This is a genomic window from Paraglaciecola sp. 25GB23A (assembly GCF_040012495.1).
Lineage (GTDB): Bacteria > Pseudomonadota > Gammaproteobacteria > Enterobacterales > Alteromonadaceae > Paraglaciecola.
The window spans coordinates 57,672-115,342 of the sequence record NZ_JBDYKM010000011.1; the positions used below are offsets into that span (position 1 = coordinate 57,672).

Here is a 57,671-nt window from a genome sequence, read left to right on the forward strand (position 1 = left end):
ACAGAAATACAAAATGTCGTCGAAGATGTCCTTAAACTAGCCAAAAAAATGGGTGCTACTCAAGCCGAAGCGAGTATGTCTAAGGTGCAAGGCATCGCGGTATCTTCGCGTTTAAAGGAAGTTGAAACCGTTGAGTTTACCAATGACGGCGGTTTGGGGATCACGGTTTACCATGGCCAGAAAAAAGGCAGTGCTTCGACCGCAGACTTATCACCTCAAGCATTGAAGCTAACCGTCGAAAAAGCCATTGAAATCGCCAAACATACCAGTGAAGACCCTTTTTCTGGTTTGGCCGATAAAATGTTAATGGCCTTTGATTATCCTGACTTGAATCTGTTTCATCCTCAAGAGCTCGATACCGAACATGCTATTAAGCAAGTTATTGCGGCTGAAGAAGCGGCATTGAATGTTGATAAACGTATCACTAATTCTGATGGTGCATCTTACAATGCTAATTTAGGTACTAAAGTCTATGGCAATAGCCATGGTCTCAACGCCGGTTATAACAGCAGTCGTTACAGTTTAAGTTGTGTGGTTATTGGTGAGCAAGACGGTGATATGCAGCGCGATTATAGCTATACCGTTGACCGTGAAGCGTCTTTACTGCTATCACCACAGCAGGTTGGCCTTGAAGCCGCGCAGTTTACCCTTGATCGACTCGGTGCGCGAAAAATCAAAACCGGCAAAGTCCCTGTTTTGTTTCACCGAGAAATTGCCTCTGGTTTGTTTGGTCATTTCATTAGCGCGATCAGTGGGGGTAACTTATACCGTCAATCGTCATTTTTACTTGATAAATTGGGCCAACAAGTGCTGCCCAAGTGGTTAAACATTGTTGAGAAACCTCATGTAATGCGCGGATTGGCCAGTTCCCCCTTTGACCATGAAGGCGTGATGACTAAAGATCTTGATATCGTCACCAATGGTCAACTCAATACCTATCTGTTAACCAGTTATTCGGCGCGTAAATTAGGCATGCAAACTACCGGTCATGCCGGTGGCATTCACAATTGGTATATCAAAAATAGTGGTGAATCTGATCAAGAGATGCTGGCTAAAATGGGCACAGGTTTGTTAGTTACCGAATTGATGGGTCAAGGAGTGAATGTGGTAACAGGTGACTATTCTCGCGGTGCTGCAGGCTTTTGGGTTGAAAATGGCATTATTCAGTATCCCGTGCACGAAATCACTATCGCCGGTAACTTAGCCGATATGTTGATGAACATTGTTGCGATAGGCGCACAAACGGAAACGCGTGGTGCTATACAAACCGGTTCAATTCTGGTTGATAGTATGCAAGTTGCCGGCGAATAAAGTTACATAAATACCGCCTGTATAAACTGACTTCTCTGCAAAGATATATTCGCTGCGCGGCCTTAGCCGCGCAGTTTTCATCAAGTCCTAAGAAATTTTCATCGCCTTATAATCACTATAAATAAAACGCTCAACGCCTGTAAGTCGGACTAATGGTGAGCTTTGACTTTGGTTAAAGGGCAGCGAATACGGTCCTTTTTGCATGCTTATTCAGTACTTAAGTGTTGTTTTAAAAAAGCCGCCACTTGCTGATAAAAAGTAATTCTATTGGCCAACTTTGCAATACGATGACCTTCATCTGGAAAGCGTAAATAGGTGACTGCTATATTTTTATCACGCAGTGCCTTGACCATGGTATCTGACTCTGTAACCGGATCCCGCGGGTCGTTAACGCCATGCTCGTAAAACATAGGCGCTTTAATGTTATGCACGGTATTGATGGGCGAGTTCTGTGCGTAAAAATCGAGCCAACGTTGTTCGCGAATATCGCCATACTCAATGCGATCCGAGGCTTTAAGGCCCGGTGATGCGGTTTGCAAGGCTTTGACCCAATCAGCTACACCCACGTATGAAAGACCTGCTTTAAAGGCATCTGGATACGCTCCCATCACGGCATTGACCATATAACCGCCATAAGAGCCTCCCATGACAGCCGCTTGGCTAGCATTGACCCTGCCATCGGTCTTTAGCCAAGCCAGAGCATCGACTAAGTCACGTACACTGTCTAAACGCTTTTCTTGATTATCTAGGCGTGCATAGGTCTTGCCGAAACCGGTTGAACCTCTCACATTGATGTCGAGCACCGCGATACCTTGACCCAACAAGTATTGAATCAAAGGCCCCCACGTTGCGCGAGACTGGCCTGTCGGACCACCATGCACATCGATTACTATGGGCGGTAGACTTGCGCTTTGGCTTACGGGTAGGTACAACAAACCATTGAGTGTTAGACCGTCTCTGGCGGGAAATTCGATAATCTGAGGCTTTACCATCTGCTGAGGATCAATACCGGCCATGTCAGGGGCCATAAGTAAACGGGTTTGCTGATTAGTTAAATCGACTAAAAACAAACTGCCGGGTGTCGCAGGCCCACTGATACGGACCAATAAATCTTTACCGGCTACACTACATGAAAGTGAGTACACACCATCGGGTAGCTCTACTGTTTTACTGGTTTTTGCTTGTTGATTGTAAATATGTAACTTATCAAAACCGTATTCGTTGGTGGTCCAGGTTAGATATTTTTCTTGCATACAGCTTTGGATATTTTCGATGTCAAACTGATGACTAAATAATACCTTGCTAGTACCTGTGGCGACGTCATATTGGCGTAAGGATTTCATTTCGCCATCTTGGTCAGAGGTGAAATAGAATGCCTTACCCGACTTAGACCAGACAAACTGGCTATAGTCTGATGATATCTCTGGTTTAAATAAGTTAGTCATTTTACCTGTTTGGGTATTAAGCAGATAGACATTGGCGCCATCTTCACCTACTACTTCAGTGACTATTGATAGATCACCACTGGGCTGCCATTGACGCGGGTAAAAACCAAATTCGGATTGATAAATTAGGGTGGATTTTGCTTCTTTGTTGTCCAAGCTGAAGTCGAGCAGATAAATATCAAAATCTCGACCATTTCGCTCAGTCGAGGCATAAGTAAACTGTTGACCTTGAGAGTCAATATCACCAAACACCCGATAAGCCTTACTATGATCAAGTAGCAATTGCTCACTCAAACCATCAAGTGAAATAAGGTAATACGCTTCTCGCTCATTACCTTCATTATCTGCACCATAAATAATATGTTGACCATCCGGATGCCAACGATAAAAGGTTACGCCATTGCCATAGGTTAATTGAGTGGTTTGACCGCCTTCTAGGGACAATAACCAGACTTGTGGCACGCCAGTAATACTGCTGATATAAGCGACCACTGAGCCTTGTGAGTTCATGGTGGCGCTTGCTGGACCACGTGCCAATAAAAATCGCGAAATATCTATGGGTTGGTCACCGGCCATGCCAATACGGATGGGGTTTATTTGTGGTGTATCTTGTGGATAAGGCCAGTCTGCGCTGTGTGTTTGGTGGGTGAATAAAACAAAAAATACAGCGAGAAAAACAAATAAGCTTGAAAATTTCATGTAAATACTCTTATTGAACGCGCACGTTTTGCTCAGCTTAGTTGTTGTTGTTGGTTATTGTCACAACACTTATGCAATTAATGTTGGCTAAATCTACTGAGCAATTAAATCATGAATTTCATTCAGCGACGGCAGTATGTGTGACTCGTGATAAAACAAACGGTTGAGGCGACCTAATAAATTCACGGTTCGTGATGGATCGTGTGCTTTACGACGATGCAAGCTGGTGGTTTGCAAAAACTCCCAGGGCTTAAAATTCCATTCGAGAATTTCCTCTAGTGGTATATCTAACTGACTGACGGTACTCAAAATGCGTTCGGTTTTACTTTCGTTAATCGGTAAAAGTATATCCTGATAGAGACCTGTCAAAGGCTGACCTATGGCATCAATCGTATGGTTGATGGCTCGCCAAATGTCATCGTGTTGGTGATGCACTCCTTTAGGGGCATAATAGCCCATGACTTCCCACTCCAGCTCAGCATTTCCAACTGCGATTGAGCTACCTACGCGGGGCGAATAAGATAAATCAGGTCGCGCCCCAATATTGTATGCATCTACCGACAGACCCACATTAACGGCGATGTCGCCCATTTCAGCTTGGTTAATATAGATTGCTTCAAAGGCGCTACGTTTAACGCCCATCCAGCCATAAACCACGGGTTCGAGTGCAGCGAAGTCCCGCACCTCATCTGGCAGGTCTTCGCCGTATTTATCAATAAATAAGGGCGACGGATCTTGCTGTAAATTATCGTCGGGTACCCACACTTCGTATTCTTGACGGGTATCCCCCTTGCCGCGACTTTTGATGCCATAAGACAAGTTTATCGGTCGACAAATATTTCTGTTCTCTCCTTCTTTATGAAAAAACTCTGAGCGAAAACGTTTAATAAAGGGCGCTTCAAGACCGGCTATCGCGGCGGTAGGATAACGAAAGCCAATATCACTTTTAGCGACGATGTGAAAACCGGAAATATGCTGTTCAAGTAGGCGTTTTACGCCGCGGAGGTCTTTAAAATTAGGCACTACAATGCTGCGCTCTGGCTCAATAGTTAAACGTTGCCCCTCCGCGGTGACAAATTTAGGGGTTTTATGATAGCCGTGACAGTTAAGGCCAAGGGATTTAGCAAAGTCATTTCTGACAATAGCAAGTTCGCTAAATAGTGCATCGTGATCGCGAATATGTTTAAACAAAGGACGATGAATGGCCATGGATCTATTCCTAACGGTGATTGGTTTATCTGCGAACTAATTTGCTATTTGTCGTCCATTTTGTGGAATAAAGTAACTAAGCTTAGCGTTATTCGCAATGAGTATTTTTGCCGTAATTAAGTAACAATATATGAAAACTGGAAGTCCTGTATGTTCAAACCAACTTCGTTTCGCTCAATTTGTGTGTATTGTATTGCAACAGTTATCGTTGTGTTGTCGGGTTGCGAGAGCCAACTCGATTCAACTAGTCCTGAGCAGTTATTAGGAAAATTTAATCCACAACATGATTTATTGCTGGCACAATTTGATAGTAAAACCGATGTAGATGACATTCATAGTGTTGCAGCCGTTGCAACCATGTTACAGCATCCCAATCTCGCTAAGGTTAAATATCACGCAGTGGCCGGTGCTTATGGCATTCAAGAAGGAGAATATGTGCCTGCTCCTGAATTGTTTGAACTGGCTTTTGCTGACCATTGGTCTGATGCCCATGCTGACCGAAATAAGGCCCTTGCAGATGTACTTATTTTAGTCAGAGCAAGTCTAAAACAAGGAGGGGATATATGGATAGCCGAAGCCGGTCAATCGGACTTTACGGCCATGGTGATTAGGGCTTTAATAAGTGCTGAGCCAGACATACTTACTCAACAAAAAATACATATTGTGCAGCACAGTGACTGGAACCAAGACAATACGTCTGCCGACGCACTAGCTTATGTAAAAATCCACAGTGATTATCATAAAATTCCAGATGGCAACGCACTTAATAATGGGACTGCAGGGTATAAATCAGATAATTCACTTGATTGGACAAGAGCCCTAAACAACAAAAAAGTCGGGGTATTATGGCAATCAGCACAACAAATAGCTGACAAATATAATGGGCAATACGGACGTTACAACAATGAATCTATTGCGCAAGGCGGTTTTGATTTTTCAGATGCAGCGGAACTAACTTGGATTTTTGCACTTGAAGATGCGCAAGATGTCAGTGGTTTTTTTGATCAATTCCTACTTTGAATAATTATTGTCATTGTGTCAATTCACCATAACACCGCCAGTATAAGTAAGCCGGATTTACCGGCTTTCTCATGAGTCTCTGTTAAGTTAGTTAGACTAAGTTTTTGATTACGAATGTATTTTTAGCCTAGGTGGTGGCTCTAATATAAAACACACCAACATCTGCTTCAGTCACTTCAACCTTAGTGCCTATCGCTAAGGTTTCTGTGCTAATCAATTTCCAATCAATGCCTGAGTAACGATATTTAGGATTAATAACAGGAGACACTACTTCGGTTAATACAAAGCTATGGCCTACTAAATCTCCTTTGGCTTTAGTCTTATCTACTTTGTTTTGTAATTTTTTTAAGGGTTTCCATAACAAAATAGCAGCGAGTGTGCTGATGATGGAAATAGTCAATGCGGCACTTAACACTGAGTCAGGAATAAGGCCTAAAAATAACAAAACACCGGTCAATACTGCTGCTAGTCCTACAAAAAAGAGCACAAAGGTTGAAAAACCCAATACCACAATCTCGATGGCCAACATCGCAAACCCAAGTACTAATAAGGTTTGGGTTAGGTTATTAGTCGCCCATTCCATACCTTAGGCCTTTTTGTTCAAGGTGTTAATAATCGTCATAGCTTGGGCTACAACACTGGCTGCGTCTGTACCACTATCAGGTAACAACACCACAGAAGATTCTTTAGCAATCGCGTGTTTGGCTTCGATGGCTTTGGTGGCAAGGTCTAGTTGAATGGCTTTTTGCCCTTCTTCAGTCGCTGCTGCAGCACCGACTTGGCGTAAAGCTTCAGCTTGAGCACTCGCTACAGCAACAATGGCTTTGGCTTCACCTTCAGCACGCAATACGGCCTCAGCTTTATCGGCCTCAGCAGCAAGTACCACCGATGCTTTTTGACCTTCAGCACGGTTGATGGCAGCTTGTCTGTCACCTTCCGATTCGAGTATCTGCGCGCGTTTCACTCGCTCGGCTTTCATCTGTGCTTCCATCGCTTCCATAACAGATTGCGGTGGCACAATGTCTTTAATTTCGTAACGTAATACCTGAATACCCCAAGGGCCAGCTGCCTCATTGATAGCCGCTACAATATTAGTATTAAGTACATCACGTTCTTCAAAGGTTTTATCCAGTTCCATTTTACCCAGTTCTGAACGCATGGTGGTTTGCGCCAGCTGAGTTACTGCAAATACGTAGTCGTCTATGCCATACGTCGCTTTATAAGGGTCAAGTACCCGAAAATACAGTACGCCATCTACCGATAATGAAATATTATCTTTGGTAATCGCACTTTGCTCTGGTACATCCACGGCTTTTTCTTTCAAAGAACGGTCCGCAGAAATACGATCGATAAAGGGCACGATAAAATTCAATCCAGCTTCTTTGGTTGATTGATATTTACCGAAACGTTCAATCACATACGCGCGGTTTTGGGGTACAAATTTGATCGACGTTTTTAATAAAACCACGACAAATACTAAGATCAATGTTTGTGGGCTAAGAATATACTCGAGTAATATTTCCATAATGTTCTTCCTTACAACAAGTGGCTAAAGCTGCCACTGCTTTAATATCTGTGCAAAGGTGGATTAATTCAACTAAGTTCGACACATATTGTTATTAAATTAGCCGATTAAGTCATTGTCGACTTGGGAAATGGTTTTATCAAGTTGATGGTAAGCCATTGTAAGCAGACTTTAGTGAGTATAAACAACTTGAAAAGCATAGTATTCTAAGCCTTAAAATGTGCCATTTATCCATCCAGTTTACTGTTGCTGCTACTGCAAATGATTGAGTAAACGCAAAACTCAGAATAAAAATTTATTAGCGGCGAGCCACACTGAATTTTAATTTAACCATGCGTAGCTTAATTTCATAAATACCGACTGTTCAATGCTATTTAAACCGCTGACTACATCGTTTTGTGCTGCGGCATTAGCATAACCGATAAAAAACTTCGTGAGCGGATTGACTTTGTACGAATAAAGTAACTGTGCACCTAAATGTTTGCTGTTGCCCTCCACCTCAACATTATAAAGGCCAGGATTGCGCGAGATATTTGAATAAATAGCGATAAGTCGCAAAAATTGCCGTTGGTTAAATTGGTAGGTAATCCGTAAATCACTCAGGTTTGCTCTAAATAAGGTGTCGTTTTGTATCTCTAATTTTTTAAAAACGTGGGTTAAATTCACTTGTAAGTGTTGACCAAAACTCCAACCAACAGTGGGTGTTATTTCTGTTTGTTTACCAAGACGATTATTATCAAAATCGATTTCATCACCAAAGCGCATAAATAATTCTAAATATAATGGGCTAGTTGGGCGCATCTCTGCATACAGAGTGACAAAGCTCTCATTAAATAAGTCGGTATTACCCTTTATGAGCAGTAGACTCGGATCATGGCGCAAACCGACACGTTCGCGATCCAAGTAAGCTATTTGAAAATAAGACTGCCTTTGGCCATTCATAGAGACATGTATTTCGCTCTCTTTTTCTAACAACTCACCGTTATCATTATGCGAAATATCCCAATCTCCATTGACTCTAATTTTATTCCACCATGAATTTTCACTGTACCAATTGTAGCCGCCACCAATAACTTTTTGTTGCCTATCGGCTAGGGTGCCAAAGCCGAGATCGGTGCGAAAATCAGCATCTCGATTTTGCAACATACTCCAAACGTTCCAATCGCGTTGCACGTGCTCATAATTGATACGATAGGCGCTGCCAGTAAACGCCTGATCTTTGTTTAAACGCAAAGCCGCTTCAGTGTAGTCGCTGTTATTTGTGCAGTCGTTGTCGCAAAATTCTTTATATAAATCTTGCGGATATGCCGTATCAGACTTAAGCAATTGTATTCGCAAGGTGTCTTGTGGGCTGATTTGGTACTTAGTGTCAACGCTGTAAACGTAGTTGTGATAATCGCCTGCTTCGCGCAAGGTATTGGTCCAGCCAACCGATAGGTCATCTGAAACATCATAACGGTAACGCAAAGCCATATTAGTTGATTTGTCATCAAGCTGCGCGATACTTGAACCCAAGTTGCCGGGTACTAAAAAAGTGGTGTTTTCGTCATTCGCTACAAATAAGCCAAAGGTGTGCTCATCCACTCGTCCTGTTACTTTAGTGCCATAGTCAGGCGCATTAATATTGCGGGTATAAACCAAATCAACATTGGTTGAAAAATAATCGGCATTTTCTAAAAAAAATGGCCGTTTTTCATTAAAAAACAAAGCAAAGGTATTGTTAATACTGAGTTGAGCAGAATCAGCTTCAACCTGTGAAAAATCCGGGTTAAGGGTCGCTTGCAAAGAGATTTCCGGTGTAATACCCCACTTCAGGTCTAAACCTACCTCACTATTATTAGAGCCTTGCCATGGCTCTATATCGCCTAAAGCGCGATTACGCGCCTTGCCTAAAACTAATGAAGGCACAACCGCAATATTTTTGCCTTGTTTAGCTTTCGCAAAGCCGCTTACTTCTCCTATTTGGCATAAGTCACAGGCATTGTTCCGATCTCGGGGAGAGTTAGAAATACGCAGCCTGTCCTCTCGTGGGTAGTAGCGAATAAATTCTGCACCCCACGTTTTTTTACCATCAGACTCTACAAAGTTCATCACACGCAGTGGGATCGCTATTTCGACTTGGTAACCTTGGTCGATAATTTTGCCGGCAGATTGCCAAATAGCATCCCAACTATCGCTTTCATCACCGGTCATTTCGTTCATGATGGAGTCAGCCTGAATGCCGTGGGGATTGACAAAAAATTGGTAAGCAAGCCGCCGATCATTAAACGTGTCTAAGGTAAGACCGACAATATCATCGTTCCAAACGTTATCCCGATCACGAAAATAAGCGCGAATTTTTTCGGGCTCTGCATCGCCAGCTTTAAACGCTACAAACAAGGTTTCGCCATCTTCAAAAATAAGGACTTCAGTTGTCACCGGGGAAAGGGTATTTTCGAAGGGGTGAGTTACCACATTGAGTTCGATTTTTCTTGCTTGTTGCCATTGGCTTTCAGTGAGCTCGCCATCGATGTCGACTTTACCTAACAAGTTAGGGACATCATATTGATTAAGACGCAATTGTTGGCTTTGCGCAAAAAGTGCCGAGCAATATCCGAAAGGCAAAACAGTGAGTAACAGGAGTTTAATAATGGCAATGGGTAAAGAGTTAAACATTTAGCGTGGGTTCCGATCTTTTTAAATATTTGGTAGTGCCGTTTTGCGGACGCGCAAGCTTAAATAAATTGGCTACAAAAAACAGAGTTAAGCGTTTAATCACCTAAATAGTCGGATCAAGTGCGTACTAGATTGATAAGTCGCAATACAGAGGGAATAAGTTTACAAAAGAACCTATTAAATTAAGCGAGTGAGATTGAAATAAAGAGACTTAAGCGGCAACTACTTGATTGCGACCATTACCTTTGGCTTTGTAGAGAGCTTTGTCAGCTTCGGCAAAGGTTTGACTAGCTGAGGTGTTTTCGTGGAATTGGGCGACTCCAATACTAATGGTGACTTTACCTACTGTCGAAAAAGCATGGTTTTCTACTGCACTTCTTACACGTTCGGCCAAATTCAACGCCGTATCGAACTTTGCACCATTGGCGATAACCAAAAACTCTTCACCACCCCAGCGACCAATCGTATCTTGTGGGCGCAGATTATCACTCATACACTGGCTTATCTCACGCAGTATGTCGTCGCCTACTAAATGGCCATGTATGTCGTTTATCGCTTTGAAAAAATCGATATCAATGAGTAACAAAGAAAATGGCGTATTTTTAGCTACTCTGGTATTTAGCTCTGATTGCAGCAAACGTCTATTGCCGATGCCTAATAGTCCGTCATTGTTGGCCGCATGTTCCATTTGCAAGGCTTTTAATTGTGAATCTTTATGGGTTTGCTTAAGCCTCATTACGCCAATCATACAAAAAAGATAAACGGCATGGGTAAGGCTAATATTTAATGCCAAAGCCTCTAGCGAGGGAGACTTCGTTTCTATAAAACCTAAATAGGTAAGTAGCAGTAAAGTGACCAACAATACATAGATTGCAATAGAACTAAAAATGGCTTGTTTCACCGGCAAAAACAAAAATGCCACAAGATATAAAATAGGCACCCATTGTAGGGTCGATGCAAAAGAATAGATATCACCAGTTTGGGCCGATGAAATGTAACTAGCAATGGTTAGACTGATTAAATAAAGCGAGATATAGCCAAACAGAAGTACTTTAGCCAAATTAGTGCGGGCAAAAAAATGGCTTAGTACTAAACAAAACAAGGTCGCGATGATGCTAATGGCGTACCCATAACGATCGTATGGCAGAATAACATTATAATGCTCTTCTAGAGTCCAGATCATTACAACAACAGCAATACCAATCAATAGGAAATAAACAAACAAGTTGTTGTGCTCAGTCAAGCTATCTGTTTTTATGCGTTTGACCATGACATAGCCCTGTAAAAGTACCGTAACTATAAATCTGTAAAACGTTCCATGTTGGTTAACTAATTGACCTGTCGAAGGAAAATATTGCTTTGGTACTCATAATACCCTTTTTATACTAGCTTAATTCTGCACTATTTTGATGCTTTTTTAAACTGCATAGCTCGGCTGGAGTAGTAAAATATAGGGATATGAGCATCAGGGCGACACTTTATTTTTTCGCATGGCTTAAGCTCATGCTTTCTTTGATAGGCAGAGGACTTTGCACTAGCTGTGCTTAACACAAGCGACCAAAGCAGAGAGAAAAAACTCTCTGCTTTTGATATTGCTGAGGGCTTAGTTCAAGCCTAATTCACGAGTTAGGTTTTCGTTACGATCGCGATGTACCACGATATTATCTTCTATGCGGATGCCACCATAAGGCTTTAAGGTAGCTATCACATCCCAATTAATGAATTTAGAATTTTCAGTGGCTTTTAAATCCGCCAGTAAACTGTCAATAAAATATAAACCCGGCTCGATGGTAAATACCTGACGCGGCTCTACTAAACGCGTTGTGCGTAAAAAGGGATGTTCTTCAGGTGGTGGATTAGGTGTGCCCCAGTCATCGGCTGCATGACCTGCTACATCGTGCACTTGTAAGCCTAAAAAATGGCCAATACCATGTGGGAAAAAGGTATTAACTATACCCTGCGAAACAATATCGTCGGCGGCTAAATTAACGATACCAAAGTCAGCTAATAAGCCAGCAATTTGACGATACGCTTCAATATGAATTTGCGTATAAACAACCCCGGGTTTGAGTTGTTCCGCCAAGTGTAAGGTGAGTTTATGCATCGCCTTGATTAAATCAGCAAACATCCCCGAGTGCTGGGTATAGGTGCGAGTGATATCGGCGGCATAACCATGAAAGCTTGCCCCAGCGTCAATTAAAAAAGAGCGACTTTGTGCCGGAGCAATTTTATCTACTTGCATGTTATGCAAAATGGCACTGTTTTCGTTCAGGGCAATAATGCTGTTGTAGGGCACTTCATTTTCACCTTGGCCAACAGCGCGCAGATACGCTAGGTTTATCTCAAACTCACTTAAGCCCTGCACAAAGGCCTGATGTGCGGCACGATGGCCATTGACCGCCAAACGGTTGGCTTCGCGCATACAATGCAGTTCGTAGTCAGTTTTATAAGCACGTTGATAATGCAAATAATGCAATACACGGTCTGGGTTAACCAACTCAAAACCGAGCGCTTTGGCCACTTCAATGTATTCACCTACATAGGCATGACGACTTTTATCAAAGGGCAGATGTTTTTCAACCGCATTTGCTTGAGTAAGAAACACAATATCAAATTGCTCAGCCCAAAAATCAGTTGGTTCGGCTGGCACCTTGTGCCAAAAATCCTTGGGACGATAAAATATTAGCTTAGGTTTATCTACCCCATTCACTACCAACCAACAATTGGGGTTATCAACCACAGGCACCCAAGCTTTAAACTGCGGATTAACGTGAAAAGGATAGTTATTATCATCGAGGAATAGTCGTTTGCTCTGACCAGAGTGAATAATTAAGCCATCGATGCCCTCACGAGCGAGCGCATCACGGGTGCGATGTTGTAATTCTTGAATATGTTGAGGATAGGTTTGGGCAAACACAGACATGAACAATTCTCTTCTAAACCAAAATGGCGCTTAGCCTATCATAAGCAGCCACTGGCTTGCATCTGAGGAGTGAATAATAGGGCAGATCGTGTAGTCCTTTATTTACATCGCGGGTAGTTATTTTTCAAATAAGTATTGACATTTGTAAATTATTTTTGCATTTCTGTGTAATTTTACTACCCTTATTGGGCAAATTAAATTTACAAAAGGAACTTGTATGACTCTTCTATCGTTAGTTGCAGTAACTCCACTTGTTGCCTTAAGTGCTTTTTCACTATCGGCTCAAGCCATTAATTCCAATCCTGCCAATACAAATATTGCAGTAATAACCAACACGCTCGATGCTGCTTTAGTTAATGTCGCCAGTATTGATGATGCAAATATAATTATTCCAGACTATTTATCCCCCACCTCATTTTCTAGCAATGAAAGTTCGGAAAAGCCTTTTGGTGATATTGATGCGTGGGCAATGCCAGGTGGTGGTGGCGACCCCGGTGACGGTCTTGGTCCTGCCAGTGAAGATATTTTTGCCCGTCTTAATACCGATTTTACAGTCAGCCCGCATACTACTGATTTGTTGGGTGAAAGTGTTGATGTGAATAATGGAAATGTCTCGTTTCGTAATACAGACATTGTTATTCCGGGCAATGGCTTGGGTTTAGACATCGTTATCAGTCGAACCATAAAAGGGGCCGCAAATTCTTTTAGTAGACATAATATGTTGGCTGATTGGACATTGGATTTTCCGGCGATTCAAACCACTTTACTGCGCAGTCAAATACGCTACTCAGGCTCGTGGGGTATTGGCAAAGAATGTTCAGGCAGTTTGGATCCTGGCTCGATTGTAAACTGGGGAACGACATTTGGAAGTCAGGAATATTGGAATGGCGATAATTTACAATTACCCGGTGGTAATGGCGCAAAGTTACTGGAGAATAATGGTTACCTTGCACCAAGTAGCACATACAAACGAGTAACTCAGTCTAATTGGAAGTTTAGTTGTTTCAATCGGTCTGACGGGCAAGGTGAAGGCTTTATTGGTTACGCCCCCAATGGTCTGAAATATACTTTTGATAAGCTCAGGCTTATTAGTACTAAACCAATTATTAGAGATTATAAACCTACTGCACGATTCAATGCTTTTATGTTGGCAACCAAAGTAGAAGACCGTTTTGGTAACTTTATCCAATATAATTATACCGGTAATAATTTGACCTCGATTACGACCAATGACAGTCGAACCGTCATATTTAATTACAATCATCCCTCGCAATCCAGTTTGATAACATCAATTTCTTTCAATGGCAGAACCTGGCATTACGAGTATGCCAACATATCAACGAAGTACACGTTAACTAAAGCAACCAGACCTGATGGTAAATTTTGGAGTTATGATTTATCCAATCTTGCCTTCAGAGTACCGCCTGGTATGACGACGTCATCACCCGGCATTCCGGGAGATACTTGGGAATGTTCAATCGTAACTGGGAACTCAGGGCACACAGCCTCTATAACGCATCCAGATGGAATAACCGGCACATTCGTTTTTGAAGCACAAATACACGGGCGAAGTAATGTAATGCAGTTTGGCAATGGTATTGGAGGAGTTAATTTTAAGCCTATTCAATCTCGTTGCTATCCAAATCACGCCTTAGCCGAAAAAACGTTGTCAGGTCCCAGTGTTTCGCCACTGACGTGGAATTACACCTATTCCGGCAACTTAGGAACATGGACCACGACAGTTCCAGATGCACCCTACAAACTGCCAAGTAGCGCCCCAGTTGACGCTGTAAATCATAAATCGACTACAGTCGAAGCCCCTGATGGCAGCAAAACCGTCTATTATTACAACCGTGATTTCAGCAGCTTCAAAGAAGGCAGTTTGATTGTTGTTGATAAATACGATAAAAACGGAACAACGCTATTATCACGCACAGAGTCTAATTTTGTCGCAAGCCCTGCAATTGGTAGTGATGAAGTCTTATTTGAAAACAGCGCCCCGAACAAACAGCGGATTATGCAAAGTAGCAGTGTGTTGAGTAAGGTAGATGGCTCAACTAATACCTTCACGACCACCTATAATACCTTTGATATATTTGGTTATCCGCAGGTTACCAGTGAATCTAACAATTTTAACGGTAAAAAACGTTATACCAAAAATTACTATACTCACGATACCACCAATTGGCTAATTGGTCTCCCCAGCTACACTCAGGTATCCAGTAATGGTAGTAGCTACACCGAAACAAGTCGAACCACCTATCACAGTTCCACAGGTAGTTATAAATCATTGCCTTATGAGCAACGCGCATTTGGACGTTGGTATAAACGCAACACCAGTTACCACACATATGGAGTCAATGCAGGCTTGCCCAACAGAGTTGACTATAACGGCCCGAATCGCTGGGTATATTTTTCTAATTATAAACGCGGTATCGCCCAAACTATTCGCACACCACAAAGCCGAAGCACTGCCAGTCAATATGCTTACAAAGTCGTGGATAATAACGGCTGGGTAACCAAACAAACCGACTTTTTAGGTCAATGTATTAACTATGGTTACGATAGTTTAGGCCGCATGAACTTAGTTGACCCTTGTGATACTCGCTGGTTAAGCACGAGTGTTAGCTATTCTGCCACGGGCAGTAGTGAAGGCCTTAATTACGTTACTGATGGCATGTTTAGACAATTGATTAGCAGAGGTAATTATCAAAAAACGACCTACTTCGATAGTTTGTTACGCCCTGTGATGAGCAAAGAGTGGGATACTTCAAAATCATCAACTGCGCGTTACACTCGCAATGCGTTTGATGCTGCAAATCGCCCTACCTTTCAGAGTTTTGCCTATACAAATAGCACCACACCCTACGGAGTCTATACTACATACGATGGTTTAGGTCGCTCCGTCGAAGTTGACGATAACTCCACTTCAGGCAGTGTCAGCTATAATTATTTGTCTAATAACCGTGTCCAAGTGAACGACAATAAAGGCAATGTGACTACTACTACCTATCTTGCCTACGGCACACCAGAGCAAGGTATGGCTACCCTTATTGCCTCGCCTCACAGTGTTAATACAACCATGGTCTACGACATTTATGGCAACCTCACCACGGTCAACCAAGGTGGTCTAACAGAGTATCGAGTATATGATACCTATAAACAGTTGTGTAAAACGGTTCGCAACGACGTTGGTAATACCGCGTTTGCAAAAGATGCATTGGGTCAAGTGTCTTGGCAAGCACGAGGAAGTTCTGTTGATAGTTCAACAACTGCTTGTGATACCGCTGTCAGCGCTTCTGACAAAGCTACCTTTGCTTACGACAATCTAGGCAATGTAAAGTCAGTATTGTTTGGCGATTCAAGCCCTGATCAAAGCTACGTGTATGATGCCAATAGTCGCTTAGAAACTCTAACCGCCGGCAATGTAGTAACTGCTTATGAATACAACTCTGAAAACTTAATTGAAAAAGAAACCATGTCGGTTGACGGGCAAAATTTCAGTTTAGATTATATTTATAACAATGTTGGTAACCTGACTAATACTGTTTACCCCAGTGGCGCCAATATCAGCTATTCGCCCAATGCTTTGGGGCAAGCAACCCAAGCTGGTGGTTATGCGAATTATGCGAGTTATCACGCAAATGGCATGGTTAAATCGCATTTGTATGGTAATTACGCTACCCACACATCCACACAAAATACCTCCGGCTTACCCAGCACCTTTTATGATAAGAAAGGCAGCACATACATTATTAATCATAGCTTTACCTATGACGCTAATAACAACCTCACTAAACTGACTGACTACGTTGCCAGAGCCTACGACCTAAGTCTGAGCTATGACGGTTTAGACCGACTCGATGTGATAAGTGACAGTTATTTAGGCAGCGGTGATGTTAACTACGACACCATGGGTAATATCACCTATTACAAGCTGGGCAGTAAAACTATTAACTATTACTACAACAGCAGTAAGCGGCTTGATTACACCACAGGTAGTAAAAGTTACAACTTTAATTATGACGCTAAAGGCAATGTTACAGATAACGGTACTCGCGGGTTTACCTACAATGCGGCCAATCAAATGGTGCAAAGTGATGGTTATGTGTATACCTACGATGGCAACAATAAGCGGGTAAAAGAGCAGGGCTCAAATGGCATCAGTTACTCGTTTTATGCTAGCAATGGCAAGCTGATGTATCGTAAAGCCGATGGACTAGATATCGACTATTATTATTTGGGTGGAAAGTTAGTTGCGAATAAAAAGGGCAACACAGTGACTTATTTACACAGTGATTACCTTGGCAGTACCGCTGCCGAATCCACTATCAGCGGTAGTGTTTTTAATCGCATGCACTACCAACCCTTTGGTGAAAGTATAGAAACACCAAAAGATGACATTGGATATACAGGGCATAAATTTGATACCGACCTTGGTTTAAACTATATGCAGGCACGATACTATGATCCAGTTATTGGGCGGTTTTATTCGAATGATCCAGTGGATGCGGCGGCTTTTCTTATTCAAGGTAATATTCAAGGGTTTAGTCGCTATGTTTACGCAAACAATAACCCATTCAGATATACTGATCCAAATGGAATGGCCCCTGAATCTTTCGAGGATTGGAAAAACCTAGCGTCAGGGACAATTAGCTATGCAAAAGGTGCGGCTACAATGGTAGCGGGTGGTATAACAATGGGGTTTGGCGTTGTAGGTGTCGCTCTGCCAGAACCCGGAACTACTTTATTAGGGATAGGTTTGTTTGCAGTTGGAAGTGCCGCGCTACCAATTGGTAGCAACGAAATGCTTGATGGTCTAGATCAAATGTCAAAAGGTTGGAATAATGGCAAGGAATCAATAACTGGCCAAGATTTAAAAATGAGTACTGCAGGCAGTGTTTTGAATGAAGCACTGGGCATTGATGGTTCGTCTGTTGTAAATTTAGGCAAGGCTGTCGATGGTGCTATATCTCAAACTGCCAATGCGTATCTACCAGCTTCGTCTGTATTAACTACTATAAATAACGCTTCCACTATGAATGATATTAGCAAACTAACTATACCTGAAAAGAAGAACTAAATGGCCAGTAAACAAGTGAAAGATCTTTTCTACCCAATCCTTTATCCAAAATATTTGACTGGTAGAGCTAACGTTGAGTTTTGTTTGATAAAAAGCAAGTATTTAGGGCGCTATAGTATTGCCTATATTGAAGTAAGTGAAATTGATCAACTTAACAATTGTATGAATTTATTTAGACGCGAGATTGCTAAAATAACCGGCGCGATTTGGTTGCTTAGAGAGGTTGGAGTTTTTATAATTATAGAGGTAAAAAACGAAATACCTAAAGAATTATACTTGGAATCTTTAGTGGATAAAACAGGATTCCATTCGGTAATAATACAAGGTATTTGCTTGTTCAATGAAAAAGAACAACGTTTTGCCAAATCAAAATGGTTTAAACACTCTTTTGGTGATAGCGATCAAATCCTAAGCAAGCTAGTTAGTTAGTTTGTGATTTACCTTACTAGAACTTAGAAAGTACAATCATAAACATTACAAAGACCCATAGGACGCGGCCTCTAAAAGATAAATAAAGAGACATATATGGACGCTCCCGATATGTCAACGCGCAGTGAATCTTTTTCGTGCTGCGAATCAGTACGAAAGGTTCTTTTTCTGTTTTTACCGCTATTCTGTTGTGTTGAAGGCAGTCTAAAAGTGGCTTAGTTCAGGCATATATTCAGGCTCTTAATTTGTAGTAGCTCAGACTTGATCTGACAGTTACCCATTTTTCAAATGGTGCTGTCAGTTTAGATTTGAGCTAAATTCTTTTCTGCCCAAACCGATTTCCCATCCAGTAATGTTTCATACGGAGTTCGTCCGCAACACACTTTACCCTGATGAGTTCAATGATTGTTATAGGAATCCATCCAGTCGTCCAGATCTTTTTGTAATTCCTCCATCGTCGAATACAGTTTTTTCCTAAATGTGATTTGATAAAACTCGTTTAGGATCGTCTTATGGAACCGTTCACATATCCCATTTGTTTGTGGCGACATGGCCTTTGTTTTGGTGTGGTCAATATCATTGATAGCGAGATATAACTGATAATCATGGTGATCGACTCGACCACAATATTCTGTACCTCTATCGGTCAATATACGAAGCATAGGAAGGTCATGATGCTCGAAGTAAGGCAATACTTTGTCATTCAGTATGTCCGCCGCTGTAATCGGTGTTTTGGTCGTGTAGAGTTTGGCGAACGCGATTTTGCTATAGGTATCAACGAAGGTTTGCTGATAGATACGCCCCACACCTTTTAGATTACCCACGTAGAACGTGTCTTGAGAGCCGAGGTAGCCAGGATGATGCGTTTCTATCTCGCCACAAGCTTCGTCATCGTGTTGTTTCTTCTCCAGAGCCGCTACCTGTGCGTCGCTGAGGATAATACCATCATTAGTCACCTTCTCCTCTAGCGCTTTGAGCCTTTTCTTAAAGTTTTCCAAATTGTGACGCAGCCATACTGAGCGCACCCCACTGCCCGAAACAAAGACCCCTTTCTTGCGTAATTCATTACTTGTGCGATGTTGGCCGTAGGCTGGAAACTCAATAGCTGACTCAATAACAGATTGCTCTGTCACTTCATCAACTCGGTTTTTTAGATTAGGGGTTCGACGACTTTGATTGATTAATGCATCAATACCACCGTCTTCTACTAGCTCTTGATAACGATAAAATTTATCTCGCGATACGCCCATTACTTTAAAGGCTCTAGAGACGTTACCTAGCTCTTCAGCTAAATTTATTAAGCCTGCTTCGTGTTTAATGATTGGATTGTTAGTATGCAACATGAGAGTTACCTTAGTTTGTTTTGATTTAAAGATTCGACACCTTTATCAAAACGGGTAACTCTCTCTTTTTCAAGAAGAAATGTCAGATTAAGTCGAGACTAATACACTTAATTATACACTTAATTAGCGTTGGTTTAATCAACACTGGCCTCTGATGAACTCCGTACCGCGTACCTTATCGCCTTTAAAGCACCCATGCGGATTATTATCCGTGCCTAAGTCTGGCTTTGATGAGGTAGGATAGACCGTAAGCTTCATCATTGTATGACTAAGCGAGTTGGGTAAAAAGAGTGTTATCCCGAGTCTTGCCTTCTACAACACCCGCACAGGCTTGATGCCTTTGTCTCAGACGGAATTGAGCAAAACCAGGATCGCTTATATAGACAGCCATCTTAATTTCTCAAAGCCTCGTTTCGCCCCGCGTCATGGCTTTATCGGACTGTCGAATCAACAATACGCATTAGTTTTGCCACGTGTCCTTTAAATGCTTTTCTACCTGCCTCTGTTAAATACAGCCATGTTCGTTGTCTGCCGTTGGCATTCTCTTTACGTTGTTTTACGTATCCAGCGTCTTCTAGTTGCTTCACGTGTTTTGAAAGCACCGAATCACTTACGCCTAATTGGTCTCGGATAAACTGAAACTCTGCATCTTCAAGAGGTGACAACAATGCACAAATTTGTAGACGATTAGGGGCATGAATAATACTGTCAAACTGTGTGTCATTCATTTACGCTTATCCTGATCGATTTTATTTTGGTATTTGTTACGTTCAGACTCATTTATCCAATAAACGCTTAGCGTTGCTATTACACCGGTAATAATTGGCCCTAGAAAGGTCCCATAAGAGGCGCGCACATAGATGGCAATGAATATTAAGCCAAGCATAAAAGCGATTAAACTGACAAGTGCAATAATGGTCTTCTTCTGCATGGTAATGGTTCGGATGGATGCCTTAGTTTTACTACGTTGCACGGCAATGATGAGCGGTAAAGCAATAATTGGGAAAATATAATAATCACGAAGTCCTGCTCCAATTAAAAATACCAAAAGCCCCACAACTAACGCTATTGAAATCGCAAACCACCTTGGAGATATAGCGTGTTGTAATGCAATTCCTTCTAAATGTTTAATTGATTCAAGTGCAACTCGCGCTTCTTCCGACTCTACTTTTGTCGTTTCATTTGTCATAATTATTACTCTTTAGTTTCCAAGTTGGAAAGTAATATGCATCTAACTTTCCAACTTGGCAAGATATAACTTTCCAGCATGGAAAGTTAGTCTTGAAATAAATAAAAAGAACATCTATTTTTAGAAAAAACACCTGATTTTATAGAAAGCGTTTTGATGGGAAGTCTTGAAAAAAAAGCAGCCAATTCGATGATCGTTTTGAGCGAATTACTGCCGAGCTGCTCGATTAAGGTGGTGACTCTCATATTGGCTCAATGTTTAGCGCTATTCTGGGACTTCCCTTTTATGACTGGTCTTCGAATAAAGTCAAAGGCCACTATGTATTGGGTAAATCTGCTGAGCAAGCGGATAAAAATCATATATAACAAGAGACTTTGGGGGTAATAGTTATTTTAAAGCTTTGCTGTTTCCCATATTACCCGCTCGCTAAATATCTAACTTAAGATATCTACCATCACCTTGATGCAAGCGTAAATCTCTGCTGATGGCACATGGTTTTCTGTCAAATGTGCTTAAGCCGTATTACTAGTTGTTATCAGCTTAATTCATTTTCTTAAAGTCTAAGAGTTCCTTATCTATATATTGGATCACAACCTTACCATCGGGACCGGAACTAATAAGTTGTTTGCCATCGCTTGTTAGATTCACATTCGTTACATCATCTGTATGGTTGTTCAATCGTTTTATAGCCCGACCTTTTTTTACATCCCATATTCTAATAGTCACATCATTTTCATTACTCTTATATTGCCAATGATATTGAAGGAACTCTCCAAATAAGCCCTTATCTCTGCCGCCGCTTATCAGCATTGAATCATCTGGATTAAACGTTAAGGCATAGATGGAGTATGAATCATCTTCGAGTGTTTTTAAGACAGACCAGCTTGATGTATCCCAGATTTTAATAGTGTAATCATCGCCACCTGATGCCAATAACTTGCCGTCATGACTAAAGGCTAGTTCAAGGACTGCACCAGAGTGTTCAGTTAGTTTTTTTACTAGTGTAGATGAAGATACATCCCAAATATTTATCACATTGTCTTCACCACCCGTTAATAATTGCTTGCCATCTGGGCTAAATACTAGACCCCATACATCACCTTCATGTGCAGATAATACCCGTGATTCGCCGGTTGCAATATTCCATAAAATAGCATTGTCATCAGCACTGACACTGGCTAAAGTTTTACTATCAGGGCTAAACGCGACTTTAAAGATTATATTTTTATGACCGGACAACGTTTTTAATAATTGCCCATCTGAAACCTGCCATATCATAATCTCACTGTCATATCCGCCTGTAGCAATGAGCTTGCCATCAGGACTAAAGGAAACAGACGGTACACCGCCCAAGTGCGGTAATGAATGAATAAGGTCTCCATCTTCAATCTGCCAGATATCAACATTGTCATCTGATTTTGCACTGGCAATTAATGAATTATTAGGATGGATAGCTGTTATACAAATACTATTTTTAAATACAGGGCATTTTTGATATTCGGCTATAACGTCTTTAGCATGGGCCTTTGAAACTGTGCTGATGCTGCTACACCCTGTTATTATTAGAGCTAAAGCAGTTATAGCTAAACGACTCTTTCTTGTTTTACTTAGCATTGTAAAATCTCTTTGCTGTGGAAGTTAGGCAAGGTTAAGTAATAAATTGGTTTAGTCACAATGAAAGATGATTAAGTGCCGAATATTAGTGATTAATCGATGGGTTCTTACGTTTGTCATAGATAAGTCGCTTTTCGTCATATAAATATTATTTCTTGGGTACCTAAGAAAATTATCTTTCATTATCCAAAGTTAACATGGAATTTGAAGTTACTGGGTATACCTCAGGCACTGGCTCATGTTATTTCTGCCCCATTATTAAGCTACAGCTATCTGGTAACTCTGGCTTCATATAACTGCCGGATATTTTTATAAAGCTTAATGCGAATGCAAGTCAAGCGTTCACAATGTCCGCAAGTTGCTATTTTCAGGCAATTACTTAGTTAGACACTAGAAGCTAGTTAACTGCCAAAGTTCAGAGCCGTTTGGCTTTTAATGAAAATCTAGCCTCTAGAATCTAGAACCGAGTGTTTATTCACAAGCTTTGCTCTGGGCTCTGCGTTTAGTAGAAAAGAGTAAAGAGCTCACCGCGCAAATATATAAGAAGTGCGCGGCGGCATATTGCTGATGTTTGTCATTCCAAAACATTAAATGACTATCAAAACTAATCTGTAGTTATCTTCCAAGGGGATATTGGAATATGGATTTCGCTGTCATTAAACCAGGTAATGCTTAATGGCTCTGCGGCATCTCCGATAACTTCTGTATTGACATCTTTGCCTGAGCCTAAATTCACCTGGGTGTCAGCATTTTTATTAACGTTTAATACTAAGACTAAACGACTTCCTTTATTGAGCAGTTTAGCGCTCATGCGACTATTGGTAAGCGGAATTTTAGTTTTTTGACCTGGTGTCAATAGTTGACGCTGACTCATGTCTGCTGCGTAACTTGCCCGGCTCATATAATGGATCAAATGAAATACTTTGCCATCAGGCATCATTTCGTAAAGATTATAGCCGATATCAACATCGCGTTTATTGGTCGCGATTGAAAAATAGCCGGTTAAGGTCCCTGCAAATTGTTGTGGGCTGTCAAAGGCTTCGCTCACAAAAACTAAACCGTTGGGTTCGTTGAGTGTATCTTCAATGACTGACCAGTGATTATTATTACGCTCTTCCGTTCTATCTGTCATATCTACGGTTTGGGTCACTGAGCCTGATGTTGTCTCTGGTGACGTTGTGAGGGTGAACTGCCCATTATTATCGGCACGACTACCTAAGTAGAAATTCATGCCTTGTTGGTTGAGGTTTTGGTAAGTAGGGTGATGCTGCCAGGTGTTACTGCCCATCAATTGATAGTTGATCTTATCTTTGAGTAGTTTAGGTTTGGCCTTGTTAAAAAGCACATGATCAAACCAAGCAAAGGTAATTTCTTCGGTGTCTTTTTCTAAGGCAACCTCATCGAGTTTATAATTACCCTCATGAGAACGCGGAATGTTTTGCGCGGTAAAATGACTATAAGGACCGATGAGTAGGGTATGGTTGGCGTTTTTATTAAACTGGTAATGTTGTGTTAAAAAGTCTACAGCAGAAATTTGTCCGCCATCGAAGTAGCCAGTAATGCTTAATACTGGGATATTGATGTTAGCGTAGTCTTGTTGATAGGGCAGCATGTCTTGGTAGTATGCGTCGTAACTTGGATGTGAAAGCCATTTTTGAAACCAAGGGTTGGGTTTGCCGTCAATTTTATCGATATCGACGATAGGGCGACCACTTTCATACAGTGTTTGGCGACGCTGATTGGCTTTTTGCCAGTCGTTGTAAACACTCGGATCAAGGGTTTTGTTATTCGTCACATAGAATGCCCAATCGTAATTAGCCGTTAAAACAATATTATTTTCATAGGGTAAACCGGTTATTGGGCTTGCCGCCGCATAAGGCACGATAGTTTTAAGTGCAGGGTGCATGTATTTCGCCGCGGCCCATTGAGTAAAACCGTTGTAACTCCCTCCGTACATAACCACTTGCCCGTCACTCCATGTTTGTTTACTTATCCAGTCGATAACGGTTGTGGCATCTTTACCTTCGTGCTCCCAGGGCGTGATTTCATTGGTACTTGAACGTTTACCCCGAGAATTGGCAATAATGCCCACATAACCGTGCGCTGCCGCATGAGTGGCTGTCATGATATGCGCGTCGACATCGGCATAAATAGTAAATTGGAGTGCTGCAGGGCGTTTTTGCCTATCGTTGCGTTTTCTGACAATGGTGGCAGACAGTTCAATGCCCTCGGGACTGGTAATCATGACCTCAGGTTCAATCACGTAGCGTTTATTATTTTCAAGTGCAAATGAGGCTGTCGTTACGGGAATGACATCAGCCAATACTCGATAAAGCTGGGTGTTGACGATGATGTTGATGGCTTCATCTGTTTTTATGAATTCGCGGTCTTGATATGATTTATATACGTTAAGTAAATATTCTTCAGCATTGGGTACTGACCAACCTAGGGCTGATTTAAATAACTCTTCATCCGGCATCTTGGCCAATCGGCTAGTCAAAAGTGCTTTCAAACTTTGTTGAAATTCACTACGGCCAATTTTTTCATCAGCTTGGTGTTGAAGCAGTACCTCTGAGTGCAAGGTATAATGATAAAAACTTAATGGATGGCTATCGGCGGCAATGAGTTGTATTAAACCTTGGTAATTTCCCTGCATCGACAATATGGCGGTTTTGTTGAACATGTTTTGCTCGGCAATAATGACAGGATCAAGTTGTGCCGTCAGTGTTTTGATCTGAGATATGAAATCTGCAGATGACACTAAAGAACGCAAGTCATTAATATTCTCTACATGAGTTTTAGTGAATTGCGTCGGATTGCTAAAGGTTTTTTCATGATCATTTTGGGCAAAGGCGGAACTGCCGAAAATGAGCATGATGAAGATTAAATAAGTATAAATTTTCCGCCAGCAAAGGTGCCAGTTAAAGATGGCCTCAGGTTGTGTTAAATGTACAGTTCGCATTATGTTCTTATCCTTATTGGGTAATGACTTGATAAGGAGCAATGCTATAGCGCTCCACAGTTATTAAGGTGATAACGCCATGACTTCTTATGACTTTTGATGACCAAGCGAAAAGCCTATGGTATTTTGATGTTTTAAGTCTCAAACAGGTTTTTGCATGCGTTGGCAAATTGCCCAATTTGTTTTTTGTGACCAGCAACAAACACTTGTCTCAGACAATCACGTCCAACAATTAGAGCCCATGGCGGTAGAGCTATTACGCTATTTTTGCCAAAATCGTGATCAAATTATCAGTATTGATAGGCTAATTGAGCATGTTTGGTTAAACCGTATTGTTAGTGATAATGCGGTGAGTAAACTGATCACTAAACTGCGTAAAGCCTTTAACGATAATCCCAGAAAACCTATTTTTATTGCCACCTTTCCAAAGAAGGGATACAAATTCATCGCGCCTGTGATCCCGCTTTCTGCAGAGCAAACCAATGTCACGCTATATTCAAATGACGAAGTAAATGAAACGGCGTTAAAAAACAGCAACTTAGATTCAGGCAAATCCATACAAGCTTATTTAAGTTTGGGCCTTATCCTTGTCGTATTGGTCATTGGTGTTTTATTGTTTAATAGTAATAAACCAAAGCCTATGCCACTTGCCACTGGGGTAAAGGCTCTGACCCGTGATGGCGGCAGTGAAATGGCGCCCAGAGTATCACCGAATGGACAATATCTTAGCTATATGCGACGTGGTGAAAACCTCAGTTTGTGGATTAAATCTCTTGCAAGCCAAGAGGTCGTCGAAGTAACACATGCTGAACTTGCGTCGCCATGGCTTGGACCGTTGTCATGGAACGATGCAGGAAATTTAGTGGTGTATCTGGTTACCACCACTGATTCGTGTGCGTATTATGTGCGGGAGTTTGCTGGACTTCAGCTAAAACCCGCCAAGTTGCTACTTGAGTGTCCAGCGGGCAGTTATGGTAAAATTGCCTTTATTCATGATGATCACCGCTTTGTATATAGTGCTTCACCAGGCCCCAATTCTGCATTTTCACTGTATGAATTTAATCAACTGAGCGGCGAAACCCGGCTGTTACCGCAGCCTGAACTAGTATTAGGCGGAAACAGCCTGTTTGACGTTCATCCAACTGAAAACAAAATTTTAATTTCGTCTCCCGATAAACAGCAATGGGAAGGCTTTTATTCCCTTAATCTGGATACCGATGCACTGAGCTTGTTGTTTAAGCAAGACGCTTATATTTGTTGTGGCATATGGGATCACAGTGGTACTAAAGTGGTATTGATGGGCGAGCATCCTGCTTATCAATTAATCAGTTATGCGCTTAACGGCAAAAATCCGCAAATTGTTTATTCTGGCAGTCAACAATTACGCAGTCCTGAACGGCATAGCAATGGTAAAGACTATTTGTTTGTCGCAGGAGATAAAAACTACAATGTATATCGATATGATTTGCTTGAAGCTACCTCCAAACCCATTGTTAGCTCATCGGTGGATGATCGTTTAGCCGTTTATTCAGCAGCAAAAAATAGAGTCGCTTATGTGAGTGTGACCAGTGGTAACGAAGAAATATGGCTGGTTAATGGCGACGGTAGCAATGCTAAAAAGCTCACTAATTTCAATGATCACCGCCATTATCTCGAACTTATTTGGTCAGCAGATGGGCGTTTTTTGTTTGCAACGACGCTCAACGAAATTCATCAAGTTGATACTATAACTGGGCAAGATACCAAGCTCTCCCTCGCACAAATTGAACTGCGTGGCGTATCAGTTAAGGACGAGAATACCATCGCATTTAGTCAATTTATCAATAGTAGGTGGCAACTCACGTTCTATAATCTTGCTACTGACCAAACAACGCTGGCTGAGATTAAATGGAAGTATGTGCAATTTGCGCCAAATCCAGAGGACACAATTTGGCAAGACCAGAACGAATCAATGTACGTGGGTTCAAGCCCAAGACTGATAAGCGACCCTGATATTAGTCCACAATTCATGTTGTTCGGCCGTGTGTTCAACATCAAAAAACGCGGTAATAATTGGATATGGCAAGTCATGGAAAACGGTCAGTATCAGATTATGTTAAAGGGGCAAGATAATAAAGTCAGACCTTTATTGGCTAGCGATAGTTACCATGTTGATTTATCAGAATTGGGTATTTTATATCATCAAATTAACGGTGACGAAGCCGATATTTATACCACAATCAGTCACTGATACACATTGAATCAGAAGGCTAAAATAGACCTATAAATTAGGATTTGCCGACCCACGTTTGCATGTTGTTAGCAAACTTAGACCACACATTAGAGTTGATAATGCCCAATTTTTTGCTGTACGTTTTCCACCGCAATACATCCCGACTCTGAATTCAGCCTTTGCATACGTAATGTGTACTGAAACTGGAGGACAAATGTTGTTTTAGGTTAGACCTTAATAACCCGGCCATTGGCTGCAAATATGGCAAAAATACAAAATTAGGTATAAACAGGATTTGAATAAAAAAATGAATAGTGACTATAAGGTTGGCAACTTAATTTATGACGCAAATATTTACGATGGATTAAATACATTTTTAGATGATTTGCAATTTTATAATAAGTGGCTACCAAGAATTAAAGACGCAAAAGTACTTGAGCTTGGTTGTGGCACTGGCAGACTTACAATTCCTCTTGCAAAGAATGGATATAATATTACTGGCGTAGATTTCACTTCTTCTATGCTCCAAAAAGCAAAGGCAAAGACTACCAGAGCAGGTTTAAATATTGAGTTTATTGAAGCAGATATGAGAACCCTTAGTTTGTCTGAAAAATTTGACCTAATTTTTATACCCTTTAATTCGATACATCATTTATACAAAAATGAAGATTTATTTAATACTTTTAAAGTCGTAAAACACCATCTCAAAGACGGAGGTTTATTTCTATTAGATTGTTTTAACCCAAATATTCAATATATTGTTGAAGGGGAAAAAGAAACAATAAACACCGCTGAATATACAACTGACGATGGCAGAGAAATATTGATAAAGCAGAAAATGCGATATGAAAATAGGACGCAGATTAACCGCATAGAATGGCATTACTTTATAAACGGTAAGTTTGACTCAATACAAAATATAGATATGAGAATGTTTTTTCCTCAAGAATTGAATTCATACTTAGAATGGAATGGTTTCAACATTCTTCATAAGTTTGGGAGTTTTGAAGAAGAAGCATTTAGTGACAATTCAGAAAAACAGATATTTGTTTGTCAATAAGCGTACGTCTTGCCATACCTGCAGCGAGGCTCCATCCCTTTACTAGCAAAACATTACAAAGACACCTAATTTACCAAATCTGTGAATAACTTTTGCCGACTATTAACAGGACAGGCATGATAACAAGCGAGATAACTAAGGTTTTTTGTGGCTTCGTACTATGGGTGTCCAGATAAAAAGTAGAGGTATAAAGCGTATTATATAAGCATGGGCTATAGCCAAAGTGGCGGTCATTAGTTTGCCTGATGAAAGATGACTATTAACAGGACAGGCATGATAACAAACGAGATAACCAAGATTTTTTGTGGCTTTGTACTATGGGTGTCCATGTAAAAAGTAGAGGTAGAAAGCGGATTGTATAAGCATGGGCTATAGACGAAGTGGCGTTCATTGGTTTGCCTGATGAAAAATGGGGGGATTACCTAATCACCGCGGTGGTCGCCTTAGTGAAAGCTAAGGAACAGGACTTAGCAGAATTACGCACTTTTGCAGAGCCTCATTTGACAAAATTTAAATTGCCATGCAAGTGATACATTGTGCCGGCGCTGGCACGTAATCCTGCGAGTAAGGTCTTGAAGTTTGTCCTTAAACAATAATTATCAGAGAAATTATAAGCACTGTAGAAATTTCGGCAGGGTTTAATTAAATGCGTGAGACTCCCTCAGGTTCAAAGTTATTGATTTTTTCCGCACACGCCTTAAACACTGTTATGCTGGTGGCCGTCCAAGCCAAGAAAGTTGAGCCTGTGTCAGACCCTAATCAAGATAAAAATAACCCTGAACCACCTAAGTCTATGCTAAAGAGCACCAGTCGTTTAGTGATTGATGCGCTCATCAGTATGACTGACGTGGTTGAATCGATGCATCAACGTATAAGCCCTTTGTCGAAGTCGGCGACGCCGGTTGGAAACGAACGAGGCCGAGGTATCAGTGGCCTTGTTTATAATAGCATCCGCAGTATAACTGCACTGGTGGGCAAGAGCCTGGATAAACCCCTTGCATTGATAGAGCAGCAAATGGAGCAAAGCCCTCCATCACAAAGTGGACAAGCCTTAATCTCAGCGTTAAATGGTATTTTAGGTGACCACTTAGTCAAGCGTGAAAGTCACTTAGCCTTGCCGATGACGCTCAGACTCGATGAGCAGCAACTTGACTATGAAACCTTAGCAAAATCGATCCAGCAATCTCAGGGTAAGTTACTGATTATGGTCCATGGATTGTGCATGAATGATGTGCAATGGACTCATGGGGGTCACAATCACGGCAAAAACCTAGCTGAGGAGTTTGATTATGCCCGAGCTTACTTACGTTATAACAGTGGACAGCATATTTCAGATAATGGCAAAGCCTTTAGTCAAGTGCTTGAAAATGCAGTTACACACGCGCTAGCCCTCGATAATTCGCTGCAACTCGAAATTTCGATAATCGCACATAGTATGGGAGGCTTGGTATCACGCAGCGCTTATCATGAAGCACAAACAGTGGGGCATAGTTGGCCAAACTACTGTAAGAATTTATTCTTTTTGGGTAGCCCTCATCATGGTGCTCCTTTGGAAAAGGCAGGGAACTGGCTTGATATGTTATTGGGCATTCATCAGTACACCGCCCCACTAAAACGCTTAACCCAAATTCGTAGCGCGGGGATCACTGATCTTCGACATGGCAACCTATTAGAATCTGACTGGCAAACGCGCAATAGATTTGATTTTTCTAGAGACAAACGCACCCCTTTACCCTTGCCGGTAGAAGTAAAATGTTTTGCACTGGCCAGCACCATTGCAGTCCAAGCTAATAAAATAGCGGATCAAATTATTGGTGATGGTTTAGTGCCATTAGACAGTGCCTTAGGTAGGCATCAAAACAAAGCCTTTAACCTACAATTTCCTGCTGAGCATCAATGGATAGGGCGAGATATTAATCATATGCAGCTCTTGAGTCATCCCGAGGTTTATAAAACGCTCAGAAATTGGTTGGCCTAAAAAAAGAACAGAATTAATTAGAACTGTTGTTAATGAGCCTATATTGGCTTTAGACTTGACAAAGAAAATCGAGATCCTAACGAGATGACCTAAATGCGCCAGTAAATATTTCTCTCCTCTATGCCTTTGTGTACTTTAGATAAGCAAATTCAACCTCTACATCCGACTATTTATAACACCTAGAGCAGCACAACTTCCGTAAAGTCATTTTTCAAATATATACTCACGCCACTTTAAAATCCGCCGGGACGGAACGTGTTGGGCACTGCACTTCTGCATAGCCACCTCTCGAAAGGATGACAACATTCCTTCAACGTGACGCCTTGAATTAAAGCGCCCCAGCCATTCTGAAGTGTGTGTTTTGAAGTAACTTGAGTATAAAATGGTAAACATATCGTTAGCCCCGCCTCTCAAGTAGTAATATGGCCAAAAAAATTAGCATATATTTTATCGAACAACCCGATTGGGAAAAATGGATCCGCATGGTCGCAGTAGATTTTGAGTTATTTTTTGGACCGTGTGAAAATTGTTATCCGCCTGACTATGACTTAGTCATCCCTCTTACCATCAATGCCACACATTATTTGAATCGTTATTATCCAGATTACAACGGGTTTAAATTCTTGGTCAGTGACTCAGATGTGTTAGCAAACAGTGATCATAAAGGGCGTTTTGCTGAAAAGTTAGGCAGGCTAGGATTGGCACACCATAGCCCTAATTTGCCTGTTGGGTTTCCATCCGTCTATCCCTACGTATTTAAAAAAGCCGTTTCTGTATTCGGCGTTGATGCTTATGTGATTGAAAATGAAATTCAAGAGCGCGCGTTAATGGCTAAGGTGAATGAGACCGATTATGTTAGACAACGTTGGATCAGTGGCGATGTAGAGTTTGCAAGCCATGTGCTATTTGACGGTAAAAAAGCACTGTTCCTGCATACCATTGAATATCAAATGCCGCAGGGGTTTTATATCAAAGGTAGACCGACTAAATGTCAAAGTATGAAACCGATTGAGCATGGTCATTTTCTGAGTTTGTTTGAATTGATTTTGACCGGCCTTAATTTTAGAGGACTATGTTGTTTTGATTAAAAGTTAGAAAATGGTGAACTTAAGATATTTGAATTAAATGCGCGTTATGGCGGCTCATTGAGTAGTGTTATTAATAGAGTTATTCCTATTCTGTACGAATATTTACAGCAAACCCCAACTGTGGCTAATAATAACGATGCGATGTTAACTTACTAAATGATGAGATTTTTATATTGCCTATTTCAAGCTATCTGTACTCAGAGCGAATATGATTTTCTAACCAACTAATATTAGTGGGGTCGCTTAAGGATCTATCCAATAAATGGATCAAACTGGCAGCCCAAGGTAGTTTGGGCGATAGGGCCAAGTAAAAGGGATTTTGAGACAAACAACCTAGTTGTTTAACCGTATGTTTATCGTTGTTTTGAAGGTGCCAGTTCATTACATTAGCATCTTCAATTAGGGCTGCTATACGATTTTTTTCGAGCATTAATACAAGTCGTCCAAGGCCTTCACTACCAGCCAATTGCACAATATTATTATGTGTATTATCGGCAATAAAACTGTCTAACGGTTCTCCGTATCCGTAATCTGCCATCACACCAATCGTTACCTGTACCAAAGAGTCTTTGTTGGTATATTGCCACAATGCAGAGGGCAAACCATAAAAACACATTTGGTAAGTCATTAATGGTTGGTGGGTAAAAAGCAGCTCAGGCGACTCGCTCGGAACCGCGGTTAATAAACCGTCACTGTTACCATTATTAACTTCTTGAATTGCCCGCGACCAAGGTAAAAATACGATTTGGATTTTTCTACCGTATTGGGCAAGTAAGTATTGGACATAGTCAAAAGCAATCCCTTTTTTACGTCCATTATTTTGACAAGCATAGGGACACCAATCAGTGGAGGCTAAGTACAAGGTCTCTGGTATTTGTTGGGCAAAAGATAAGGGCGTGTTTAACAGCATCAAGCCGATGAAAAGTGACGTAATCTTTTGCCTTGTTGGGCTTTGCAAGGGCCTAGCTCCGCGATCGAAAATTCAAACTACATCTGGTATTTAGTCTAGTTATACGCAGGTCGACCAGTAAGTGCAATATTGGATGATTGATTATGTAAACGCTGAATACTTTAACGACTAGCGAACTAATGCTAAATATTGCCTCTTTGTCAAAGTCGTCACAAAGTTTACTGTTGATGTTGTTTTCATCCCCAAAGCGTTTACCTTACTCAATAAAATACCTGCCCACGCACGAAACTACAAATGGCTAATAGTTCATCAAGAAGGAAAGCTATTTTTATGTTGTTGGTCCTGCGGGTTTAGGGGGGAGCTAAGTAGATTTATTAATGGCGGGTATCCGGATTTTTAAGTTGTCGTTTCAACTGAAATATAAAACGACAACTTTTTATTCCGTTAAGGCTGCATCACCAATACATCAGTTTTAAGCAAGGTGAGTATGCTTTCTGCTGTATTTCCCATTAACTTTGCCCTCAGTCCCTTGCGCCCAATACTGCCGATAATCACCAGTTCGGCTTGCACTTTTGAAGCTAGGCTAGGGATTACATTACTTGGGTCACCGGCTTTAATATGAATGTGATCTGGCGAAACAGGCTGGTCTCCTACCATTTGTTGAATGATAGGGATGTATTTTTGCTTGGCTTGTTTTAGGGTTTTATCTTTATCAATAATACCTAAGTCTTTTAACACGGGTGAAATAGCCAAGCTAAAGCAATAGTGTACCGGCATGCCAGAAATGCTGCTTAATTTTGTTGCAGCATTAATCAACTTTTGATTTAAGGCTTGCTTAGATTTAACTTTAGTCGCCATATCTAGTGCCACCATAATGGCGCGCTTTTTACGCCATTTCTTATCTGCCACTAATAAAACAGGCGTCTGACCATTGCGCATAAGATGCCAGTCAGTAGGCACATAAAATGCGCCTTCACTGCGATGACCCGTTTTAACAATCACATCATAGTGAGTGGTTTTACAGTGTTTTTTAACCCAAGCGGAGATGTCTTTTTCCCACACCACCTGCAGCTCTAATTCGGCTTTAATACCTAAGTCGACAATCTTACTACTCAATTCATTTTTATGAGCCTGTAGAATTTTTTCTTTTAGGCCTTCTATTTGCTCCTTATCGAGCTCGGCAGAAATACTTGCAAGATGCTCGTAGTAAAAAGCAACAACATGTAATTTGGCATCAAATTTAGCTGCCAGAGTGGCACTGTGTGCTAAGGCTTTTTGTTCGCAGTCTTGCTTGTCTGCGATGACTAAAATAGAGTTGATATTCATAGGAGTCCCTGTGCTTGATACTTTCTTTGAGCTCTCAGCGTATAAACGATTACGCTATAAGTAAACATTATCGTTAATTATAACTATGATTTTCGAACATAAAGTTGAGATAAAACAACAAAATATCAATTCAGCCTAATTAACCTTTAGGCATCATTTGCATATTAGCCAACTCTTTAAATCTATTTTCGCTGTTACCTAATTGTTCGCGGTAAATCTGTTGATAGGCAAGCACGGCCTTTACATAATTGCGGGTTTCTTTGTAGGGGATGGTTTCAATCCACAGATCCAAAGGCATGCCATTTTTTTCCGGCAGCCAACTTTGCACTCGGCGCCAGCCAGCATTATATGAGGCGGTTACTAAAATGGGGTTGTTGTCCATTTTATCCATTAAATAACGCATGTATTGCGTGCCTAGACCCACATTGATGGTGGGATCAAATAAGCTTGAAGAGCTGACTTTTTCTTTTGCCAAGTAGCGCGCAGTACTTGGCATTACCTGCATTAAACCCATTGCGCCTGCACCTGAATTAGCATCGGGCATAAATGAACTTTCGCGTCTGACGATGGCAAAGGCCCAAGCAGGATCAATGTTGTTTTTCTCAGCACTAGTTTTCAACGTTTGATCAAAGGCCATAGGAAAACGACGCGATAAGTCGTCTAAATAACCCGCCTTTGAAAAGGTAAAGATAGCTTGATCGTGCCAGCCTTTTTGATCGGCCAAAACTGCGGCAATTTTGAGCTGTTCATCTGTGAGTTGAGATTGTAAAAAATTCCATTCCCTTCTGGCACTGACGTTGCGCCCCAGTTCACGAAACTCAAACGCTCGCTGCGTAACTGGCATATTTAAAACTGAATCCAATTGTTGCTGTGTATAAATCAAAGGGATGTTGTTTAGATTGGTATGGCGAGCCAATTTACCACTTGCCATAAAGCCATAATAATGACGCTGGTCGGCTAATTTTTCATAGTTCAACGTGGCTTGTTTTGGCGCGCCAACTTCTTCATAAGCCCGTGCTTGCCAATATTGGAATAAATAATCTTTGGCTAACAAGTCTGGCGCAAATTCAATAACATCTAGTGCATGTTTCCAGTCTTGTTCACGTAATATATGCGCCAAATGCCAACGTACCAATTCTTCGTCTTGGCTAAAAGCACTGGCGCGTTCTAGCCATTCTTCGGCATCAGGATGATTAATAATGGTTAGGGCAAGAGCAAACTTAGTCGCAATAGTTTGCTGTTGTTGCTCTGTAAACTCAAAGCGAGTACTCAATTTTTGCCAACTGCTTAAGGCAAGATCGCGATTAGTCCAAACCAGGTTTGATAAACCATAAGTAATAATTTGCGCTTCGTATTGCGGAACTTTGCCCGGAAAGTTAGACAAGCGGCTTACTTGGCTTGACGAGCGTCGCACCTTTAACCATAAATCTGCCAAATATTGCTGCTCTTTTGGCAACAATGTTTTGAGGTAGGGGATCAGAGTATGACTACCGCCTTGTGCAGCGAGAGTTAAGCGTTGCCATACGAGGGCGTCGGTACGCAGGCCTAAACGTTGCCACTCTAAAAATATTTTATCGCAAGCCTTAGGTTGCGAATCACCCACTACCCATAACTGTTCAATTATCTTTAAGGCCTGCTCCTTTTGATTCGGGTTGGCCAGCATAAACTCAGCGCGCTTACAGGCGAGTTCGTTTTCACCGAGATCACGGTATGAACTTAAAAATAATTCAGCTTGATTCTTTTGTGCAAGATAGCTCAACCAGCTTTCTCGTAAAGGACGGTCGAGAGGTGAACCTGCATAATCCACTAAAAACTGCTCAATAATTTGACGATTTGCTAAATACGGATAAGCAATCAGCGACTTCTGTAACAAATAGGGTTTGAGTGGATAATCGTCTAATTTAACCATTAAAGACTTAAAGCGACTACTACTGGGATTGTCTGCCAAACCCTCTGCTTCAATAAATAACTGACGTTGAATGCTTATTTTAGGCAAAACATCTGACTCTGACGCGCGCGGCGAGGATACTACTGTCGTCAGTAGGGTAAAACTGAGGAGCAAAGGAAAAACTATCTTAAGTGTCATACCGAGGGTTAAATAAAAACCGAACCTCATTCTAGCAAATTAACGCCTACAACCACGCAGCTATTTTAATTAAAATCTAAAAAAATTCAGATTTAACTGGAATGACCAGTTGAAAAGAAGTTAACTACCCACATGTTAGTACATTGCAGCTTATTTGTTAAAAGTAAGGTTGACCTTTCTAAATTCTTTAACAAGAATCAACCTCACCCTACACCGAAAAGTGCGAAGCACTTTTCTTTTCGTCACTCTGGCGTGCGCCACAGGAGATAATAATGATATATGCAGGTTCAAGCCTAAAGGTTAACTTGTTGCAAGATGGTATTGCAGAAGTTGTATTTGATGCCCAAGGCTCAGTAAATAAATTTGATCGACAAACGGTGGCTGAACTGGCCGAGGCTACCAAAGCGTTAAAAGCTAAGGCAGAAGTGAAAGGTGTAGTTGTACGCTCGGCTAAATCGACATTTATTGTTGGTGCCGACATTACTGAGTTCACTAGTTTATTTGATATGCCAGACGCTGAAGTTTTAACCTGGGTGGCACATACCTCTCAGGTTTTTGACCACTTTGAAGACTTACCATTCCCCACTATTGCTGCAGTCAATGGCTTTGCCCTAGGTGGCGGTTGTGAAATGACCCTAGCCTGTGACTTACGTGTGGCTGATACCACTGCCAGCATCGGATTACCTGAAGTAAAATTAGGCTTGATGCCCGGTTTCGGCGGCACAGTGCGTTTACCGCGTTTGATTGGTGCTGATAATGCCCTGGAGTGGATGACCACAGGCCGTGACCGTAAAGCAGCGAAAGCGCTAGCTGAAGGTGCAGTTGATGCAGTCGTAGCCCCCGATAAACTAGTCGATGCAGCTATTAGTATGCTGAAAGATGCTATTGCCGGTAAATTTGATTGGCAAGCTCGACGTGCGCAAAAACAAGCGCCACTTAAGCTAAACAAAAACGAAAGTATGATGAGCTTTTCAACGGCTAAAGCCATGGTCTTTGCTCAAGCAGGTAAACATTACCCGGCACCGCATATGATGGTTGACACAATTGCTAAAGCCGCTGGTTTGGATCGTGATGGTGCCTTAAAACTTGAAAACCAAGGTTTTGCGATCTTAGCAAAAAGCGATGCAGCTAAAGCGCAGGTCGGTATTTTCTTGGCTGATCAGTTAGTTAAATCTAAAGGTAAAAAACAAGCTAAAGCTGCCACTAAAACTATCAAGCAAACGGCGGTCTTAGGGGCTGGCATCATGGGCGGTGGTATTGCTTATCAGTCAGCGGTAAAAGGTACGCCGGTTATCATGAAAGATATTAACCAAGCTGCCTTAGACTTAGGTTTGAAAGAAGCCGCCAAGATTCTTGGTAAAGGCATGGAGCGCGGTAAAGTTGATGCTAAAACGATGGCATCTACGTTAAATAGTATCGTCCCTACTTTAGAATACAGCGCCATTAAAGACGTCGATTTAGTGATCGAAGCCGTAGTTGAAAACCCCAAAGTTAAAGGGATTGTATTAGCTGAAACTGAGCAACATGTCGGTGATGATACGGTTATTTGCTCAAATACTTCGACAATTTCTATTAATCAGTTAGCCAAAAGCCTGAAGAATCCTGCTCGTTTCTGCGGTATGCACTTTTTCAACCCAGTACACAAAATGCCTTTAGTAGAAATTATTCGCGGTGAAGACACCTCTGAAGATACTATTTCTACCGTAGTCGCTGCCACACTGGCCATGGGTAAAACTCCCATTGTAGTCAACGATTGTCCTGGCTTTTTAGTCAACCGTGTTTTATTCCCTTATTTTGCTGGTTTCAGTAAATTAGTGATGGACGGTGCTGATTTTGTCGCGGTTGATAAGGTCATGGAAAAAGTATTTGGTTGGCCAATGGGCCCCGCTTATTTACTCGATGTTGTTGGTATGGACACCGCTGATCACGCTTCAAGCGTTATGGCTGATGGTATTCCTCAGCGTATGCAGAAGATTGAGAATGACCCGGTGACTTTGTTATACAAAGCGAATCGCTTAGGGCAGAAAAACGGCAAAGGTTTTTACAACTTTAGTGTTGATAAGCGCGGTCGTCCTGCTAAAGCAGCGGCACCAGAAGCTTATGAATTGTTTACCCCACATTGCGCAGAAAAACGTGAATTTGATGCCGACGAGATTATTGCTCGTGTCATGGTACCAATGGCTAACGAGGCCATTCGTTGTTTAGAAGAAGGGATTGTCGCCAGTGCAGCTGAGGCTGATATGGCCTTATTATACGGTTTAGGTTTCCCTCCGTTCAGAGGCGGTATTTTCCGTTACATTGAAACTTTAGGCTTAGATAAGTTTGTTGCTATGGCGGATAAATATGCCCATCTAGGTGCTGTTTATCAAATCACCGATGGTGTGCGCGCTATGGCCGATGCCGGTAAATCGTATTTTTCAGCCGATGTTAAATCAGCTTAATCCCAACCTGAGGATCAGAACATGAAAGAAGTAGTAATAGTCGATTGTATTCGTACCCCGATGGGGCGTTCTAAAGGTGGGATATTTCGTAATGTAAGAGCCGAAACCCTATCTGCCCATTTGATGAGCCAGCTCGTGGCTCGTAACCCAAACCTTGACCCGAATGAGATTGAAGACATTATCTGGGGTTGTGTACAACAAACCAAAGAACAAGGTTTTAATATCGCCCGTAATGCCCAGTTGTTAACTGACATACCGCGTTCAGTTGCTGCGGTAACGGTAAACCGTTTATGTGGTTCTTCTATGCAGGCCCTGCATGACGCGGCAAGCGGTATTATGAGTGGCCGTGGTGATGTATACATGATTGGTGGTGTTGAGCATATGGGTCATGTGCCTATGGATTTTAACTTAGACTTCCACCCAGGTATCGCGCTGCATGCAGCACGCGCTTCTGGCAGCATGGGTATGACTGCTGAATTATTAGGTCGTCAAAACGGTATAACCCGTGAGATGCAAGACGCCTTTGGTGCTCGCTCCCATCGAAAAGCACATGCGGCTACTTTGGAAGGTCGTTGGGCAAATGAAATCGTACCGACTTTAGGCCATGACGCCGACGGCGTATTAAAACTGATTGATATCGACGAAGTTATTCGTCCTGAGTCTACCGTAGAAACCATGGCGGGTTTACGGCCAGTATTTGACCCAGTAAATGGTACGGTAACTGCCGGAACATCATCAGCATTGTCTGATGGTGCATCAGCTATGTTGCTTATGTCGGCCGATCGAGCCAAGGCTTTGGGTTTAACCCCTCGCGCTAAAATCCGTTCGATGGCAGTCGCAGGTTGTGACGCTGCTATTATGGGATACGGACCAGTGCCTGCGACCAAAAAAGCCTTACAACGTGCTGGTTTGAGCATGGCTGATATCGAAATCGCTGAGTTTAACGAAGCTTTCGCAGCACAAGCTTTATCATGTATTAAACAGCTGGGTTGGTTAGAGACTTACGAAGACAAAGTAAACCTGAATGGCGGTGCTATCGCACTTGGCCATCCACTAGGTTGCTCTGGCTCACGTATCTCCACCACTTTGATTAATTTGATGGAAGCCAACGATAAATCCATTGGTTTAGCTACCATGTGTATCGGTTTAGGCCAAGGTATCGCCACGGTATTTGAACGCGTGTAACCCGGTTTTTTAATTTGATAAAGGCGCCCAAGTGAAGGGCGCCTTTTTTTATGCAATAACAAGCAAGCCCGTTAATATTGAAACATTGCCCATATAACTAAACTCAACTCGCGTTAAATAGTGTTAAGCACTTACACGCTACTTTTGCACCTATCGTCGTTGGATTTGCTAACAATAGCTAACCATTGCGCACGGCAACCCCCCTTGCTACGCACAAAAATTCCACTAGTGGCCAATGTTTAAGATTTGTAACTCTAGGATGAAATATTTATCTAACTGATTTTATTAGTTTTCTTGAAACACTATGACACTCATTAACCCGCGCTGAGGTTAACTAACATTTACAGTTTTTTTGTGTAGCCCTAATAACATCCGCTGCGAGGCTTTTGTCGACACAATAATTAACAAGTCGATTACCTTGAAGCCTAACAATTACTTGTAGTTTTTAGCTTAAAGGTATTCACTGATCATAAGTGTTAGCTGCTAGGAGCAAGTGATGAAACTAAATATTGATGATTTTAAAGTAAAAGAGGGCCAAAAGTGTGACCTTAGCCAGAGGCCAACTCTTATCGAACCTTTATACAATTCGAAAAAAAAGTATCACAAAAAGCTAAAAAAGCAGATTAAAAAGCTCAGTGATCTGCAGCGTTTGTTGTATGCCACCAATGAACATTCAGTACTATTGATTTTTCAAGCAATGGATGCGGCGGGTAAAGATGGTGCCATTCGGCATGTTATGTCGGGCATTAATCCTCAAGGCTGTCAGGTCACCAGTTTTAAACACCCGACAGCTACTGAATTGGATCATGATTTTATGTGGCGTACCAACCAAGCTTTGCCTGAGCGGGGTCGTATTGGCATTTTTAATCGCTCATATTATGAGGAAGTGTTAATTGTTAAAGTTCACCCTGAAATTTTAGATAATCAACGTATTCCCAATGAAAAATTGCATAAAAAACATATCTGGCAAGAGCGCTATCGGTCGATTATTGAATCAGAACAGCATCTAAACCGTAACGGTACTCGGGTTATCAAGTTCTTTTTGCATTTATCTAAAGAAGAGCAACGCCGTCGTTTTGTAGCGCGCATTGATAACCCTGACAAAAACTGGAAATTTAGCGATGCAGATATTAAGGAAAGAGAGTTTTGGTCAGAGTATATGAATGCTTATCAAGATTGCTTAAGTGCAACTAGTACCGTACAAACACCTTGGTACGTTGTGCCAGCTGACGATAAAAGAAATGCGCGTTTAATTATTGCTAAAATTATTGTTGAGATATTTGAGTCGCTGGATATGCATTATCCCGTCAGTGATGACAAGCGAGTGCAAGAGTTACTCAACCTAAGGGAGCAGTTAGCTTAAATAGTCTCAGTATGTAGTTTTATTTTTAGTGTACCCAGTATATATTTTGCTGGAGTTCATGCAGTAATAATGGGGTGTGTATTAAAATTTTAAGGTATCTTATTCAGCTCACTGATGGGGGTCCTAGAAGCCCGCAAGTTGTTTTTGCTCAGTTTAATGAATTGCTCACCAAAGTTCCGCTGCTATATATCATTCTGTTGGTTAACTCTCTTAGCTTGGCTTATACCCACTATGGGATTGCACCTGATTATCTGACCATCTATGTCTCAGCATTTTTGAGTGTCGCCTGTCTATCTAGAGCCTTAAGGTGGTATCGCTTTAAAAATAAAACCTTTACCTTGGCGCAAGCTAAACATCAAATAAGAATGACGGTGTTGTTTGCCAATATTATGGGGGTCGGTTTTTCTTGGTGGAGCTACACTCTTTATGGCTATGGAGATTTTGCTCTGCAGGCCCATGTGGCCTATTACATGTCGATCACCGTTATCGGTATTATTATTTGTCTAATTCATTTACCCGCTGCTGCATGGTCAGCTTCTGTGACTGTGGGCATTCCCTTTGTCATTTTCTTTTTTTGGTCGGGGCAACCTGTTTTTGTAGCTATAGCCAGTAATTTTTTAATGGTTGTGGCCGTTTTAGTCATGATTACTTTGAGTTATTACCGCGCGTTTTCGAGCGTGATAGATGCTAAACAAGAGTTAGAAATACAAAACAGGCGAACACATAAACTCAATGCACAAAATGAAATATTAGCCAATCAAGATGGTTTAACTAAATTGGCTAATCGCCGCAGTTTTGCCAGTTATTTAAATAAAAAGCTGCAGGCAGACTTACAACAACGCAATTTTATTGTCGGCTTAATTGACCTAGATGGTTTTAAGCCGGTCAATGATATTCATGGGCATGCCGCGGGTGATCGGGTATTAACAGAAGTCAGTATGCGCCTGAAAAAACTATTGAGTGATGATTGCATGTTGGCTCGCATAGGAGGCGATGAATTCGCCTTGGTTATCGATCATAGTGCGGTTCACGATGAAATTCATGTACTAGGTAAAAGTATCACTGAAGCATTGCAACGCCCCTTTACTATGCGCACTGGGCTGGTGCAAATATCCGGTTCCTGTGGTTTTGCTATTTATCCAGAAGCAGGCAGTACGGCTGACGAATTAATGGATCGAGCAGATTTCGCTTTGTATGAAGCAAAGAGCAGAGCGCGTGGCAGCTCCATTATTTTTTCAAGTGAACATGAACGACTTATCAGACAAAAATCCCAAGTAGAATTAGCCCTTACTCAAAGTGTCAGCAGTCAGCAGATGACCTTACACTATCAACCTATTGTTGATGGAGCGAGCGGTAAGATTGTCGGCTTTGAAGCATTAGCTAGATGGTTCCACAGTGAATTAGGCCATATACCACCGGACCAGTTCATCGCCATCGCAGAAAAAACCGGCATAGTGACCGACATAACCCTTAATCTTTTTGAGCAAGCGGTACAGCAGTTAAAAAGCTGGCCAGAGCCCTTATACTTATCTTTTAACTTATCGGTACAGGATGTTATCAACCGCAAAACACTCGACCTACTAAAACTAATATTAGATAAACATCTGGTTGGGACATCCCGTGTACAGTTTGAAATTACCGAAACCATCATGATGACTGACTTAGAGCATTGTTCTAATATTACTCGTGAGATGCAGCAGATGGGATTTAAAGTTGCCCTCGATGATTTTGGTTCGGGTTACTCTAGCCTCAGCTATTTGCATAAATTGGCCTTTGATACCCTAAAAATTGATCGCAGCTTTGTGCATAATCTGCATCTTGATCAACGCAGTCAGGGGATAGTGAAAACCATATTAGCCTTGTGTACGAGTTTTAATGTAAGTTGCACCGTAGAGGGGGTGGAAAGCGAAGAGCAAAAAAATTTACTGCTCGCCTTAGGGTGTCAGTATATGCAGGGCTATTATTTCTATCGCCCTGCCGATATATCAACCTTTCCCTTGGTTTAACCCATATTGTGCCCTGCCAGGTGTCTGGCAAAAAAAACTAGGGTGCGTTCCCAAGCGAGTTCAGCAGCTTGGGCGTCGTAACGGCTAGTGGAATCATTGTGGAAACCATGTTGGGTGCCAGGATAGACATAAGACTGGTAGTTAACTCTATTCGCTTCAAGTACTGCTTTATATTGGGGCCAGGTGTCGTTTACGCGTTTGTCTTGTTCGGCGAACTGAAGAAGTATTGGGGCTTTTACGTTTTTAACTAAGTCGTCGTTGGCAGGCGTGCCATAAAAAGGTACAGCAGCATCAATAAGTTGTGGTGCAGCAGCGGCTAAAAAATTACTGATATAACCACCAAAACAAAAACCGACCACACCCAGTTTGCCGTTGGTTAAGTCATGATTTTTTAAATAGTTTGCTGCCGCAATAAAATCTTGTTCAATTTTGTTCCGATCTAGTTCCTTTTGCATCGCTCGGCCATCATCGTCATTGCCAGGATAACCCCCAACCGGGAACAGTGCATCCGGCGCAAAAGCAATAAACCCCTCTTTGGCTAAGCGTCTTGCTACATCTTCAATATAAGGATTAAGTCCGCGGTTTTCATGAACCACTAAGACTGCGGGTAATTTTTTATTGATTTGTGTTGGTGTAACCAAATAGCCTCTGCCTTTACCATGACCAGCCGGCGATAAAAACTCCTGATATTGGGCTTTTATCTTCTCGTCATTAAAAGACACTTGTTCAGCTAAGGCATAATTAGGCGTAAGTGCACTAGTTAAGCTGCCTAAACTTAAACCCACTACTGATAAAGACGCTAAGCGACTGAGAAAAGTGCGACGATCTATATCGCCATGAGCATATTCATCATACCAATCAAAGGCTTGTTGAGGTATCTGTTGTGGTTCAAGTTGTTTCATCTACATTCTCCAAATTTATTGTACTAAATGCCTTTGCCAATAAAAAAGATCAACTATTGCTGCATTTCTTGACGACGCATAGGCATACTATCGATTGTTGCAAAAAGAGCGGTCAAATCAAAATTTTGCGACTGCATTTTCACACCACCATCTTTACCAATTAATACTACATTGTCAGCAGTTAGCTGCTGAGCAATTTGTGTTAGCGTCAGCTCAGAAAGGGTACCCATAGAATTGCTTTTAACTTTATTATTCTGCTGCCACAACCAAACTATTTGTCTTTCATTTAGTGCGTTATTTTGTGCGGATAATTCGCTCAGAGTTTCCGCTGGTAGAACATCGCCATTGAGCAGTATCACTCTGTAGTTCCAAGATAGTTCAGCTAAATTTCTGACATATACGGTTTGTGCTATGGCTACAGAGCTTGCCATTAGTGCCAATATACTAAAAATGCTAATCGTGAGCTTGATAATACTATTCATGTTATGCCTTTTATTAAAAAAATTCTCAAATATACGGCCTATTATGAGCTTAATTTTCAGGTGAACAAGCGTAAAAGTTACCACCCTATAATCGTCGAAGGTTAGCCTAATAACAATCCATCAACACCCTGTTTACCAGAGTCGCGAAAGTCGTAAAGTTGAGTGCACAGTGATGGTTAAAAATCCAACAATTGTCTTGTTGGCTCTACTATTAAATCCATCTCAATTCGTTACACTGCGCGCCATTGAGACTTACCCTCTGCAGTAAACTGTTTTTTATGCATTGGCTTGTCAGCAAACTTCAAACAATACACCCATACAGGATGGATAATCGCATGCAATTCCCGACACACCGATTTTACGAAGACGTTATGGCTTTGTTTTGTGCCGGTGTCATGGTGTCTTTTGGTGTGACTTTGTTTAATAGTCATAATTTGATCACTGGTGGTACAGCCGGTTTGGCTATTATTGGCATGCATCTTACGCCTTTGAGTTTTGGTACCTTATTTTTTTTGGTTAATGTGCCGTTTTACTATATTGCTTGGACTCAGTTATCTAAGCGTTTTACGGTTAATACCTTTATTTCAGTGTCAATGGTGTCGCTTATGAGCGAATACATGCCTAAGTTAATTCATATCGACAGGGTGCATCCCTTATTCGCGGCCATGGTAGGTGGTATGCTGATTGGTGTGGGTTTATTGATCATGTTTAGGCATAAGTCTAGCTTAGGTGGACTGGGTATTTTGGCGCTGTTTTTACAAAACAAGTATTCTATCCGTGCTGGCAATTTTGGTTTGCTCGTAGACTCGCTTATCTTAAGTTCTTCGCTGTTTATGTTTGATTTTAAGGTCGTAGTGTTGTCAGTGTTAGGGGCTATTACGCTCAATTTACTTATCGCAGTTAATCATAAACCTGGACGCTATCAAGCTTATGTTGAGACAAAGAAGAGAAAGTTAACACCGGAAAATGATTTCGACTTAGACGAAGCGGTTTGGGGCCGGTTTAAATAAGGGCTGTGTTATTTTGGTTCAGCTTAAGTAGGTATTAGTTAAATAAAAAAAGGTGCAGTCAAGTGCACCTTTTTGTCGGTCGTATCATTATTGCGTTAAGGCGCGCAACATCCAAACCGTTTTTTCATGTAAGCGCATGCGATCTGAAACGAGTGCTGCTGTTGATTCATCATCCGCTTCTTGGGCTGACTTCAACACTGTGCGACAGGTCTTAACCACTGATTCGTGGCTTTTCACTAATATTTGCACCATTTCAGCGGCTTGAGGAACGCCTTCAACTTCTTCAATTGAACTTAAACGTACAAATTCTTTGTAAGTGCCTGGTGCGGCGACATCTAAGGTTCGGATCCTCTCGGCAATGTCATCAACGGCTACTGCCAGTTCAGTATAGTGCTCTTCAAACATCAAGTGCAATTCACGGAATCTGGCACCAGTGACATTCCAGTGAAAATTGTGAGTTTGTAAATATAGGGTGTAGCTATCAGCCAACAGGTGTTTTAAGCCCTCGGCGATAGTTTGACGATCTGCTTGATTAATTCCAATATCAATAGTGCTCATAATTAGCTCCTTTATTAGATTAGTTTAAGGCTTAGGGAATAAAACCGCATACAAGCTCAGCTTTGTTGCGCTTGTATTGCCTGCCTTGACCAAAAGATTTTTCGTCACAACAAGATATGCGGGTAAATCTACATTATTCAAGGGTAGGAAGCTCGCCCAGAAAAACGATTACACCAATCGAGTTTATTACCTGCACTAAAAAGCAATTACATTAAACACGCTATGATCGCTATTGCAGGCCATTATGATAACTATTAGTAAACGGTTTCCTATTGCTAATCCCTAACATAATCTAAATAAGCTAAATGCTTGCGATGTCCAGCATTAGCGGCTTAAATTACATTAGTTTTTGTAATCTGATTGAACAAAAAATGTGCATTGCTCTAAGGCGCCCCAAACACTACAATCCGCGCCTTATTGGCTATGTCGGCCAATTAATTTTTCAGAGTAGGAAGTAGTGAACAAAAGCGAATTTATTCAAATCCGACGATTTATCGTTAAGCTTGGCAAAATGTTGCATAAGTATGGAACACCCGCCTTTAGACTTGAGGCCTATTTACACGAAGTTGCCGCGTATCTCGGTGTGCACGCCTCGTTTTTGTCTACGCCTACTTCACTGACTTTTGTGATTTGGAGCGATAAACACGAAGATGAATATAATCACGCTGCGCGGGTTAATCCCGGTGATTTAGATATGAATCTCTTGTCACTCACCGACGAACTTGCTATCCAATTACTGACCGGAGAGCTTTCCCTAACTGAAGCTGACAAACGTCTAGACGAAATAAGTGTCAGTCCGAGTCCTTATGGAAAGCTGCTTACTGGTTTAGCCTTTGGTCTGTCAACCGGCTCTTTCGCGATGCTAATGGGCGCGAGCCTGCGCGAAGTGATGTGGTCAGGTTTATTGGGCATTGTGGCCTACTTTTGGACGTTATGGGCACAATATTCAAAACGGGTTAATTTGATGTTAGAGCCGGTTACGTCGTTTGTTGCCGGTCTGTTGGCGTGTGCTATTAGTTATTATATTGCCCCAGGGGTTAATATTCCCTTGATGGTGTTGTCATCAGTGATCATCTTGGTGCCGGGTTTGTCGCTTACGATGGGCCTAGCAGAGCTCTCATCACGCAATTTAATGTCGGGTACTGCGCGTATTATGGATGCCATTATGCAGTTATTTAAGCTGTACTTTGGTGCTTTTTTGGGTATCAGTGTCGGCTTTAGCCTGTTTGGTGCTAATGAGTTTGTACCTGAGGCATCCTTACCCTTTTGGGCGACTTGGTTGGCAGTATTTTTATTGTGTTTTGCCTTGGTGGCTATTTTTCGCACCCGAATTAAACATATCCCTTGGGCCTTGTTGTCAGCGTTTATTGCCTATGGCGCATCGACTTGGAGTTCGGCTTATTTAGATTTCGGTTTAGGTACCTTTGTAGGGGCTTTTGCCTTGGGCGTGTATGCCAACCTATTTACCAAATTTGCTAATGCACCTTCAACCATCGTGGCGATGCACGGTTTGATTGTGCTGGTACCAGGTTCAAAAACCTATATAGGTTTGAATTCATTTATCTCTGGGCAAGATTTTGTTCAGGCAGAGCATGTTGGCCAAGAAGTATTTTTAATTTTTATGTCGCTGGTGGCAGGTTTGATTTTTGCCAATGTAGTGATGCCCACCAAAAAAGCCTTATAGGTAATATAAAAAAGCGTCGACAAACATGTCGACGCTTTCGCAGGTTGAATTATTGCGTGTATAAATACGCAAGCACGTCTAATGCAAACTTATCACTTTGCTTATTTGCCAATTTTCATCAACCTTGTGCCACATCATGATAAATTTGCTTGGCAGCGAAGGGGCGTCAGGCTCTTGATTGTTATAAAATTTATGAAAGCCTATTTGCACTGCTCCATAGTTAGCAATGGGATAAACCTCAACACTGCCCTCAATAAGTTGGCGCGTGACCTTCCCACAAATATTACGTTTTGTAGCGTCTAATATGTCACTTTTAGAGGTCATTAAGCCGCCCTTATCATGAAAAAACTCTATATCTTCGGCATAAATGGCGCTTTGCGTGTCCATGTCACAGGAGTTGTAAGCGCTAAAAAATGTTTTGTCCATTGCCAGTATTTCGCGATATAAAACCTGATCTTCAACTACATATTTAGGAATTATCGAATCTGTGACCGTTTGCGCGCTTAAACTAGTGCAAAACAAACCAGCAAAAACAACATTTAAGGCGCACTTAAAGTAGGTTTTCATGTACATTCCGCCATATTTGGACTTTCCATTTTATAGTGTGTTACGCAAAGCTGACTTCAACTAACTTGCAAATAACTGAGTCATATCTTTAAAGGCCTTAAACTCAAGTGCATTGCCTGATGGATCAAGAAAAAACAAGGTGGCTTGTTCACCTACTTCACCCTTAAAACGGATATAAGGTTCGATAATAAAATCGGTGTTGGCAAGGCTTAGTTTGTCAGCCAGTACCTGCCAGTCATGCCACGCCAGCACCACACCAAAATGCGGTACGGGCACCGCATGTGAATCCACTTGATTGTGAGCGGGTGCGCTGGGCATTTGCGCAACAAGGTGAGTAACTAACTGATGTCCAAAAAAATTCCAGTCTATCCACTGTGCTGAACTACGCCCTTGCTCGCAGCCCAATAGTTCACCATAAAAGGTGCGCGCTGAGTCTAAACAGTCAACCGGAATGGCAAGATGAAAGGGCATGAGTGACATAATAATGTTTATTCCTTCAGAGGTCGTTAAAGTAACTTTTTAAGCCAATTTAATTTTGTCGAATTAAAGGGTGGATAGCGCAAAGCGACATCAAACAAGAAACTGCGTTTGAGCACGGTTTTTAAATGGCTAAAAGTATCGAAGCCAAATTGACCATGGTAAGCGCCCATCCCACTATTGCCAACACCACCAAAGGGTAGATTAGGGTTAGCCATAAACATCATGCCATCATTAATGCCCACATTACCGGCGCTAGTCTGTTGCAGTACCTGCTGCTCTAAACCCGTATTTTTAGTATAAAGATAAAGGGCTAGGGGTTTAGGGCGGCTGTTCACCAGTTCGATGGCTTGTTGGATTTTATCCACGGTGACGATGACTAATATTGGGCCAAATATTTCTTCTTGCATGACCAAGCTATCAGCGGAGGGCGATAATACAATGGTTGGCCCAAGGTACTTGTTGCTCGCATCTAATTGCCCACCATAGATAACATTTTGCTCGTGTAAATAATTGGCTAAGCGAGCAAAATGGCGCTCATTGATGATGCGTCCATAATCAGGGCTTTGTTTGGCATCTGAGCCATAAAAGGCCTCAATTTTTGTGGTTAAGGCAGCTACAAAGGTATCGACAAATGCTTTTTCAACCACAACATAGTCTGGCGCCACACAAGTTTGACCGGCGTTCATCCATTTGCTCCACGCAATGCGTGAGGCCGTAACCGATAAGTCTGTATTGCTGTCCACGATACACGGGCATTTACCACCCAACTCTAAGGTGACTGGGGTCAAATGTTCAGCGGCAGCGCGCATGACTATTTTTGCCACGCCCTCACCACCAGTATACAAGATGTGATCAAATCGTTGCTGGAGTAATTCAGTGGTTTCTTTTACTGCGCCAGTGACAACTTTGTAGGCCTGATTATCCAAATATTGTGGTATCAATGTCGCCAATAGCGTCGCAGTGCTAACTGAAAGCTCAGAGGGTTTAATAATCGCGCAGTTACCGGCGGCGATAGCAGCAACCAGCGGAGCAACAACTAACTGCAGTGGATAATTCCATGCACCGATTATTAATACGCTGCCTAAGGGCTCAGGTAGCAGATAACTTTTACCCGGCTGCACAAATAAGGGAGTCGAAACGCTACGTGGTTTAGCCCAAGCCGATAAATGTTTAAGGGTATGGTCTATATCGCTGAGCAGAAAGCCAATTTCTGAGGTCCATGCCTCTTGTTCACTTTTGTGTAAATCCTGATGCAGGGCTGTGATAAACTCGCCTTCGTGTTCGGTGAGTAATAGCTTGAGTTGAGTCAGTTGGTTTTTGCGCCAACCTAAGTCTTTGGTGCGCCCTGTGCTGAAAGTGTGTTGTAATTCCTTGACTGAATCAGCAATGTTAAGTTGTTGCATATTATCTCTATCTATTTACTACGCAGACCCCAAACTATACCCTTTCAATGAGTGGCTTTCATAGTCTATTTAGCGAAATAGTTGATGGTGTTCAGGCGATTTACTGAGCTAATGCCTCGAACTCAAAAGAAAATGCTAAATTATTTTCGTGCAAGGCTTGTGCGCCATAAGATGGCTGATTTAAATGGGCTAACTTAGCGCTAACTATAGGTTTTGTGTAAAAATACGCGCAACCACTGCGCCTTTGACCTAAAGCGTGTTTAAGAAATAGTGGGCCTGTGCCGTTAAATACTTACTTGTTGAACGTTGTTGTCATACCTATGTCACTGACTAGCGAGATACTTTGTCTTTTTTGAACCGTCTTTTCTAAGGACTTTGACGATGAACTTAATACGCCATAACATCAGAAACAAGCTGCTACTATTATTTGTTTCCGCCTTGATTATTATTCTCGCCGCTGTGTTCACGGGTTTTTCTGTGCTAAAAACTGTTATCCATGAGTACAGTGATACGGTTGAGCAAGATGTGCATTACATGGTTAAAGTCGGTGCGCTAAACGTTGATTTTAAAACCCAAGTGCAGGAGTGGAAAAACACGCTAATACGCGGTAAAAATCCAGATAGTTTAAATAAATATTGGACTAATTTTAATTCTTTGGCTCAGCAAATTCAGCAACATTATCGTGAATTATTATCTGACATGGATCCCAGCCATCCGGCCTATAAACACTTAAGTGCCTTTGCGTCGAGTTATCCTAAAATGCTGGTGGCGTATGAAGCTGGCTACGCCGCCTTTGTGGCAGCAAATTTCGATATTGCAATTGCCGACCTCAGTGTAAAAGGCATTGACCGAGAGCCAACTCAGAATCTGAATAAAGCCGTCGAGGCTGTTAACGGCAAAATCAGCACCTTGCAAACAGATATCGAAAGCCAATCTGATGCAGCGGCGCTTTACACCAATTTGCTGGTAGTGGTGGCAGTTGTTGTCACTATTGTTTTAATTATCTGGTTTGTTAATACGCGTATTCTGTTACCGCTTAATAATGTTGCACTCACGTCGCAGCACATTGCCAAAGGTGACTTCACCAGCGTGATAAATAAAACTACAGAGGATCAAATTGGCCAGGTGGCTGATAACTTTAGTTTAATTCAATCGGGTTTAAGCAAAGTGTTGTCAGGTATTTTCAGAGATGTCAAAAAGCTCGGGGTTATTATTGCTGAGTTGTTTAGTGCCTTTGAATACTTTAAAGCAGGTATTCTTACGCAAATTAATGAAACCACTAAGTTAAGTAGTTCCATGCAGAAAATGACTCACTCCAATGATTCTGTTAACGATGCCATCAGTGAAGCTAATTCTTTTGTTAATGAGTCAAATGCCTTGGCAGACAAAGGACAATTGATGTTTGATGAAAACGTGCAAACTAGCCAAATCATGCTTCAAGCGACTAATCATGCTTCTGATATTATTGCCGCCCTAAAAAAAGATACTGACGATATCGGTAGTGTAGTCAACGTTATTAATGGGATTGCTGATCAAACCAATTTATTGGCATTAAATGCGGCGATTGAAGCGGCGCGAGCGGGTGAGTCTGGCCGCGGCTTTGCCGTAGTAGCTGATGAAGTAAGAACCTTAGCCAACAAGACACAAGAATCAACCAAGCAAATTTCAGAAAACATCAGCAAGTTACAAAAGGAAGCAGATAAAGCCGTGCTGGCTATGAGCCAAGGTAAGGAACAAGCTGAGATAAGTCTGGAACAATCAAAACGTTCTCAGGAATTTGTCGATAAATTACACGCCGCATTTAATCAAATTAGCCGATTAAACCAAGTGGTTGAGCGTGAAATGATTCAGCAAGATCAGCAAACCAAAGACATTAATGCTGCCTTAAGCGCATTAGAATCACAAAGCACAGTCTCACAGCAGCAAGTACAAATAATGGATGAGGCTTCAAAGGTATTGGCTGATATTTACCAGCATATTGACCAATCGACTAAAGATTTTAAGGTTAAATCTGTCTAAGCTTTTAGATAAAGCAGGAGTTTGCCCTATTGATATAGGGCACACAAAATACCACTAGATAGCACTTTGATAAGCACCGATTTCAACTACATCAAACTTTGATTTTGGAGTGCCAGTAACAAATACGGTGCACTGGCCCCAACTGCTTGGAATGTTCCACGTTGAGTTTTCAGAGGCGGTAAATCGCGAACGTTTGTTGGCACATCTTATCTGCACCTCATCCAACTCACCTTCATTGACGCGTAAAGCAAAACTTTCTCGACTTAGTTCATGATAAGACGAACCACTAGTGCGTATTTCTGCTGAATGTATTAAGGGCTTATCACTTTGTAGCAGGGTTAGCACTTTGGTTGCGTAAGGCCGAAGTTCGGCAACGACATTAGCATTGTCTTCTTGCTCTAGTATTTGTTTATACGTTTGCATTGACTTGGCGTACTGGGTGTCGGCAACATACAAAATGAATTGGCGGTTAAGTAAATACAGATACGTTTGCCCAGTCAGAGCATCTTTTCCTGATGACAAGGCTCGATTGACACTGGCGAGTTCTCTTTGTATATCATCGACTTCCTTGGCATACATAGAATCTGCTAGCCAAAAGTAGCCGCTTTCACTATGCGTCCACATTTTGGAACCAGCCATGTCAGTTAATTTTTTTCTGCTAACTCAAAGGCTTTAGATTTTATCGCCTCAACAATTTTTACGTAAGCGTTATTAAATTTTCTAGTCACTCCCGACTGACCGCTCATTTTATAATCCATTTGCACTTCCATCTGACATTGTTCAATGGGTTTTCCATCTTGCATCGCGGGACTATATTTCCATTTTTTCATAGCCTTTAAGGTTTCTTTTTCAAAGCTTGTTATGCCACTTGAATCTTGAATGAGTGGATCAACTACATTGCCTTCTTCGTCGATGACAAAGCTCACTTTTACCCAACCCTCTTGACCTGAACGCGCAGCACTAACTGGATATTTAGGTTCAACACGGTTGAGCGGTTTAGCATCCACAATGGTTTCAATATGCTCAGACATATCAGCAGTTTGGGCAAAACTGGGCAGCGCGAAAGCTAAAAATAAACTACTTATAATGAAATTATTGGTTTTAATTGACATCGGTCATCCGTGAAATTTGAATTAAAGAGCTGAGAACTTAAACTACCTAAACTCAGTTTACAAGTTTTGCCTAGGGCCAAATTACAGGTATCAACATTGATACCTTAGCATTAACTGATATGCCTTGTTAGGGTGGAAAAACGACCCTATCGGTTCTAATGTTGTATACATGAAAAAGGCAAAGCTGTTGAAAGACAGCGACGCAAAGCTTCCGGTCTAAGGTTGTTTCGTTAATTTTTAGCGGGCCAACTAAGATAGCGGGGTTGCCAGCAGGGAGAGTTGCCTCAAGCCCACTTTTTCATATTCAAAACTATATTCAATAGCAGTAGACGAGAGTTTGTCTTGATGGCAAACCTTGTAATTGAGGAAGCTTATATGATTATCTTAGTCGGTGGCGAAAAAGGAGGCAGCGGTAAAAGCTGCCTAGCACAAAATATAGCCGTGCATTTACGGGTTGAAAAAAAATCAACGGTGTTGATGGTCGATTGTGACCCACAGCGCACCACATCTGATTGGATCCAAGAACGTACCGGTAATGCGGGGTTGAGCAATATTAACTGCGTTCAACTGTTCGGAAAAATTCGTAATGAGTTATTAAGTTTAAATAACCATTATCAATACGTGATAGTCGACTGCGGTGGTCAAGACAATATGGCCTTGCGGTCATCTATGTCTGTGGCCAATCACATACTTATTCCTTTGCGTCCAAAACGCCGTGATTTAAAAACCGTGTCGCATATGGAAGATATTATTTCTACCTGTAAAATGGTAAACCCTAAAATGAATGCGGCCTTTGTGATCACCCAATGCCCGTCTTTACCCTCACTTGCACCGCGAATATTAGAAGCTAAAGACGTTTGCCGCTCTTTCGAAATTGATGTGCTCGATGCCATAACCTACAGTCGTAATTTATATGATGACAGTGAGGAGTCAGGCAGATCAGTGATGGAAATCGAGCCAGATGGCAAAGCGGCCGCAGAAATTCGCGCCATAGTTGAAGAACTTTTTAGTAAAGGACAGCAACATGTCTCTGAGCAGTTTGAAAAAATCCGCGCCGTCGGCTGAACTAAAGCCGGTAACGGTTGATGAATTTATTCATGGTGCGGAGTTTTATGCCTGTGGTTTGCAGTTGGTGTCGATAGCGGAACAGAAAGTCTTATCAGATGAGCCAATGAAACGAGCGACTTTTACCTTGGGGAAGGTCGCCATAGCGCAACTTAACGCTTTGTCCGTAAACACTGGGATTGCCAAGTCGCGCTTAATTCGTATTTGGTTAGATAATCAAGCATCCCATTTACCAGCAAATCACTAATGTAAAAATTGCTTATCTGTTGATGGATGACACTAGACCATAGTCGCAATGCATCAAACATAATCCTGTGGCATAGTAAGCTCTTGCTATGCCACAGGAATTATCATGGAATTCGCCTTACCCAATCGTCCTGACTGGCCAGAACTGCTCCAGTCCGGTAATCGTATTTATATTGGCTCAAACGCTGCAGTACCCAATGCTTTGATTGATGATTTGATTGCCAATGGCAAAGGGCTGCACGACATAGAGTTGGTGCACATTAATACCCTATCAGAGAGTCGCTGGGTTGATCCGCAATTTAGTGATCTGTTTAAAGTGAACACTTTTTTTATTGGTGGCGAAAAAATTCGTCAAGCGGTGGCCGAAGGGCGCGTCGATTATACGCCGTGTTTTTTATCTGAAGTACCGTCGCTGTTTGAGCAAGATATATTGCCCTTAGATGCGGCTTTGGTAATGGTAAGCCCGCCCGATAAATATGGTTATTGCTCCTTAGGGGTAGCCGTTGATGTCAATTTGGCTGCGGTTAAAAAAGCAAAATATGTGATTGCGCAAATCAATCCTTTAATGCCGCGTACCAGTGGTCACAGTTTTATTCGCATTGATAATATTGCTGCCTGCATTGAGGTAGAACAAGCCCTGCCAGAATTACCGCATTTTGAGCCAGATAAAATAACCGAACGTATTGGCCAATATGTGGCGATGTTGGTAGAAGATGGTGCCACCTTGCAATTGGGTGTGGGTAAAATTCCCAATGCAGTATTGTATTATTTGCAGAACCATAAGGATTTGGGTGTGCATAGTGAATTAATCACTGACGGTATTATTGATTTGATTGCCAAAGGAGTAATCAACAACCGTAAAAAAACCTTTCATCCCGGTAAAACAGTAGCCAGTTTTTGTTTGGGCAGTAAAAAACTGTATGACTTTGTAGATAACAATCCCCATGTTGAATTCTATCCCAGCGACTATTTGAACTCACCGAGTAACATTGGGCGAAATCATAAAATGGTCGCTATTAATAGCGCCTTAGAAGTCGACTTAACCGGCCAAGTAGTGGCTGATTCTATCGGCTTTCAGTTTTACAGTGGTATTGGTGGGCAAGTCGATTTTATCCGCGGGGCGGCGATGTCAACTGGCGGTAAACCTATTATTGCCATGCCTTCGACGGCCAAAGATGGCACTATTTCACGCATTGTGCCGACCATTACTGAGGGTAGCGGTGTAGTCACTTCACGCGGTCATGTGCACTATGTGGTAACTGAATTTGGTGTGGCGTCACTCAAAGGGCGCAGTATTCGTGAACGTGCCCTTGAATTAATCAGAGTCGCCCATCCTAAATTTCGCGAGCAACTTTTAGCCAAGGTCCGCGAACACTATTGGGTACCCAATTATCAAAAGAACTATCCCCGCGAAGTGCCAGAATTAGGAGCAATTGGTTTTCTTACGCTGACAGTCGATAATCAAAAGTTTGACTTGCGTCCATTGAATCCCTCAGATGAACGGCGTTTACAAGAGTTTTTCTATTCTCATACAAAAGAAACCCTGTTTTATCGTTATAACCATTATCCTACCCAAATGACCCGGGAAAAGTCATGTAATTTGGTCAGTGTTGACCAAAGCAAAGATTTGGCCTTATGTATTGTGCGTCAGCAAGGATCGGTGGCTGAAATTCAAGCGGTAGGGCGATACTATTTGTGTAGCGATAATGAAAGCTGCGAAGTAGCCTTTGTTACCCGCGAAAAATTTCATGGTAAAGGCATGGCAAAACAGTTGCTGGGTGTAATGAGTGACATTGCCAAACAACGAGGTTTGAAAAAAATGCGTGCTATGGTCAGAGCGGATAACCGTAATATGCTTAGAGTATTTGAAAGTGCCAAATTTGAACGCCAGCCCGCCGATGAACCGGGTGAAGTCAATTTGGTATTAAGTTTGGATAAGCAATAATGAGTTTTGTATTTATTAGTGACCCCCACTGTAATTTACATGATGTGGGCGACGAGCATCCTGAAAGTCCCGCGCGCTTGCATGCCATTAACGATAGGCTAATCGCCTCTGGTTTAGATTTTGTTATTGATAAACAACAGGCTATCAAAGCCACTAAAGAACAATTGTATTTAGCCCACGACAAAACTTATGTAGATAAGGTTTTTACCACGGTGCCACAGCGAGGCTGTGTCGAAATAAACACTGATACCTTTTTAATGCCGCAGAGTCTAGACGCTGCTTTATATGCGGCCGGCGCAAACATCATGGCAGTTGATTTAGTCATGCAAGGCGATGCGGATCAAGTGTTTTGTGCCGTACGTCCGCCAGGTCATCATGCTGAGTATGCTCAGGCCATGGGCTTTTGTATCTTCAACAATATTGCGGTCGCGGGCGCTTATGCGATGGCTCAATATGGTCTTGAACGCATAGCCATAATAGATTTTGATGTTCACCACGGAAACGGCACTGAAAACATTTTTTTTGATGATGAGCGGGTGCTATTTTGCTCTTCTTTTGCCTCACCTTGTTTCCCTTATGATGTCGGGCCAGGTAATGCACATATTTTAAACTTACCCCTACCCCTAGGCACTTATGGGGACGAATTTATGCAAGCCATCAGTGAACAATGGCTCGCTAAATTAGATGCTTTTGCTCCGCAGTTAATCCTTATTTCAGCCGGTTTTGATGGTCACTATGAAGACATCATGGGCCAATTTAATTTAGTAGAGACCGACTATCATTGGCTGACAGTTGCGCTAAAAAAACTGGCCGTAAAACATTGTGGAGGCAAAATGATCTCTACTTTGGAAGGGGGTTACGCATTGAGTGCTTTAGGACGCAGTGTAACGGTGCATATAAAAGGGCTGATGGATTAAAAAGAGTGAGTGAATGGTAAATAAGGCGCCAAATTTTACACTAATTTAGCGCTTTTTATTTATTGGTGTCGTTACAATACCAGCTTGTTACTGTGAATTAGCTTCTCAAACTACTCAGGGTCGGGTGCTGAGAGTTTCTCAAAGGCCGCCATGGTAAATTCAGTTATCATTTGGGCCATTAGTTCTTGACTATATTCGAGTGCGGCCATTTGGGTTTCG

43 protein-coding genes, 1 pseudogene and 1 riboswitch (2 of these 45 cut by a window edge) are annotated in these 57,671 nt (G+C 41.8%); of the genes and pseudogenes, 19 read left to right on the forward strand and 25 right to left on the reverse strand.

From position 1 onward, the window contains the following. Window positions 1-1,311: the 3' portion of a metalloprotease PmbA gene (pmbA, locus tag ABKW31_RS14670; protein ID WP_348617303.1), read on the forward strand. It extends 15 nt beyond the left edge of the window; the window shows 1,311 of its 1,326 coding nt (coding positions 16-1,326); its start codon lies off the left edge, out of view; it ends in the stop codon at window positions 1,309-1,311. Window positions 1,312-1,517: 206 nt separating this feature from the next. Here pmbA and ABKW31_RS14675 read toward each other — a convergent pair whose 3' ends face one another. Both ABKW31_RS14675 and ABKW31_RS14680 read right to left on the reverse strand, forming a co-directional pair. Then, window positions 1,518-3,455 (reverse strand): S9 family peptidase, encoded by a 1,938-nt coding sequence (locus ABKW31_RS14675; RefSeq protein WP_348617304.1) that lies wholly within the window; start codon window positions 3,453-3,455, stop codon window positions 1,518-1,520. Between the two features lie 93 nt (window positions 3,456-3,548). Further along, entirely contained in the window at window positions 3,549-4,664 is a 1,116-nt protein-coding gene (locus ABKW31_RS14680; protein ID WP_348617305.1) for a hypothetical protein, read from the reverse strand. Between the two features lie 150 nt (window positions 4,665-4,814). Between ABKW31_RS14680 and ABKW31_RS14685 the strand changes: the two genes are divergently transcribed. Then, the gene (locus ABKW31_RS14685) at window positions 4,815-5,684 is read left to right on the forward strand and encodes a hypothetical protein (protein ID WP_348617306.1); all 870 of its coding nucleotides are present in this window, start codon (window positions 4,815-4,817) and stop codon (window positions 5,682-5,684) included. A 127-nt stretch (window positions 5,685-5,811) separates the two neighbouring features. Here ABKW31_RS14685 and ABKW31_RS14690 read toward each other — a convergent pair whose 3' ends face one another. The 5 genes from ABKW31_RS14690 to pepQ all read right to left on the reverse strand — a co-directional run bounded on the left by ABKW31_RS14690 (window position 5,812) and on the right by pepQ (window position 12,787). Beyond that, a complete protein-coding gene (locus ABKW31_RS14690) occupies window positions 5,812-6,267 on the reverse strand; it encodes an NfeD family protein (RefSeq protein WP_348617307.1) in 456 nt (151 codons plus the stop codon). Between the two features lie 3 nt (window positions 6,268-6,270). Beyond that, on the reverse strand, window positions 6,271-7,209 hold the full coding sequence (locus tag ABKW31_RS14695; RefSeq protein WP_348617308.1) for a stomatin-like protein: 939 nt from the start codon (window positions 7,207-7,209) through the stop codon (window positions 6,271-6,273). Between the two features lie 321 nt (window positions 7,210-7,530). Next, complete coding sequence (locus ABKW31_RS14700) at window positions 7,531-9,864, reverse strand: DUF5916 domain-containing protein (RefSeq protein WP_348617309.1); 2,334 nt, start codon at window positions 9,862-9,864, stop codon at window positions 7,531-7,533. A 211-nt stretch (window positions 9,865-10,075) separates the two neighbouring features. Beyond that, on the reverse strand, window positions 10,076-11,134 hold the full coding sequence (locus ABKW31_RS14705) for a GGDEF domain-containing protein (RefSeq protein WP_348617310.1): 1,059 nt from the start codon (window positions 11,132-11,134) through the stop codon (window positions 10,076-10,078). A gap of 333 nt (window positions 11,135-11,467) precedes the next feature. Then, window positions 11,468-12,787: a Xaa-Pro dipeptidase gene (gene pepQ / locus ABKW31_RS14710; RefSeq protein ID WP_348617311.1), complete on the reverse strand. Its 1,320-nt coding sequence runs from the start codon at window positions 12,785-12,787 to the stop codon at window positions 11,468-11,470. A gap of 217 nt (window positions 12,788-13,004) precedes the next feature. Here pepQ and ABKW31_RS14715 point away from each other — a divergent pair, with 217 nt between their 5' ends. Together ABKW31_RS14715 and ABKW31_RS14720 are read left to right on the forward strand one after the other, a co-directional pair. Next, complete coding sequence (locus tag ABKW31_RS14715) at window positions 13,005-17,870, forward strand: RHS repeat-associated core domain-containing protein (protein ID WP_348617312.1); 4,866 nt, start codon at window positions 13,005-13,007, stop codon at window positions 17,868-17,870. Beyond that, the gene (locus ABKW31_RS14720) at window positions 17,871-18,299 is read left to right on the forward strand and encodes a hypothetical protein (protein WP_348617313.1); all 429 of its coding nucleotides are present in this window, start codon (window positions 17,871-17,873) and stop codon (window positions 18,297-18,299) included. It begins immediately after the preceding gene. 302 nt (window positions 18,300-18,601) lie between these two features. Here the strand turns inward: ABKW31_RS14720 and ABKW31_RS14725 are convergent. The 6 genes and pseudogenes from ABKW31_RS14725 to ABKW31_RS14750 form a co-directional block, all read right to left on the reverse strand. Next, window positions 18,602-19,642 (reverse strand): annotated as a pseudogene (locus ABKW31_RS14725) (IS481 family transposase). A 268-nt stretch (window positions 19,643-19,910) separates the two neighbouring features. After that, window positions 19,911-20,033: a hypothetical protein gene (locus ABKW31_RS14730; RefSeq protein ID WP_348617314.1), complete on the reverse strand. Its 123-nt coding sequence runs from the start codon at window positions 20,031-20,033 to the stop codon at window positions 19,911-19,913. A 40-nt stretch (window positions 20,034-20,073) separates the two neighbouring features. Next, window positions 20,074-20,370: a transcriptional regulator gene (locus ABKW31_RS14735; protein WP_348617315.1), complete on the reverse strand. Its 297-nt coding sequence runs from the start codon at window positions 20,368-20,370 to the stop codon at window positions 20,074-20,076. Next, window positions 20,367-20,831, reverse strand: coding sequence for a hypothetical protein (locus tag ABKW31_RS14740; protein ID WP_348617316.1), 465 nt, complete (start codon window positions 20,829-20,831; stop codon window positions 20,367-20,369). Before ABKW31_RS14740 ends, ABKW31_RS14735 begins: the two co-directional genes overlap by 4 nt. Before the next feature lie 540 nt (window positions 20,832-21,371). Beyond that, window positions 21,372-22,445 carry a WD40 repeat domain-containing protein gene (locus ABKW31_RS14745; protein ID WP_348617317.1) on the reverse strand — a complete coding sequence of 358 codons (1,074 nt, stop codon included), beginning with the start codon at window positions 22,443-22,445 and terminating at the stop codon, window positions 21,372-21,374. Between the two features lie 604 nt (window positions 22,446-23,049). After that, window positions 23,050-25,407, reverse strand: coding sequence for a CocE/NonD family hydrolase (locus ABKW31_RS14750; protein ID WP_348617318.1), 2,358 nt, complete (start codon window positions 25,405-25,407; stop codon window positions 23,050-23,052). Window positions 25,408-25,564: 157 nt separating this feature from the next. On the opposite strand from ABKW31_RS14750, the gene ABKW31_RS14755 reads away from it, so the two are divergent. The 4 genes from ABKW31_RS14755 (at window position 25,565) to ABKW31_RS14770 (ending at window position 31,745) form a co-directional block, all read left to right on the forward strand. Further along, window positions 25,565-27,637, forward strand: a complete 2,073-nt coding sequence (locus tag ABKW31_RS14755) for a winged helix-turn-helix domain-containing protein (protein ID WP_348617319.1) — start codon at window positions 25,565-25,567, stop codon at window positions 27,635-27,637. Window positions 27,638-27,914: 277 nt separating this feature from the next. After that, window positions 27,915-28,679, forward strand: a complete 765-nt coding sequence (locus tag ABKW31_RS14760) for a class I SAM-dependent methyltransferase (RefSeq protein WP_348617320.1) — start codon at window positions 27,915-27,917, stop codon at window positions 28,677-28,679. Between the two features lie 646 nt (window positions 28,680-29,325). After that, window positions 29,326-30,657, forward strand: coding sequence for a hypothetical protein (locus tag ABKW31_RS14765; RefSeq protein WP_348617321.1), 1,332 nt, complete (start codon window positions 29,326-29,328; stop codon window positions 30,655-30,657). Window positions 30,658-31,079: 422 nt separating this feature from the next. Then, entirely contained in the window at window positions 31,080-31,745 is a 666-nt protein-coding gene (locus tag ABKW31_RS14770; RefSeq protein WP_348617322.1) for a hypothetical protein, read from the forward strand. Between the two features lie 187 nt (window positions 31,746-31,932). On the opposite strand, the gene ABKW31_RS14775 is transcribed toward ABKW31_RS14770, so the two are convergent. The 3 genes from ABKW31_RS14775 to ABKW31_RS14785 all read right to left on the reverse strand — a co-directional run bounded on the left by ABKW31_RS14775 (window position 31,933) and on the right by ABKW31_RS14785 (window position 36,097). Continuing rightward, window positions 31,933-32,703, reverse strand: a complete 771-nt coding sequence (locus tag ABKW31_RS14775; RefSeq protein WP_348617323.1) for a transporter substrate-binding domain-containing protein — start codon at window positions 32,701-32,703, stop codon at window positions 31,933-31,935. A gap of 396 nt (window positions 32,704-33,099) precedes the next feature. After that, window positions 33,100-33,981: a universal stress protein gene (locus ABKW31_RS14780; RefSeq protein ID WP_348617324.1), complete on the reverse strand. Its 882-nt coding sequence runs from the start codon at window positions 33,979-33,981 to the stop codon at window positions 33,100-33,102. Window positions 33,982-34,120: 139 nt separating this feature from the next. Then, window positions 34,121-36,097 (reverse strand): transglycosylase SLT domain-containing protein, encoded by a 1,977-nt coding sequence (locus tag ABKW31_RS14785; RefSeq protein ID WP_348617325.1) that lies wholly within the window; start codon window positions 36,095-36,097, stop codon window positions 34,121-34,123. A 242-nt stretch (window positions 36,098-36,339) separates the two neighbouring features. Between ABKW31_RS14785 and fadB the strand changes: the two genes are divergently transcribed. The 4 genes from fadB (at window position 36,340) to ABKW31_RS14805 (ending at window position 43,062) form a co-directional block, all read left to right on the forward strand. Further along, window positions 36,340-38,508 (forward strand): fatty acid oxidation complex subunit alpha FadB, encoded by a 2,169-nt coding sequence (gene fadB, locus ABKW31_RS14790; protein WP_348617326.1) that lies wholly within the window; start codon window positions 36,340-36,342, stop codon window positions 38,506-38,508. Window positions 38,509-38,529: 21 nt separating this feature from the next. After that, window positions 38,530-39,693 (forward strand): acetyl-CoA C-acyltransferase FadA, encoded by a 1,164-nt coding sequence (gene fadA / locus ABKW31_RS14795; protein WP_348617327.1) that lies wholly within the window; start codon window positions 38,530-38,532, stop codon window positions 39,691-39,693. Between the two features lie 496 nt (window positions 39,694-40,189). Continuing rightward, a complete protein-coding gene (locus ABKW31_RS14800) occupies window positions 40,190-41,056 on the forward strand; it encodes an ADP-polyphosphate phosphotransferase (RefSeq protein ID WP_348617329.1) in 867 nt (288 codons plus the stop codon). Between the two features lie 161 nt (window positions 41,057-41,217). Beyond that, window positions 41,218-43,062 carry an EAL domain-containing protein gene (locus ABKW31_RS14805; protein WP_348617330.1) on the forward strand — a complete coding sequence of 615 codons (1,845 nt, stop codon included), beginning with the start codon at window positions 41,218-41,220 and terminating at the stop codon, window positions 43,060-43,062. Here the strand turns inward: ABKW31_RS14805 and ABKW31_RS14810 are convergent. Continuing rightward, window positions 43,059-43,964 carry a dienelactone hydrolase family protein gene (locus ABKW31_RS14810; RefSeq protein ID WP_348617331.1) on the reverse strand — a complete coding sequence of 302 codons (906 nt, stop codon included), beginning with the start codon at window positions 43,962-43,964 and terminating at the stop codon, window positions 43,059-43,061. The two genes, ABKW31_RS14805 and ABKW31_RS14810, sit on opposite strands and share 4 nt — an antisense overlap. Window positions 43,965-44,017: 53 nt before the next feature. Then, window positions 44,018-44,446: a DUF4174 domain-containing protein gene (locus ABKW31_RS14815; RefSeq protein WP_348617332.1), complete on the reverse strand. Its 429-nt coding sequence runs from the start codon at window positions 44,444-44,446 to the stop codon at window positions 44,018-44,020. Window positions 44,447-44,781: 335 nt separating this feature from the next. Between ABKW31_RS14815 and ABKW31_RS14820 the strand changes: the two genes are divergently transcribed. Next, complete coding sequence (locus tag ABKW31_RS14820; RefSeq protein ID WP_348617333.1) at window positions 44,782-45,456, forward strand: YitT family protein; 675 nt, start codon at window positions 44,782-44,784, stop codon at window positions 45,454-45,456. An 87-nt stretch (window positions 45,457-45,543) separates the two neighbouring features. Here ABKW31_RS14820 and ABKW31_RS14825 read toward each other — a convergent pair whose 3' ends face one another. Then, complete coding sequence (locus ABKW31_RS14825; RefSeq protein ID WP_348617334.1) at window positions 45,544-46,014, reverse strand: Dps family protein; 471 nt, start codon at window positions 46,012-46,014, stop codon at window positions 45,544-45,546. 457 nt (window positions 46,015-46,471) lie between these two features. Here ABKW31_RS14825 and ABKW31_RS14830 point away from each other — a divergent pair, with 457 nt between their 5' ends. Continuing rightward, entirely contained in the window at window positions 46,472-47,698 is a 1,227-nt protein-coding gene (locus ABKW31_RS14830; RefSeq protein WP_348617335.1) for a threonine/serine exporter family protein, read from the forward strand. Window positions 47,699-47,776: 78 nt separating this feature from the next. Here the strand turns inward: ABKW31_RS14830 and ABKW31_RS14835 are convergent, their stop codons facing one another. The 3 genes from ABKW31_RS14835 to ABKW31_RS14845 are packed head-to-tail and all read right to left on the reverse strand — an operon-like array spanning window position 47,777 to window position 50,148. Further along, complete coding sequence (locus ABKW31_RS14835; RefSeq protein ID WP_348617336.1) at window positions 47,777-48,265, reverse strand: nuclear transport factor 2 family protein; 489 nt, start codon at window positions 48,263-48,265, stop codon at window positions 47,777-47,779. A 60-nt stretch (window positions 48,266-48,325) separates the two neighbouring features. Beyond that, window positions 48,326-48,745: a VOC family protein gene (locus ABKW31_RS14840; RefSeq protein ID WP_348617337.1), complete on the reverse strand. Its 420-nt coding sequence runs from the start codon at window positions 48,743-48,745 to the stop codon at window positions 48,326-48,328. Window positions 48,746-48,771: 26 nt separating this feature from the next. After that, entirely contained in the window at window positions 48,772-50,148 is a 1,377-nt protein-coding gene (locus ABKW31_RS14845) for an aldehyde dehydrogenase family protein (protein WP_348617338.1), read from the reverse strand. Between the two features lie 381 nt (window positions 50,149-50,529). Between ABKW31_RS14845 and ABKW31_RS14850 the strand changes: the two genes are divergently transcribed. Beyond that, the gene (locus ABKW31_RS14850) at window positions 50,530-52,167 is read left to right on the forward strand and encodes a methyl-accepting chemotaxis protein (RefSeq protein ID WP_348617339.1); all 1,638 of its coding nucleotides are present in this window, start codon (window positions 50,530-50,532) and stop codon (window positions 52,165-52,167) included. Between the two features lie 54 nt (window positions 52,168-52,221). Here ABKW31_RS14850 and ABKW31_RS14855 read toward each other — a convergent pair whose 3' ends face one another. Then, a complete protein-coding gene (locus ABKW31_RS14855; protein ID WP_348617340.1) occupies window positions 52,222-52,791 on the reverse strand; it encodes a hypothetical protein in 570 nt (189 codons plus the stop codon). 20 nt (window positions 52,792-52,811) lie between these two features. Further along, window positions 52,812-53,279, reverse strand: coding sequence for an energy transducer TonB (locus ABKW31_RS14860; protein WP_348617341.1), 468 nt, complete (start codon window positions 53,277-53,279; stop codon window positions 52,812-52,814). 167 nt (window positions 53,280-53,446) lie between these two features. Beyond that, window positions 53,447-53,550: riboswitch (cyclic di-GMP riboswitch) on the forward strand. Between the two features lie 104 nt (window positions 53,551-53,654). Between ABKW31_RS14860 and ABKW31_RS14865 the strand changes: the two genes are divergently transcribed. From ABKW31_RS14865 to ABKW31_RS14880, 4 genes are all read left to right on the forward strand, one after another. Continuing rightward, the gene (locus ABKW31_RS14865) at window positions 53,655-54,344 is read left to right on the forward strand and encodes an AAA family ATPase (RefSeq protein WP_348617342.1); all 690 of its coding nucleotides are present in this window, start codon (window positions 53,655-53,657) and stop codon (window positions 54,342-54,344) included. Continuing rightward, entirely contained in the window at window positions 54,304-54,591 is a 288-nt protein-coding gene (locus ABKW31_RS14870; protein WP_348617343.1) for a replication protein RepA, read from the forward strand. Before ABKW31_RS14865 ends, ABKW31_RS14870 begins: the two co-directional genes overlap by 41 nt. A 105-nt stretch (window positions 54,592-54,696) precedes the next feature. Further along, window positions 54,697-56,535, forward strand: coding sequence for a GNAT family N-acetyltransferase (locus tag ABKW31_RS14875; protein WP_348617344.1), 1,839 nt, complete (start codon window positions 54,697-54,699; stop codon window positions 56,533-56,535). Next, window positions 56,535-57,452, forward strand: a complete 918-nt coding sequence (locus ABKW31_RS14880) for a histone deacetylase family protein (protein WP_348617345.1) — start codon at window positions 56,535-56,537, stop codon at window positions 57,450-57,452. The genes ABKW31_RS14875 and ABKW31_RS14880 overlap by 1 nt, the downstream gene beginning before the upstream one ends. A 110-nt stretch (window positions 57,453-57,562) precedes the next feature. Here ABKW31_RS14880 and ABKW31_RS14885 read toward each other — a convergent pair whose 3' ends face one another. Continuing rightward, window positions 57,563-57,671, reverse strand: the 3' portion of a protein-coding gene (locus ABKW31_RS14885; RefSeq protein ID WP_348617346.1) for a hypothetical protein. Its footprint extends 779 nt past the window's final position; only the last 109 of its 888 coding nucleotides appear in the window; the start codon falls outside the window, past its right edge; its stop codon occupies window positions 57,563-57,565.

Bases quoted from the DNA above. Each gene is read 5' to 3' on its own strand.
- ABKW31_RS14835 (WP_348617336.1), bottom strand. From the start codon at position 48,265: ATGAAAACCTACTTTAAGTGCGCCTTAAATGTTGTTTTTGCTGGTTTG.
- ABKW31_RS14850 (WP_348617339.1), top strand. From the start codon at position 50,530: ATGAACTTAATACGCCATAACATCAGAAACAAGCTGCTACTATTATTT.
- ABKW31_RS14740 (WP_348617316.1), bottom strand. From the start codon at position 20,831: ATGACAAATGAAACGACAAAAGTAGAGTCGGAAGAAGCGCGAGTTGCA.
- ABKW31_RS14700 (WP_348617309.1), bottom strand. From the start codon at position 9,864: ATGTTTAACTCTTTACCCATTGCCATTATTAAACTCCTGTTACTCACT.
- ABKW31_RS14785 (WP_348617325.1), bottom strand. From the start codon at position 36,097: ATGAGGTTCGGTTTTTATTTAACCCTCGGTATGACACTTAAGATAGTT.
- ABKW31_RS14685 (WP_348617306.1), top strand. From the start codon at position 4,815: ATGTTCAAACCAACTTCGTTTCGCTCAATTTGTGTGTATTGTATTGCA.
- ABKW31_RS14825 (WP_348617334.1), bottom strand. From the start codon at position 46,014: ATGAGCACTATTGATATTGGAATTAATCAAGCAGATCGTCAAACTATC.
- ABKW31_RS14820 (WP_348617333.1), top strand. From the start codon at position 44,782: ATGCAATTCCCGACACACCGATTTTACGAAGACGTTATGGCTTTGTTT.
- ABKW31_RS14880 (WP_348617345.1), top strand. From the start codon at position 56,535: ATGAGTTTTGTATTTATTAGTGACCCCCACTGTAATTTACATGATGTG.
- ABKW31_RS14680 (WP_348617305.1), bottom strand. From the start codon at position 4,664: ATGGCCATTCATCGTCCTTTGTTTAAACATATTCGCGATCACGATGCA.
- ABKW31_RS14765 (WP_348617321.1), top strand. From the start codon at position 29,326: ATGCGTGAGACTCCCTCAGGTTCAAAGTTATTGATTTTTTCCGCACAC.
- ABKW31_RS14770 (WP_348617322.1), top strand. From the start codon at position 31,080: ATGGCCAAAAAAATTAGCATATATTTTATCGAACAACCCGATTGGGAA.
- ABKW31_RS14855 (WP_348617340.1), bottom strand. From the start codon at position 52,791: ATGTGGACGCATAGTGAAAGCGGCTACTTTTGGCTAGCAGATTCTATG.
- ABKW31_RS14870 (WP_348617343.1), top strand. From the start codon at position 54,304: ATGTCTCTGAGCAGTTTGAAAAAATCCGCGCCGTCGGCTGAACTAAAG.
- ABKW31_RS14690 (WP_348617307.1), bottom strand. From the start codon at position 6,267: ATGGAATGGGCGACTAATAACCTAACCCAAACCTTATTAGTACTTGGG.
- ABKW31_RS14720 (WP_348617313.1), top strand. From the start codon at position 17,871: ATGGCCAGTAAACAAGTGAAAGATCTTTTCTACCCAATCCTTTATCCA.
- ABKW31_RS14715 (WP_348617312.1), top strand. From the start codon at position 13,005: ATGACTCTTCTATCGTTAGTTGCAGTAACTCCACTTGTTGCCTTAAGT.
- fadA (WP_348617327.1), top strand. From the start codon at position 38,530: ATGAAAGAAGTAGTAATAGTCGATTGTATTCGTACCCCGATGGGGCGT.
- ABKW31_RS14780 (WP_348617324.1), bottom strand. From the start codon at position 33,981: ATGAATATCAACTCTATTTTAGTCATCGCAGACAAGCAAGACTGCGAA.
- ABKW31_RS14815 (WP_348617332.1), bottom strand. From the start codon at position 44,446: ATGAATAGTATTATCAAGCTCACGATTAGCATTTTTAGTATATTGGCA.
- ABKW31_RS14865 (WP_348617342.1), top strand. From the start codon at position 53,655: ATGATTATCTTAGTCGGTGGCGAAAAAGGAGGCAGCGGTAAAAGCTGC.
- fadB (WP_348617326.1), top strand. From the start codon at position 36,340: ATGATATATGCAGGTTCAAGCCTAAAGGTTAACTTGTTGCAAGATGGT.
- ABKW31_RS14735 (WP_348617315.1), bottom strand. From the start codon at position 20,370: ATGAATGACACACAGTTTGACAGTATTATTCATGCCCCTAATCGTCTA.
- ABKW31_RS14730 (WP_348617314.1), bottom strand. From the start codon at position 20,033: ATGGCTGTCTATATAAGCGATCCTGGTTTTGCTCAATTCCGTCTGAGA.
- ABKW31_RS14810 (WP_348617331.1), bottom strand. From the start codon at position 43,964: ATGAAACAACTTGAACCACAACAGATACCTCAACAAGCCTTTGATTGG.
- ABKW31_RS14705 (WP_348617310.1), bottom strand. From the start codon at position 11,134: ATGGTCAAACGCATAAAAACAGATAGCTTGACTGAGCACAACAACTTG.
- ABKW31_RS14675 (WP_348617304.1), bottom strand. From the start codon at position 3,455: ATGAAATTTTCAAGCTTATTTGTTTTTCTCGCTGTATTTTTTGTTTTA.
- ABKW31_RS14755 (WP_348617319.1), top strand. From the start codon at position 25,565: ATGCGTTGGCAAATTGCCCAATTTGTTTTTTGTGACCAGCAACAAACA.
- ABKW31_RS14800 (WP_348617329.1), top strand. From the start codon at position 40,190: ATGAAACTAAATATTGATGATTTTAAAGTAAAAGAGGGCCAAAAGTGT.
- ABKW31_RS14875 (WP_348617344.1), top strand. From the start codon at position 54,697: ATGGAATTCGCCTTACCCAATCGTCCTGACTGGCCAGAACTGCTCCAG.
- ABKW31_RS14845 (WP_348617338.1), bottom strand. From the start codon at position 50,148: ATGCAACAACTTAACATTGCTGATTCAGTCAAGGAATTACAACACACT.
- ABKW31_RS14860 (WP_348617341.1), bottom strand. From the start codon at position 53,279: ATGTCAATTAAAACCAATAATTTCATTATAAGTAGTTTATTTTTAGCT.
- ABKW31_RS14750 (WP_348617318.1), bottom strand. From the start codon at position 25,407: ATGCGAACTGTACATTTAACACAACCTGAGGCCATCTTTAACTGGCAC.
- ABKW31_RS14695 (WP_348617308.1), bottom strand. From the start codon at position 7,209: ATGGAAATATTACTCGAGTATATTCTTAGCCCACAAACATTGATCTTA.
- pepQ (WP_348617311.1), bottom strand. From the start codon at position 12,787: ATGTCTGTGTTTGCCCAAACCTATCCTCAACATATTCAAGAATTACAA.
- ABKW31_RS14840 (WP_348617337.1), bottom strand. From the start codon at position 48,745: ATGTCACTCATGCCCTTTCATCTTGCCATTCCGGTTGACTGTTTAGAC.
- ABKW31_RS14745 (WP_348617317.1), bottom strand. From the start codon at position 22,445: ATGCTAAGTAAAACAAGAAAGAGTCGTTTAGCTATAACTGCTTTAGCT.